Genomic DNA, 40,543 nt, shown 5'->3' with positions numbered 1-40,543 from the left:
GGACATGTCGAAGCTGGAGGAGATGGACGAGCTGAGGGGAAAGGCGGAGGGCTAGAAGAGGACGGGGCCGAGGACGGCTAAATCAATTTGCGAAAGAATCTTGACGGTACCACGAAGGCCACATTAAGTGGCCTTCTTTGCGTGCGGAACTCGCGACAAACCAACACTATCTCGCCAGCCCAGCGACCATGGGGTCCCAAGGTTTTCAAAAAAGCGGTCGGCGCGCAGTGCGCCGACCGCCGATATATGGGGTCTGATGATTTTTACCAGCTAGGGCCTCTTACTCGTCTAGGAGATCCTCTGGTATGTCGTTGCCGTCGCCTGGGTCGACTGGGGCCTCTTCGGTGACGTATGCGGTCTCGGCACTCTCGCCCTCGGGCTTCTCTTCGGCGGCCGTCATGCGGGCAACGGCGCACACGTGGTCGTCATCGCTTACGGTCATCATCTTGACACCCTGCGTGGTTCGACCGGTCCGGCTGATCTCGTCGGTCTTGACGCGAATGACCGTCGCGCCCTCCGTCACGATAAACAACTCATGCTGCGGGCCGACCGCCTTCATGGCCGCAAGGTTGCCCTTGCGCTCGGTCATTTGGATGGTGTAGACACCCTGGCCGCCGCGGTTTTGCTCCGGATAATCCGAGACCGGCGTGCGCTTGCCGTAGCCGCACTCGGTAATGACAAACAGGTCGCCCTCGCCGTTGGTGACCTCCATGCCCAGGACACTCACGCCGTCCTTCATGCCAATGCCGCGGACACCGCTGGTGTCGCGGCCGGTAGCGCGAACCTGGTCCTCGGGGAACATGATCGCCTTGCCCGCAGTGGTGGCCATGATGATCTTGTCGCCCTCGCGTACGCGGCGCACGGCGAGCAGCGCGTCGTCGTCCCTCAGGTTGATGGCGATGAGGCCATCGCGGCGGCTGCGATCATAGGCGCTCATCACGGTCTTCTTGACCATGCCGTTCTTGGTGGCAAACATCAGGTACTCATCGGCGGGGAACTCACGACAGCTAATGACGCTCGCGATCTTCTCGCCCTCCTCGAAGGGAAGCAGGTTGACGATTGCGGTGCCGCGTGCCTGGCGCGTACCAACCGGCAGCTCGTGCACCTTCAGACGGTAGACCTTGCCCTTGCTCGAGAAGAACAGCACATACTCGTGGGTGGAAGCGATAAACATCTCGTCAATAACGTCGTCCTCTTTAAGGTTGACGCCCGACACGCCCTTGCCGCCGCGCTTCTGGGCGCGGTAAGCGGCCACCGGGATACGCTTCACATAGCCGGTGTGGGTGATCGTCACGACCATGTCCTCGTCGGCGATGAGGTCCTCGACGTCCAGATCCTTCTCGACCTGGCTGATCTCGGTACGGCGCTTGTCGCCAAACTTCTTGGAGATCTCGCGCATCTCTTCCTTGATGACGCCCAGAATCTTCTCCTCGTGCGTCAGCAGGTCCTCGTAGTAGGCGATAGCACGGCGCAGGCCGTCCAGCTCTTCCTGGATCTTGTCGCGCTCCAGGCCGGTCAGGCGACGCAGCTTCATCTCGAGGATGGCCGTGGTCTGCTCGGGCGTAAAGCCAAAACGCTCAATCAGCCGGCTGCTGGCCTCGGCATCGGTCTGCGAGGAGCGAATGATGCTAATGACCTCGTCGATATGGTCGAGGGCCATAAGGTAGCCCTCAAGGATATGTGCACGGGCCTGGGCCTTTTTAAGGTCAAAGTGGGTGCGGCGGGTGACTACGTCGACCTGGTGGTCGATGTAGTGCTGCAGCATCTCGCGCAGGCTCAGGCATTTAGGAACGCCATTGACGAGCGCCAGATTGTTGGCACCAAAGGTGGTCTGCAGCGAGGTGTACTTATACAGGTTGTTAAGTACGACCTGCGGGATAACGCCCTTCTTGAGCTCAATGACCAGACGGATGCCCTTTTGGTTGGACTCGTCGCGCATGTCCGAGATGCCCTCGATGCGCTTGTCGTTTACGAGCTGGGCGATTTTCTCCTGAAGGGTGCCCTTGTTGACCATGTAGGGAATCTCGGTAAAGACCAGGCGGCTGCGGCCGGTCTTGGTGGACTCCACATGGGCCTTGGCGCGCACGGTGATGGAACCGCGGCCGGTCTCGTAGCTCTGCTTAATGCCGGCGCTACCCATGATGATGGCACCGGTGGGAAAGTCCGGGCCGGGCATAATCTGCATGAGCTCGTCGACGGTGGCGTCGGGGTTGTCGATCAGGTAGCAGGTGGCCTCGATCGCCTCGGTGAGGTTATGCGGGGCGATATTGGTGGCCATGCCTACAGCGATGCCTTGGCTGCCGTTAACCAGCAGGTTGGGGAAGCGTGCGGGCAGTACCACGGGCTCGGCGAGCGACTCGTCGTAGTTGGGCTGCCAGTCGACGGTATCCTTCTGCAGGTCGCGGAGCAGCTCCATGGCGGGCTTTGCCAGACGGCTCTCGGTGTAACGCATAGCTGCGGCACCGTCGCCGTCGATGTTGCCAAAGTTGCCGTGGCCGTCGATAAGCGGCGTGCGCATGGAGAACCACTGCGCCAGACGAACCATGGTCTCATAGACCGCGGAGTCGCCGTGGGGGTGGTACTTACCGATAACTTCGCCGACCGTCCAGGCCGACTTCTTGTGCGGGCGGTTGGGGTAGATGCCGCTCTCGTTCATGGCGTACAGGATGCGGCGGTGCACCGGCTTTAAGCCGTCGCGCACGTCCGGCAGGGCGCGTGCCGTAATGACCGACATCGAGTACTCGATAAACGACTGCTTCATCTCGCGGCCAAACTCCGAAATCTGGAGCTGGCCGCCGTTGATGTCCTCGCCGGCCGAGGCGCCGCGATCGACCGCGCCAAAGCTCTCCTCGAGCTCGGCGTCGTCATCCTCTTCCTCTTCATCCTCGACATCGGGGTTGTAGGAATCCGGGTCGCCATCCTCGCCCTGCTCGGCGCGGGCGAGCAGGCGCTTCAGATCATCGGGCATACCGGCGTCGCCGGCCTCGTCCATACCCTCGTTGTTGTTGATATCGTCTGCCACGTTACCTCCTCATGGTTTGCGTGGTCCATTAGTTCCCTACCACGGAGACGGCTTTTCCAGGTGCCGCAGATTCGCCCGAAAGAGGAGGGAAGCGTACTTGGGTACGCAACCGACGATTGAGGGCGAAGGTGCGGTGGCTGGGAAAGCCGAACAGGTTAGGCATCTAAGAAGCGTGCATCATGCGCGTGTTTTTCAATGTACTCGCGGCGATAGCCCACCTCGGAACCCATGAGCTCGCGTACGGCACGGTCCGCCACCACGGCATCCTCGATCGTCACGCGCTGCAAAATGCGGGTCTTGGGGTCCATCGTCGTCGAGGCAAGCTGCTTGGGGTCCATCTCACCCAGGCCCTTGTAGCGCTGGACGGTATAGCCCTTGCGCTTCTTGGTGATCTTGCCATCCTTGGCCTTGCCGTCCTCGTCGTTGTCGTCGGGGCTCAGGCCCAGGCTCTGAATGGTGTCGCGCAGAATCTCGTCTTCGGGCTGTCGGCCGTTGGGATACACGTAGTGGATCTTGTTGCGCACCTTAATGCCAAAGATGGGCGGGCAGGCAACATAGACATAGCCGGCATCGATCAGCGGACGCATGTACTTGTAGAAGAACGTCAGCAGCAGGATGCGGATATGCGCACCGTCGACATCTGCATCGGTCATGATGATGATCTTGTGGTAGCGCGCCTTGGTGATATCGAAGTCGCCGCCGTCGCCGGCGCTCGTCGTGACGCCGCAACCGATCGCGGTGATCAGCGACTGGATGGTGTCGCTCGAGAACGCACGATGGTCACCCACGCGCTCGACGTTCAGAATCTTGCCGCGCAGGGGCAGAATCGCCTGGATGTCTCGGCGACGGCCGTCCTTGGCCGAACCGCCTGCCGAGTCGCCCTCTACGATGAAGAGCTCGGTCAGCTCGGCATCGCGCACCGAGCAGTCGGCGAGTTTGCCGGGCAGCGACGCCGTCTCGAGCAGGCTCTTGCGACGGGTCGCCTCGCGCGCCTTGCGGGCGGCGTTACGGGCCTTGCAGGCCTGCTGCGCCTTCTTGACGATCTCGCGGGCGGGCTTGGGGTGCTCCTCGAGGTAGTCGGCAAGACCGTCGGTCACAATCTTGAGCGTAAGCGCGCGCATGTAGGAACTACCGAGCTTGGCCTTGGTCTGGCCCTCAAACTGCGGATCGGGCAGCTTGACCGAGATGACGGCCGAGAGACCCTCGCGCACGTCGTCACCGCTCAGGTTGGCCTCTTTCTCCTTAAGCAGGTTCTGCTTGCGGGCGTAATCGTTAATCACGCGGGTGAGGGCGGTGCGGAAGCCCTCAAGGTGCATGCCGCCCTCGGGGGTGTAGATGTCGTTGGCAAACGACATGACGTTCTCGCCATAACCGGCGTTCCACTGCAGGGACACCTCGACCTCGCCCATCTTGGCCACGGGCGCATCCGGGTCCGATTTGCCCTCAATGTAGATGGGCTCCTTAAAGGCCTCGGGGACGTCCTTGCCGTCGTTGAGGAACTTGACGAAGTCGATGATGCCGCCCTCGTAGCAAAACTCCTCCACGCGGGGAGCCGCCTCACGCTCGTCAGTCAGCACGATCTTGAGGTTCTTGTTGAGAAACGCCGTCTCTTGCAGACGATTGTGCAGTGTATCGAAATCGTAGACGCAGGTCTCGAAGATCTCGTCGTCGGGCCAGAAGGAGACGGTGGTGCCCGTCGAATCCGAGGTGCCCACGACCTCCATCTTCTTGACGGTCTTGCCGCGCGAGAATTCCATCTCGTAGATATTGCCGTCGCGGCGCACCTGTACGACCACGCGCTTGGACAGGGCGTTGACAACGGAGATGCCCACGCCGTGCAGACCGCCGGAAACCTTATAGGCCGAGTTATCGAACTTACCGCCGGCGTGAAGGATCGTCATGACGACTTCGAGCGTCGGAATCTTTTTGACAGGGTGCTCGTCGACGGGGATGCCGCGCCCGTTATCGACGACCGTAATGGAGTTGTCGGCGTGGACCGTCACCTGAATCTCGGTGCAGAAACCGGCCATGGCCTCGTCGACGGAGTTGTCAACGATCTCCCACACCAGGTGGTGCAGACCGCTGGCGCTCGTCGAGCCGATATACATGCCCGGGCGCTTACGGACGGCTTCGAGACCCTCGAGGATCTTAATTTCGCCGCCATCGTAATCGTTTTCGTTTGCCACACGTCCTCCTTCGGTTAAGAAAATCTGTATAGCCTTACTATTTTATCGTAAAAAATACCCTCGGGGACGAGGGTATTTGCCTATACAAGGCCACCAGATGCGATTTAAGACTCTTTTTTGCTTTGCACGCCCTTGGCCCACTCGGCACTGGCCCTCATGGCGTTCTGGAGGGCCTCACGCAGTTTTTGGTCTTCGATGGGCGACACCTGGCGCTCGATCTCGGCACGCTCGGCTTCATTCAGGTCGGCATGCGGCGCGGGCGGGCGCTCGGGCGCGACCGGGCGCAGGCGCTCTTTTGCCGCGGGCGGTGTGTGGCCGGGGCGGGTCGTCTTAAATACCAGGCCATCCACATGCGCGCCGGCACGCTCCATGCGCGCGCGGATTATCTCGCGCAAAAGTGTCATCTCCTGTGTCCACGAGGGCGAATCGAGATACACCAGCAGCTCGTTGGACTCGGGAAGATAACGCAGCCCCGTCACGTGCCGGCCCTCGCGCGTGCCCGAGCACACCGCGTTCCAAGCACGGTAGACCGTACGCGATTCCTCGGCGGCCTCCATTTGCGCACGACGCTCGGGCGTAGCCGACGCCAAGATGCGCTGGCGCTCGGCACCCAAAAAGTCACTGAAGGCAGCCATGCCGTTCTCACGCTCGTAATTAGCATGCCTCACCCATGCTCACCACCTTGGCTCGATCAAGTAACTCATCGGTAAAGTATCCCAAATTGGTGGTGGTTATGACTGTCTGGATGTCGTCGCCGATCAGCTGCAAAAATGCGGCGCGGCGATCGCCGTCGAGCTCGCTCATCACGTCATCCAAAAGCAGCAGCGGGGCGGTACCCAGAATATCGCGGGCTACGGCCACCTCGGCCACCTTCCAAGCCAGAACCAACGTACGTTGCTGACCCTGACTGGCAAACGAGCGAGCCGAGCGGCCGGCGACCGAAAACTCAATCTCGTCGCGGTGCGGACCCACGAGTGTCACGCCGCGGCGGATTTCCTCGTCGGCGCGCTCGTCGAGCGCCGCGAGCATGTGCTCGTATGCCCAGCCCCTCAGCTCCTCGCGGTCATCGGTCTGGGGCAGCTCTCCCAACGTGGACGCATAGGCCACATCGGCCTCCTCCCCGGACGCAACCAGCCCGTAGGCATTGCGCACGTGGGCGTCCAAGCGATCGAGCAGGGCCAAGCGGTGCACCAGCAGGGCCGATCCGGCGCGGGCAATCGACTCATTCCACGCACCGAGCATCTCACGGCAGCACCATGTCTCTTTGAGCAGGGCGTTACGCTGCGTCACGCAGCGGCCATAGGCGCTTGCCAGATCGGCATAGCGGGCGCTCAGCTGCACGCCAAAGTCATCGAGCGCAGCGCGACGCACGCTGGCACCGCGCTTAACCATATCCAGATGATCGGGGCAGAACAAAACACTCGGCAGCACGCCGCGCACGCCAGAGGCGGCACACCGCTTGCCGTTGCGGCTAAACGAACGCTTACCGTCCTCCACGCATAGGCCCATGTCCAGCACGCGGCCATCGCCCTCGAGCCTAAGCTCGGCCCTGCACAAACCCGTGCCGTCGTGCACAAGCTCGACGGCAGTGGAATGCCTAAACGAGGCGCCGCTCGTTAGCAGCTGCAGTGCCTCTATGAGGTTGGTCTTTCCCGCCGCGTTGGGCCCCGCGAGCACCGTCACGCCATCGCTCAGTTCCAGGCGATAGCTATCGAAGCTGCGGTAGCGCGCGACGGAAAGATCGCGGGCGAACATGGCCATAGGGCGCCGCTAGATGCGCACCGGCATGACCAGGTACAGATAGTTGATCTTGTCGTAGGACTTAAAGATGCCGGCCTGCGAGTAGCTCTTGAGCTCCAGCGTGATCTCCTTCTCCTTGGACAGGGCGTTGAGACAGCCAAAGATGTAGTGGTAGTTAAAGGCAATGGTACCCGACTCGCCCTCGGCCTCGACATCGATCGTCTCCTGCGCCAGATCCTGGTCATTGGAGATGGAGGACAGGCCCATCTGGCCGTTCTCGACATCGATCTCAAACTTGACGGCGGGGTTGGCGCTCGCGATGACCGCCACGCGCTTGAGGGCGGCATTAAAAGCCGCCACGTCGATCTTGACGCTCGTTACGCACGAATCGGGGATGAGCTGCTTGTAGTTGGGATACACACCCTCTATGCGGCGCGACACGTAGGTGGTGTTGCCGGCTTCAAAGACAACCTGGGTGTCGGTGGCACCGATCATAATGGTCGCCTGGCTCGCCATGATGCTCAGGGCGTCGTTGAAGGCATCGGCCGGCACGTTGAGCTCAAAGGAGCCCTCGAGCGTCGAGGTCTCCACCTGCGTATCGCACACGGCCAGACGGAAGGAGTCGGTCGCCACCAGGCGCACGGTGTTGTTTTCGACTCTCATATGCACACCGCCCAGGATGGGGCGGGCCTTGTCGGTCGAGGTGACGCGCCACACGCGGCTGACCATCTCGGACAGAATGTCGGTCGGGAGCTCAACGGCGCTCTCGATGGCATAGGCCGGGAACTCGGGGAAATCGTTGGCATCGAGCGTATTCAGGCGGAAGGAACTCTTCTCGCAACCGATCAGCACCTGGCGCTCCGAAAGCTCAAAGGTAACTGGGGCATCGGGAAGGGTCTTGGTGATGTTGGAGAGCATCTTGCAGGGGATTACCATCTCACCTTCCTCTTCCACATGTGCCGCGATGCGGTGACGAATCGAGATAGTGTAGTTAGAGGTCTGGAATTCCAAGATGCCGTCTTGTGCCTTGATGAGCACGCCCGACAGAATAGGGAGGGTGGATGCCGAAGCGACACCCTTCATGACGACGCCGATTGCTTGCGTAAGCGAGCTCTGGCTGACGGTGAACTTCATCTTTTAATACCTTTCTATAGATATAAATATCTTAATAATAGTAATAGTACTGACGAAACTGTTGATTACTCCCAAACATGCAGGTCAAACCCAAAAAGAGAATCGACAGTTCCCTGTGTGCAACAGGGGTCGTTTTCCACGTTCAAAACCTGCGCAAAACTTTTCATCGGAGCAGGCTGGGTTTTAGACACCTTATGCCCGCGGTTTCGACAAGTTTTCAACAGGTGTGCCTATTTCCCTACGAGCGCAGTGTAATTTTGTCCCGTAGCGATTTGAGGTCCTCGGTCACGGTCCGGTCTTCCTGAATCATCTTCTGGACTTTTTTGTAGCTCGTGCTGACGGTCGAGTGGTTGCGGTTGCCAAACTCCGCACCCACGGCGGTGGTTGTCATCTCGCACATCTCGATCGCTAGGTAGATGGCGATATGGCGCGCCTTGGCGATACTGGCATTGCGGCGCGGACCAATGAGCTCCTCATGCGTCACGCCGTACTGCTCCTCGATAACAGACTGAACTGTCTGCACGTTGATCTTTTTGGCCGACGTGTCGAAGTACTGGCTGGCGATGGTATCGATGTCGTCGAAGCTCAGCTCGCTACCCTCGCGCTCGCGGTCGCCCGCCTCCCCGGCGCAGCGCTCGCAGAAGCTCTCGAGCTCACGGATGTTGGTGCCTGATACCTCCGCCATATGTTTAAAGTGCTCGTCGGTCAGATGTCCGCTGTCGCCACCGTAGGCCGCCAGCAGCGAGTCGTCGCCCGCCTCGGGCGCCGCCGCGATCGTGTTCTCGTAATAGCGCTGCAGAATCTTGTATTTCATCTCGTAGCTGGGCTCTGCTACCAAGCAGAGCATGCCGGCGTTAAAGCGGCTGGTCAGACGCTCGTCCATGTTCAGGTCCTTGGGCGCACGGTCTGCGGCAATCACGACCTTCTTGTTGTTGCGGATAAACTCGTCCATGAGCTGGAAAAAGTAGTCCACGCTCGCGCGCTTGCCGATGATGTTTTGGATGTCATCGATGATGAGCACGTCCACGCCGTGGTATGCCTGCATGATGGGAGCGTTACTCTTCTTTTGGCGGTCGAATTCTGTCATCAGATCATCGATGTATGCCTGTGAGTTGGCGTATTTCACTTTGATCTCGGGCGACTTCTCGGCGAGCTCGTTTTTGATGGCGAGCAGCAAGTGGGTCTTGCCTAAGCCCGATTTGCCATAGATGAACAGGGATGTGCAAGTACCGCGTTCGTCTGCGAGTGCGGCGAATTTAAGCGCCGAACGATAGGCGTGGCTGTTTTCGGGGCCGTAGACAAAGTTTTCGAAGGTGAATTTTGAGTTGGCCACGAGGGGCGCGCCATCGGCGTTCTGCTCGCCCGGCGCAGCAGCCGCAGGCACGCTCACAGGCGATGTCGAGACTGGTTTTGCGCTCTTGGCGGGTGCCACGCCCTTCATCTGATTCATCATGCGGCGGAAATCGTCGGCCGACAGCGTGTTTTTGATCGCGATGCCCGGTTCTTCGCCCGGCGCCGCGTCGTGCGCGACGGGCATGTGTGAAACGCTGGGCGCGGTTGCTACCGGCACGGCTGTTGCGTGGGGCATGGTTTCACGGGAAACATCGCTCGCATTGGTCTCCGGAGCCGCCACGGGGGCGACGGTCGTCAAAGGGGGAGTGACGGGTGCCGCCCCTGTGGCGCCTGTCGTGGGACCCTGTGGAGCCACGATGTTGAGCGCGATCGGCGCAAAGGCAATTTCTTCTAGGTAGTGCTCGATAGTCGGCTGGTGCTTTTTGAGCTGCGCAATGGCAAAGCGCGACGGTGCCTCGATGGTCAAGGTGTCCTCGGTCAGGCTCACGGCACACGATTGCCCCAACATGTTGATGAGGCGTGCATCTTGGCCGTCGCGCTGGCAAAAGGCGATGGCATCCTCCAGGATGATGCTTGCTTCCTCGTCCACTGTCTCTCCCGTCCTTAACTTTGGGCACGCACGCGAGCGCTGCCGAGTTCGGTCAGATGGTATTTCTGACCGTGTTTGATTACCAAGCCGGCCTGCGCCAAGTCATTGAGTGTGCGTGACCACGTGGGCGCGGAGTTTCCAAATGCTCGCGCCAGGTCGGTGGCGCCGCACTCTTGGTTTTGAGCCAGATATCCCAGCGCCGCGTTGCCGCGCTCGCTCACAAATACGTCCGGTTGCGGCTGTGCGTATTGATTCGCCGCATTAGGATACATCATTTGAGCTGCTGGTTGTTGAGAACTCTGCATGGTTGGCATCGGCTGTTGAAAACTTTGCGGCCACTGTTGGTATGGCTGCGGCGGCATCTGCTGGGCCCAGGGATGGTACGGCTGCGGCATCTGCTGATACGGCTGCTGATAGCCCTGGGGATACTGCTGCATATATTGCTGGGAGTATCCCTGCTGCGGCATATATTGTCCCGGATATGCCTGCGGGTACGGTTGGAAGCCCATCTGCCGAGCTCCTTGCATGCCCGTCACCTGCTGCATCGCGGCTGCATCCGAATCGGCCGGGACCATGGACTCCGCCGAGCCTTGAGTTGTCGTCTGTCCCGCGGGCTGGGGGTCCTGCATGGGCGGCATGCCGGGTTGATGCATCTGCTGCGAAACCATGGGCTGTTGCAGTGGGGGCGTGGCTATGGTTTGCTGCGGAGTCATCATTGCTTGCTGTGGAAATGCTCCCGGCAGTGGGTATTCCGACCCCTGGGTCTCGGGGCGCACGGCTGCCCCGCGCCCTCCCGCGCGCTCAATTTCCTGCACGCGCTTGGGGTCGAGGCTCACCGTGACGACGGTGCCGTTGCCCATGTTGTCTTCGATGGAGACTGCCCCGCCGGCGTTTTCCAGGTATTCCTGCACCATGGGAAAACCTGCCCCGGTGCCGCGTATATACCGCTTCATCTTGCTGTTTGCGCTGGTGACGCCAAAGTCGAAGGCGCGCTCTTTGTCGTCGATGCCCGGACCTTGGTCGGCAAAGCGGATAGTTTCCCCGCCGTCCAGGATCGAGATAATGGGCTCGGCAAAGTGGGCGTGGATAAAGTTTTCGACAATCTCGCGGATAACCATGAGTGAGATGTGTCCGCCTTGCTCTTTCATGCACTGGTAGACGGTGTTAGTCGTCTCTTCCAGATACGTGCGGATGTCTTGCGGCTCGATGACGATCACGCGCGGGGTCGAAAGCATGTCGTCATAGACGGCGATGCGCGCCGCATACATGGTTTTTGGTGTCTGTTTCGATGTCTGCTCGCCCTCTTCGCGCTCTTCGCGTACGCCGTTGATGTGCTCGTTGTCGGGTGCCGGGTCACCGGAATCGACCATGGTGTAAAAGTCGTCAGACATGCCGCTCGCAATCTTTCAAAAGGTTTCGGATAAATAGTAGCTCACCGTGCAATGTTTCTCATCTTTCGACAAGTTTTCAAAACATGTTGAAAACTTTGGAAAATGGGCGAAAAGTTCTCAACATTGCCAACATGACCTGTTGAAAACTCAGTGAAATATCGTGAAAAGTTGGAGTCATACTCAAAAACTCATCCGGCTTATGGCGGAACCGTGTGAACTGCGCAACCTTTTACCTTTGATTTCTTGACATTTGAACATTGATTTCCCTACAATCTTCAAGCTCACGTGTCTATATCTGCGTCCGCGCCCTCGCGGACACTCGAAATGCAGCAGGAGGAACTTAAGATGAAGCGTACGTATCAGCCTAATAAGCGTAAGCGTGCCAAGACCCATGGCTTCCGTGCCCGTATGGCCACCAAGGGTGGTCGTGCCGTGCTCGCCCGTCGCCGCGCCAAGGGCCGCAAGCGTCTCACTGTCTAGCAGCGATACACACATCTCGCATGAAGACTATTAAGTCTCGGCAAGATTTCGAGCATGTGTTCAGTCAGGGGCGTCGTTTCAATCATCCTCTGATTCGAATGACCATATGTGAATCGGTTGGCGAAGGCGACTCTGGAAGGGTCGCCTTCGTTGGTGCTAAACGACTCGGTTGCGCAGTTGTGCGCAACCGTTCTAAGCGTGTGATGCGCGAGGCCGCCCGCAGCTGCGGATTTCCTGTTGCGGGTTATGACATCATCTTGTTCGCGACCCCCAAGACGAGGATCTCGTCGCCGGAGGAGATGAACGAGGCATTGCGTTCGCTTGTGATACGCGCCGGCGTTGCCGGGGAGGAGCGATGAGCAATCACGTTTTGCGACGTGTTGCCATCGCTCCTATTCGCATATATCAACAGGTTATTTCGCCCTTATTGCCTGACACCTGCATTTATTATCCAACGTGTTCTCATTACGCCGTCCAGGCTATCGAGAAATACGGTGTTTGTAGAGGCTGCTGGCTTGCCGTGAGGCGCATCGCTCGCTGCAATCCCCTGCACGTCGGCGGTTATGACCCTGTGCCCTAGCGGGCACTCGCTATCGGAGGAAAAATTACATGTGGGATTGGATCGTTAACATCCTTTTCGAGCTGCTCAAGCTCATCCAGACCTTTGCGGTCGACTGGGGCCTGTCCATCATTATCCTGGTGGTCATCGTCCGTCTGCTGCTGACGCCGCTCATGCTCAAGTCGACCAAGTCGACGGCCCGTATGCAGGTGCTGCAGCCCAAGATGCTCGAGATCCAGGAGCGCTACGCCGACGATCCCCAACGTCAGGCCGAGGAGATGCAGAAGTTCTACAGCGAGAACAAGTTCAATCCGCTGTCCGGCTGTCTGCCGCTTCTGATTCAGATGCCTATCCTCATCGCCCTGTTTACGCTTCTGCAAAACCTGCCGCAGTACTTTAACGAGGGCACCTTCTCGTTCTTCAACATTCTGCCCGATCTGACTACCACGCCGAGCGCCTCTTTTGCCGATGGCTTTATGGTCGCACTGCCTGCGCTGGTTTGCCTGATTCTGTTTGCTGTCCTGACCCTGATTCCGCAGCTGTACATGTCGCGCAATCAGACTGGTCAGCAGGCCCAGAGCATGCGCATGATGGCCGTCGTCATGACCGTCATGATGCTCTGGATGGGTTGGAGCCTTCCCGTCGGTGTTCTTTTGTACTACGACGTGTCTTCTGCCTGGCAGGTTATCCAGCAGATCTTTGTGACGCAGAAGGTTATCGAGAAGGCTAAGGCCGAAGAGGAGGAGCGTCTTAAGAACGCCCCGCTGCAGGTTGAGGTCACGCGTCGCGAGAAGAAGCCGCGCCCGCACAAGAAGAAGTAGCGGTATAGTAATCTTATTTAGGTACCTAACTTTTGGAGTACGTTATGTCTGAAGAGATCGTCGAGGATATGCTTGAGGAGGTTGCCCCGCAGGCCGCGGGCGATTATCTCGGGATTGCACAGCGCTACAAGGCTGGTGAAGAGCTTACGGACGAAGAGCTCGACACCATTGCCGATGTTGCGATTTCTATTCTTCGTTCCATCCTTTCGCATTTCGACGCCGCCAACTCTCCTATCGATGAGTATGAGGGCGACGAGGGCGAACTGATTCTTGATGTAACGGCTCCCGACCTTGCCGTCCTTATTGGTCGTCATGGACGCACCCTTGATGCCCTTCAGGTTATGTTCTCGCTGTTGGTGAGTCGCAAGCTTGGCTTTAGGTATCCGGTCGTCGTCGACGTCGAGGGATATAAGAGCCGCCGCCAGGACAAGGTTGCCTCTATGGCTCAGTCTGCTGCCGAGCGGGCAGTGCGCACTCACAAAAGCGTTTCGCTTCCGCCCATGAATGCCTACGAGCGCCGTCTGGTTCATATTGCTCTTCGCGGCAACGACGCCGTCGACACGCATTCTGAGGGTTCTGACCCCGATCGTCATGTTGTGATTGTTGCTCGATAACCTAAACGAGCTTATCTTAAGGGGACGTGGAAACCACGCCCCCTTTTTTTGTCAAAAGTTCTTGATACACTGATTTTTGTCAGATAGGAGTTTGTCTTGTTTGTACTAACCGATGAGCAGACAAGCCAGATGCTTAGTCGTCTAATTTCGTATTGCGAAGACTATTCTTTGAAGGTCTCCAATGATGCCCTACGCTCCTGTATTGAGCATCTTGATCTTGTTTTGGAGGCTAATAAGACCACCAATCTTACGCGCATCCTAAATATCGAAGATGCGGCTGTTCTTCATATTCTTGATTCGCTTGTGTTGCTTCCCTATATAGACATAGCTCCAGAAGGCGCTTTGTTAGACATGGGTACTGGTTCTGGGTTTCCTGGTATCCCTTTGACAATTGCTTGCGGACGTAAGGCTACCTATATCGATTCGGTTGGCAAGAAGGTTGATGCCGTCAACTCATTTGTTGAGGCTCTCGGTCTCAAGCATGCTCACGCGGTTCATGATCGTCTTGAAGAATATGCCCGAAGCCATAAGAAACAGTTTGCTGTTGTCACTGCTCGTGCACTTGCACCGTTACCAGTTCTCGTCGAGTATGCTTCACCATTTCTAATAGATAGTGGTCTCTTTGTTATTACTAAGGGAAACCCGTCAGACGTCGAACTTCAGTCTGGTCTAACTGCCGCTAGCATATGCGGGTTCACCACACTTTTGACAGATGATTTAGATTTGCCAAATGGCTTGGGTCATCGCGAGTTTATCATTCTAAAAAAATCTCGTCCGGCAGCTATTTCGCTTCCACGTGCTAATGGCATGGCGAAGAAGAATCCGCTTGCCTAGATGTTTCACGTGAAACATAATGGATAGTAATTACTTGTTATGTTTCACGTGAAACATAACAGATGATGAATCGGAATGTTTCACGTGAAACATCCTCCGTTTAACAGCTTAAAATACACCAGGAGGGACCGTGGGATTTCGCGACGTTAAGCGTTCAAAGAGCGCAAAAGACACGCGTATCATTGCAATCATCAATCAAAAGGGTGGTGTGGGTAAGTCCACCACAGCAGTAAACCTTGCAGCAGCACTGGGTGAACAGGGTCGTAAGACGCTGATTGTCGATTTTGATCCACAGGGTAATAGCACGAGCGGCTTTGGAATCGAAAAAGAAGAACTCGATAACTGCATCTATGATGCATTGCTGAATGATGTTCCGGCAGAATCGCTTGTTCTTGATACAAATTGCAGTAAGGTATTTGTAATTCCGGCGACTATCCAGCTTGCAGGTGCCGAAATTGAACTTGTAAGCGCAATTGCACGAGAAACACGCTTGAAGGATCTGCTTGAGCCTGTTAAGGACGAGTTTGACTTTATATTTATCGACTGTCCGCCTTCACTTGGCTTGTTGACCATTAATGCGTTGACGGCGGCGGACAGTGTTCTGATTCCGATTCAGTGTGAGTATTACGCACTCGAAGGTGTCACGAAGCTGCTTGAGTCGATGAAGATGGTCAAAACACGCCTAAATAAGAGCCTTGATACCTATGGCGTGCTTATGACGATGTATGATTCGCGAACATCGCTCTCAAATCAGGTTGTCGAAGAAGTGCAGTCGTACTTTGGCGATAAGGCATTTAAGACCTTGATTCCGCGTACGGTTAAAATATCAGAAGCACCGTCGTTCGGTGAGCCGGTAATTACATATGCGCCGCAAAATAAGGGTGCAAAGGCGTATATGAACCTTGCCAAAGAGGTGATCAAGCGTGCCTAGTCCTAGGAAGCGTGGCGGTTTGGGTCGCGGACTCAATGCATTGGTATCCGAAGCAGAATATGAGACCGGTGGATCTGCGACGTCCGCATCCAATACTGCTTCGAAAACTAAACTTCCAATCGAAGATATCGTTCCAAACCCCAACCAACCCAGAATTCATTTTAATGAGACCGAGCTTCGAGAGTTGAGTGAGTCGATTCAGGAGCATGGTGTTCTTCAACCGCTTCTTGTACGCAAGCACGGTAATGGCTATGAGATTATCGCGGGTGAGCGCCGTTATCAGGCTTCTAAGCTCGCTGGACTTGAGGAAGTTCCTGTCATCATAAAAGATGTTGATGATGAACAGATGCTTGCGCTTGCATTGATTGAAAATCTGCAACGCTCTGATCTCAATCCCGTCGAGGAGGCTAAGGGATATCGACAGCTCATCGATGCGAGTGGTATGACTCAAGAGGCCTTGTCGAAGGCTGTTAGCAAGTCTCGCTCTGCAATCACCAATTCACTGCGCCTACTTGATCTTCCAGAGGTTGTTCAGCAGATGATCTTTGAAGGTAAGCTGACTGCTGGCCATGCTCGTGCAATTCTTGCAGTTCCATACGAAGATGCACGCATTAAGTTGGCTGAGAAGGTTGTTGCGGAAGGATTGTCCGTCCGCGCGACAGAAAATCTTGCTCCGTTGTTTTCTGCCGGAGAGACACCAAAAACGCCTCGAACCGCAACGCCTCAGTCTTTTAAGAAGGCGGCACGCGTTCTGCGTCAGGTATTTAACACGAACGTTCGCGTAAAGAGCTCGCGCGGCAAGAACAAGATCGAGATTGAATTTAAGGATGAAGAGGAACTCTCTCGCATTCTTGGCGAAATCATTCAGTTTGATCAAGGAGGTCAGGATGAGGAATAAAGTTCTGACTGCTATCGCTTTGGCTGCTACTGTTGCAGTTGGCGCTTTTGCCGGTTATAAGATTGCGACAGATGATGAATTGCGTGGTCGTTTACTTCGCGGAGCGCAGGATATCGTTGATACCTCAAAAAAGAAAATGGATGTTATGACCGAGGATGTTGCCATGCGTACGGCTCAGATGACTAAGAATCCCAAGATCAACCAAGATTGGGTTAATCATCAATGGGAAAATGTAGGCTTTTAGGTACCTAACAATGACTCATCAATTCTGAAGGGTTCCTTGTCTGATCACCAGTACAGGGATTCCTAATTTCGTCCTAAATAATGTTGGACTATCCTATGATGCTGATAGTCGATGAATATGAAACAGCCCCGGTTGCAATTAAGCAACCGGGGCTTTCTGATGTTTCACATGAAACGATTGGGCTGGTCGCCCCTACGCATTCTTCTGAACTTTGAAACGCTGCTTGAGTTGGCCACAAGCCGCATCGATATCGTTACCACGGGAGTTGCGAATCGTGGTCTCGATACCACGGGACTCAAGACGACGTTGAAGGTCTTCTACCTTATGGATCGGTGACGGCTTGAGCGGGCTGCCCTCAATATCGTTGAGCTGAATCAGGTTGACGTGGCACAGCGTGCCCTCACAGAAGTCGCAGAGCGCCTGCATTTCGGGGTTGGTGTCGTTGACGCCCTCGATCATGGCATATTCGTACGTCGGACGGCGGCCGGTCTTCTCGGTGTAGAGCTGCAGTGCCTCGTGAAGGCGCAGGAGTGTGTATTTCTTGACACCGGGCATGAGCTTATTGCGTGTGGACTGGATGGCGGAGTGCAGCGAGACAGCTAGGGTGAACTGCTCGGGAATGTCGGCAAACTTACGGATGCCAGGAATAACACCGCTGGTAGACACGGTGAGATGGCGCGCTCCAATGCCGATACCGTCGGGGTCATTAAGGGTGCGCAGCGCCTTAAGAACCTCATCGTAGTTGGCAAAAGGCTCGCCCTGGCCCATGAACACTACGCTTGTCGCGCGCTCGCCAAAGTCATTGGAAACGTGAAGTACCTGGTCGACGATTTCCTGGGCGGTCAGCGAGCGCCTGAGGCCGTTGAGACCGGTAGCGCAAAAAGCACAGCCCATTCCGCATCCGGCTTGGGTGGATACGCAGACAGAGAGCTTGTTACGACGGGGCATGCCGACGGTCTCGACAGAAATGCCATCGTGGTACTCGAGTAGGTATTTACGAGAGCCGTCTTTGGACACCTGCTTGGTGAGCTCGGTCGGCGTGTCGAAGGCAAATGCCTCCTTTAACTGCTCGCGGAAAGCCTTGGGAAGGTTGGTCATATCGTCAAACGAACAAACGTTCTTCTCAAAAACCCATTCAATGAGCTGCTTCGCGCGGAAAGCGGGCTGGCCGAGTTCGGCCACGAGCTCGCGAATATCGTTTTGGCTCAAGTCGCGAATGTCCTGAGATTTAGTCCTGGGATTCATGGAAGCCTTTCGATTTTGGGGAAACGTAGGGGGTATCGCTACAATATGGTATCAGCTGCAGAAACCATAGAGGAGGAGTCTACCCATGCCGGGTAAAAGCCTAGAGAACATGCACGTAGCGGTCTTGGCGGGCGGCCATTCCGCCGAGCGTGAGATTTCGCTCAATTCGGGAAAGAACGTCGTGGTGGCCCTAAAGGAGGCTGGCTACACTTCGGTGGAGCTGCTCGATACGGCTGCCGATGATTTTATGGTGACTATGGCAACTGGCGATTTTGACGTGGCGTTTATCGCCATGCACGGCGCCGGCGGCGAGGATGGCGCCATGCAGGGAGCCATGGAGACGCTGGGTATCCCCTATACGGCGTCGGGTGTGCTCGCCAGCGCGTGTGGCGCCGATAAAGAGGTTTCAAAGCTTCTGTATGCCAAGGCAGGCATCCCCATTGCCCCCGGTTTGGCGCTTGAGGCGGGCGACGAGGTCGATATCGATCGCATCGTTGAGATTTGCGGCGAGCGTTGCTTTGTAAAGCCCGCCGTCAACGGCTCCAGCTACGGTATCTCCCTGGTACACGAGCCCTCTGAGCTGCCTGCCGCCATCGCCAAGGCCTTTGAGTACGGCGATAAGGTGCTGGTCGAAAAGTGCATCGAGGGAACCGAGATTACCGTAGGCGTCTACGGCGAGGATGACGTGCGCGCCCTGCCGATCGTCGAGATTCGCAAGCCTGAGGACTGTGAGTTCTACGACCTGGATGTGAAGTACGTCGATCCCACGGATATCCACCGTATTCCGGCGCAGATTTCGCCCGAAAACTATGCTCGTGCCCAGGAACTAGCCTGTGCGGCCCACAAAGCCCTCGGCTGTCTGGGCATTTCGCGCAGCGATTTTATCGTGAGCGAGGACGGCCCCGTCATCCTCGAGACCAATACGATTCCCGGTATGACCGATACGTCGCTGTATCCGGACGAGATTCGTCATACCAAAGACATGACCTTCCCGCAGGTCTGTGACAGTCTGATTCGCATGGGTCTCCGTCGAGCGGGCATTGCATGCTAATCGAGGACGCTGTATCTCCTGGAACGCCGCAGTTTGTCATTGATTCCTATGCAACGCTCGCCGAGCGTGCCCGCACACAATCGTTTGGCCTTATCGAGGAGGATGTTATCGTCCTCGATACCGAGACCACGGGTCTTTCGGTCCAGGACAACGAGCTTATCGAGATTTCCGCGGCCCGTCTTTCGGGCCGCGAGGTCGTTGACCGCTTTGACACATTTGTGCATCCCAAGCAGCTGATCCCTGCCGAAATCACTGAGCTCACAAGCATCACAAACGCCGATGTGGCCGATGCCCCCTCGGCTGTAGAGGCCGTGGCTGCGCTCGCCGATTTTGTGGGCGGGTGCCCGGTTATCGCGCACAATGCCACGTTTGACCGATCGTTCATCGAATCGGTCAAGGGCGGTGTCAACGTCAGCGACATCTGGATCGATTCGCTGGCGCTGTCCCGTATCGCGCTGCCGCGCCTGGCATCGCACAAGTTGTCCTTTATGGCCGATCTGTTTGGCTGCGACTCCGTGTCGCACCGCGCAAACGCCGATGTCGATGCCCTGTGTGGGGTGTGGCGCGTGCTGCTGGTTGCCCTTACGGACTTGCCGCAGGGCCTTATGGCGCGTCTGGCGGATATGCACGCGGATGTTCCTTGGTCCTATCGTCCCATTTTCTCGTTTTTGGCAGGTCAAAACCCCGGCTCGATTTTCTCGCTTGCTGCCGCCCGCGCCGACGTGCTCAAGGCCGATCGCGCCGATGATCGCGTGGATGCCGACGAGCTGCCGGTTCTTAACATGCCGAGCCGCGAAGAGATTGAGGCGGATTATGCCCCCGGTGGCCTGGTCAATCGCATGTATCCCACTTATGAGCCGCGCGACGAGCAGATTGCCATGGCGCTCGAGGTACGCGACGCGTTGGTTACGGATACGCATCGCGTGATAGAGGCCGGTACGGGCGTCGGTAAATCGATGGCGTATCTCGTGCCCTTTGCCGAGGCCGCCCGCCGAAACAACATTACCGTTGGCATTGCGACCAAATCGAATAATCTTGCCGATCAGCTTATGTACCACGAGCTGCCAAAACTCGCCGAACAACTGGACGGAGGCTTGTCATTCTGTGCGCTCAAGGGATATGACCACTATCCGTGCCTGCGCAAACTCGAGCGCATGAGCCGAAGTCAGGCCGAGATTACCACCAAGCGCGATCCTGCCGACACGCTCACAGCGGTTGCGGTGATCATGGCGTATGTGTGCCAATCTGCCGATGGTGACCTCGATTCGCTCGGCATTCGCTGGCGCAGCGTCAACCGTCCCGACTTTACGACGGCCTCGCGCGAATGCGCTCGCCGCCTGTGTCCGTTCTTCCCCGATAAATGCCTCGTCCACGGTGCCCGTCGTCGCGCGGCGCATGCCGATGTCGTGGTCACAAATCATTCCCTGCTGTTTCGCAACGTTGCGGCCGAAGGGAGAATTTTGCCTCCCATCCGCCACTGGGTAGTCGACGAGGCCCATTCCATCGAGCGCGAGGCGCGCCGCCAGTGGGCGCGCGTGGTCTCGGCAGACGAATCTCGCGTGCTATTTGAGCGCCTTGGCGGGTCGAGCTCCGGTGCATTGAGCCAGGTATCTCGTGATTTGGCGACATCCGAAGGCTCCACGCTTTATCTGGGGCTCACCGCGAAGGCGACGTCTACGGTCGCACGCGCGAGCATGGCACTCGCCGAGGTGTTTGACGGCGTGCGTGAGCTCGGCCGTCGCGCCCGCGGTGGCTATGACAGCGCAAATCTGTGGATTGGCCCCGAGTTGCGCGAGTCGGATGACTGGCATGACTTCTTGCAGTCTGCCAGCGCTGCTATCGATGCCCTGGAGCAGGCGGATAAAAATGTTGCCGCGCTGGTGCAGGCTGTCGCTGCCGATAAACCCGAGGTCGTCGTCGACCTGGGCGATATTTCGCGCCGTCTGCACGAGCTGGCCGAGAACCTCAAGCTCATCATTGACGGCACCGACGAGCATTATGTGTACTCGCTGCAGGTCAACCGCCGCCTACGTGCGGGCGGAGAATCCATGACCGCCGAGCGCATCGACATCGGCGAGGCCCTGGCGAACGAGTGGCTGCCCGAGGTGCATACGGCCATCTTTGCCTCGGCAACCATGACGGTGTCCAAGAGCTTTGAGCACTTTAACCATGCCGTAGGCCTCGATCGCATTGGCGCTTCGGCATCCTCGTCACTGCACCTGGATTCGAGCTATGACTTCGATTCGAACATGGCCGTAGTCGTGGCGGGGGACATTCCCGACCCTCGCGACCGCGAGGGCTATCTATCCGCGCTCGAGCGCGTACTGGTCGATGCCCATCTTGCCATGGGCGGGTCGGTGCTCACGCTGTTCACCAATCGCCGCGATATGGAAGACCTGTACGCTCGGGTTGAGCCCAAGCTGGCTCGTGCCGGCCTGGAACTCAATTGCCAGCAGCGCAATTCGTCTCCCCGTCGCTTGCGCGATCGCTTTATCAACGAGTCGACCTCGTCGCTCTTTGCTCTCAAGGCTTTTTGGGAGGGCTTCGATGCCAGCGGCGAAACGCTGAGATGCGTCATTATCCCCAAGCTGCCATTCTCGAGCCCCACCGATCCTCTCTCGTGCGAGCGCAATCTGCGCGAGGACCGCGCCTGGGTACGCTACTCGCTGCCCGAGGCGGTTCTCGAGGTCAAGCAGGCGGCCGGTCGCCTGATTCGTTCATCGACCGATTGCGGCGTGTTGATTTTGGCCGACCCGCGTCTGGTGACGAAGGGTTACGGCAAGAAATTTCTGACATCGCTGCCTACGAGCTCGTATCAGCGCATCGAAACGGCGCAGATCGGCCACTATCTTCAGTTATGGCGCCAAGCGCACGAACGCCATCGCTAAGAACGGAAGGCCAGTGCCTCAGCGGCATCACATAGGCGCTTTGAAAGGGCGGGGTCGTCTGCGATGCGGATGGCTCCGCCCGCTGCGATAATCTGGCTAAACAGCCAGTTTTCGGAGCTATAGGAAACGGTCACGCTTGCCGTACCCTCCCCATCGGCTTTAATTGACCTGATACCTGCCCACCTCACGCGTTCTGCCATATCGAGCGGCATCAGGAGCTTAACGCTCTGGCTTGCCTGTGCAAGGGAATCGTGCAGGGACGTGGTTTCGGTCGTGTGACGCACGACGGAGTCTTCCGTCAGCAGAAGCTCCTCGATCTTGTCCATACGGTAGGAGCGCTGCCCGTCTGCCTCGACATCCCAGGCAATCAGGTACGTTTGGTCGCCGTTGGTCGTGATCTTTAGGGGGTCGATCAATCGCCTGCGTGGATGCTGGTCGTCCAGGGAGCGGTAGGTGACGAGGCATCGCACGCCATCCTGAATTGCACAGCAGAGTTGCTGCCAATAAGATCCGCGGGCGACGGTATCGTCAACGCGTTGGTTGTATCCGAGTTCCGCCGGAAGGAGTGCGCGCCGGATGCGCGCCGCCGCGCACTCTTCGATTCCGAGCGACTCCAATTCATGGTTGAGTACGGCGCCCTCGGCGGCACTCAGGCGAAGCGGCAGCACACGGCCCGCATCGCCGATGAGAACCACACGTTCATCGCGGCATTCGCAAATGATGCGCGCGCCCGATTCGCGGTCTGCGAGCGTCGAGATGATGCCGATGATCTCGTCGAGCGAAGCTCCGGAGATATCGAAGCGACTGCAGATTTCGTCTCGCGTCATGCCCGCCTCGCCGGCGGCATAGAGTGCCTCCATAATGTCAATGGAGCGCGAGAGCCTTTGTTCGCTGGTGAGCTTACGCACGGCCATGAGCGCTCACTGTCCTTTCGATGAGGCGGTTCCACGCCTGCTTGAGTTCGTTGGGCGCTACGGGCCTCATACCGTCAACGCTGTGTTCCATGCAAAATGACGCCGCCGCATTCAGGTCGCGAACGTCAACGGTCCAGGTCCAGCCGTCTTTAGCGTGCTCGAGCTTTCCTCGCCCACGTGTGAGGCCGTGGACCATGTCGGATTGAGCCTGCGGAGCAAACGAGAAAGTTGCCGTGACGGGTTGGCAATCGGAGAAATCGAATTCAAAGAAGAGGTAATCGTTGAGATTGAAGTCTGCGGGAATGGCGTAGGCCCGCGATGGACGCCACGCACGAACGATGCGATCGCAGCGAAAGGTTCTGATTTTTCCGGTGGCGTCATCTAGGCCGCAAAAGTAGGCTGTTCCTTCGCGCTCGAACATGCCGTAGACGCAAACAGTGCGTTGTCGTTGCTCACCCCGTCCGTTTTGATACAAAAAACGCAGCGCGCATCGGTCGGCAAACGCGCTCCATACCGCATCGACCGTCGGCGAGTGAACAACGGGGGGCTCGGCCGTATTCGTCTCGCCGGTAAGATAGGCAATTTTGGAGCGTATGTCGGCGAGCGGGGTCGCAAAGGCCGAAGAGCCCGTGGTGAGGGTCTGATCGATAGCATTTAGCAGAATGTCGGCATCGTCTGCGGTGATCAAGCCGCCCGCGGCAAACGTATGCTCACGGTCGATTGTCCAGGCGCTCTCCTCGGTCTCCTGGGCACCCGCGGCGCGAACTTCCTTGACCACAATGCCCCGCTCGAGCAGCTTGTCGCGGTCGCGGCGAAATTTTCGCTTATCCGAGTCGACGTTGCCCGATCCGTAGCCTAGGTCAGAATCCAGCACGATCTGCTCGGTTGTTAGAGGCTCGGGGGAACTGTTGAGGACAAAGAAAAGGTTGAGGATACGCTGGGCGGTTTTGTCGAAACCGGGTTCTGGCGCATTTGTTTTGTTTGTCGCGGTCATATCGCTTACCGTCATAGAATCCTCGCATGGGAAGGTTATTTGATGCCATGATTTTAATCCGATATGGAGATTAGGCTATATCCTTGTCCGCTCAGTGCGTTAAGATGCCCAGATTTCGGCCGATTGCGTTCGCTCGGGGTATACTTTCGACTATATACGGTTCTAATGTGCAAGCATTGGGCCTATTTGTCGGATTATGGATGTGGAGCGCACATGGCGAACACCCAGAACTATATCAATCATCTGCTACAGGGCACGGGCATCACGCCGGCGTGCAGCGAAGAAGAGCGTTTGGCTGCCGAGGATATCGCCCAGATCTTCCGCAATCATGGCTTTGATCCCGAAGTCCAGGAATTTAACGCTCCTGCACCCAGCAGGCTGGCATTTGCCGTCACAGGCATTCTGTCTTTTGCCGGTGCCCTGCTTATGGGTATTGGCGGCAGCATCGGCTTAATCGGTGTTCTGCTGGCCATCGTCGGTGCCGTGTTGTATGTGCTCGAGCGTACCGGTCGCCCTGTTATTTCTCGCCTGGGCAAGACGGGCGTGAGTCAAAATGTCATTGCCTATCACAAGGCCACAGGTCCGCTTGCATCTCCGCGCAACCGTCCGGTGGTTGTTGTCGCCCATTACGATTCTCCGCGTGCCGAGCTCCTCGCTCGCGAACCGTACGCGCCGTATCGCGCGCTCATCGCCAAGATGCTGCCGGTCGCCACGATTGTCCCCGCTGCCGTCGCCATTCTGCGTATTCTGCCGCTCCCCGGCGCTCTGAAGGTTCTGCTTTGGATCGTTGCGATCCTCGCCTCTCTTGTGGCGCTCGCCAACGCGGCCAATATCATTGCCAACCGTTTTGTTCTTCCCTATACGTCCGGTGCGGTCTGCAATAAGTCTTCTGTAGCCGCGATGCTCGGTGTCATGGATAACGTTGCCCCTTACCAGGGCGAAAACGAGTTCCCCAACGACATTCCGTTTGATGACTATTTTGGTGAGCAAAAGCGTCGTGCCGAGGAGATGGCGCGCGCGGCGGCTGAGTATGCCGCTGCCCAGCAGCAAAACGACTACGGCAACACGATCGAGTACGAAGAGCCCTCCTACACCGAGGACGAGTTTGGCCAGCCGATCGCTCCCGAATCCGAGCAGGGCGAAGTTTTTGACGAGCAGATCGATGGCTTTGAGGGTGCCTCAGCTGACGAAACCCTGATTGGTGTCATTGCTCCCGAGGCTCAGGCTGAAGCCGAGGTTGCTGCCGAGCCGGTCGCGGATGAGGATGTCGTCGAGTCGATTGGGGCGCCCGCTGTCGCCGAGCCGAGCGAGCCCGAGCCCAAGCTGTATCGCAATGCTGCCGGTAATATTCGCTTTGGTTCTGATGCCATTCGTGCCTTGGGGATGCTTCCCGAGTCGTGCACGCTTGATTACGAAGAGGGCGAGGAGCCGACGATCGATCCCGCGCCTGCTTCGGTTGAACCTGTCGTCGCGCCTGCCGACGAGCCCGTCGTCGATACCGAGCCCGAGACGGAACCCGAGCCCAGCCCTGCACCCGAGCCGGACACCGCTGCACCCGCTCCGGTGGTTCAGGATGTGTACGACGATTCCGCCAGCGATTACGATGAGTATCCGCAGCGCGTTTCCTATGAGAGCGATACCGATTTTTCGGCCGATCTACCGGTCGCGACGCCCCATGCCGATATAGCATCTGCGTTCTCTTCGATTGGAGCCAGTGCTTCAAGCTTCTTTAAGGGCGCACTCGCTAAGGGTAAAAAACTTGTCGACGACCTTGAGGAAAAGCGTGCCGCTGCGCGCGAGGTGGCAGAGCAGGAGGCTATTGCCCACCAGCAGGCTGCCGAGGCCGAGCGTGAGCGTGCGGCGCGGGAATTTGAACAGCATGAGGCTGAGCAGCCTGCCGCTACGGAGGTCGCCGAGGCTACGACGTCCTTTGAGGCCCAGCAGCCAATCGACGCCACCGAGACGCTCGATGCCGCGAAGTTCGATGCCACGATAACGTTCGAGAAGCAGGGTACTGCCATCGCCGAGCCCCTTTCTGTTTCCGATGAGTCCCAGGATGCTGCAGATGAGATCGAGGCGCCCGAAGCCGAGCCGGCTGAGAGTGTCGATGCCGAGCAGGTTGAGAACGTTGACGCCGAGCCGAACACCGCCGACGAGATTGAAGCCGAAGCGACGGTCGTCGTTGAGCAAGAAGAGACACCGGTGATTTCTAACGCCGATGAGTCCAGGCCGTACTCTACGCAGATCTTTACCATGCCTGCCCCGAGCGATCCCGGCTCCACGGTTGCCAACCCCGCATCGGCGCAGGTCGAGACGGTTGATTCGCTCATGGCACAGATTTCGTCCAAGGCCGCACCGCGTCCGCAGATGAATATCCCCGATCCCGCTTCTGCTCCGGTGCTCACACCTTCTTCTTCGCCGCTTGCCTCGGTCCCCGATCCATCGCTGCCCTCGATGCAGCAGGCCAACGTCGCATCCCGCACATCCCTCTTCGATCTCCCCGACCCCTCGGCTCAGGCCGACGATCCTTTCGCGACGGCTCAGGGGCCCGAGCCCACGTCGGCGCCGGTTGCCCCCTCCATGCCCGTTTCTTCGGGCGCTCAGCCCATCGAAACCATCTCGGCTCCCGTCGTCAAGGAGGCAAAGCCTCAGAAGCGCGGTCTGGGCGGCTTGTTCGGACGCAAAAAGAAGAATGAGCAGAACAGCATGAGCGACTGGCTGGGCGTCGAGGATGACTACGATGCCAAGAAGTCTGGCCGCGGTATCGGCTCTTGGGATAACTTTGAGGACGATGATAACGGCTGGAAGGGCGGTGCCACCTCTTCTGACGGCGCTTCTGCCGAGGACATGCTTTCGGCTGTTGCCTCCATGGGTGATGACGAGCTGCTTGGTCACGATATCTGGTTTGTGGCAACGGGTGCCTCGGATTGTGACGGCGCCGGTATGAAGGCGTTCCTCGAAGCCCATCGCGATAAGCTGCGTGGTGTGTTCTTTATCAATCTTGAGTCCATTGGAGCCGGTAGGCTTTCGGTCGTGACGGTCGAAGGCGAGCAGCAGTTGCTCAAGGGTGATCGCCGCATCATGAATCTGGTCAGCAAGGTGTGCAAGTCGTTCCACGTTGATTGTGGCGCGTTTGAGATGCCCTATGCCAAGACCGATGCCTATGCCGCGCTCGAGGCGAGCCGTCGCGCCCTCACAATTGCCGGTGTCGATGGCCCGCGTCTTGCCTGCGCGCGTACCGAAGACGATTTGCCGTACAACGTCAACCCGACGAACATCGCTACGGTGTCCGAGGTTGTCACCGAGGTCATCCGCCGTTCGTAGGGGACCTCTAAGGAGTTAGCGTGTTTTCATACATCAAACGCCATTGGCCCGTCTATGTGGTTCTGTTTTTGATCGCCATCGCTATGGGTCTGGGGGCCGCATATATCGTGGGCGCTAAGGGGTCGACGCCCAGGTCCACGATGAGCGAAGAGGTGGAGCAAGAGCAGAGTTTGGGTGCCGACGGCATTTCGGATGGCGATCTGGAACTTGTTGACGGCGGGTCTGCGTCTACGGAATAGCCTTTGGTTGCATACGCCAGATAACGGGCGAGCCGGCATATCGGCTCGCCCGTTATTTCTACCTACTCCTCTTTTGATGCCGAGCTTAGCCAAGTGAGCCAAATTGCTGTGCCACCGGCGGTCAATAATGCGGTGAGAAAAGAGATGATGGGTGCATTGCCCGTATTTGGAAGATCCTGCGGAATGGCGCATTTTTGAACAACACGATCTTTATCGTGCGACTCGAGTTTTTCGCCTCCTCCGTTGCGGCAAAGGTCAACACGGGCACTGTTGGCGAGTGCGGTTTGGGGCGTATAAGATGAGGTTGCACACATCCGGATGATTGCTCCGTGTAAATCCGATTTGAGGGATGCCGTCGCGTCGTCAAGGTCGTCATGCTCGTCTTTAAGCCCATTGCGACTCCAAGAATCGTTGTCGCGCCGGGTCGTAAAGTCTGCGGAAACCGAGCCATACTCAAAGCGAATCCCTGTGATAACAGCGTCGTCCGAAAGCGTAAGGTCCTTTACTTCGAGGGTGGAAGACTCTGTGGTCGAGACATCGGCTTTCCAAAGACTCCAGCCATCGTAATCGACAATCCGCACATCCTCGCCCAGCCGCTCTTTGACCTCGGCTGTCTCGAGCCACGGGTTGGTGTGTTCATCGTCAAGTGTGGCGTTGGCCTTTTCCTTTATGCCCAACTTGTCTGCCGGTGACGTTCGATACCAAACATTGCAGAGCCCATTTAAGTCGCCGACGGCGATCGGGGTTTTAATGGCGACAAGTTTGGCCGTGCCGTCTTTGGCACATTCGAGATCGTCGGTGACGGTGAACTCGTCGACCCAGGTGCTCGATTCGTTTTGAGCGTCGATGGTGTAGGAATAGGAGCCCTTTCTGTCGGGTTGCGTCGCCGCCCGGTTTTTACCGTCGCCGTTCGCCACTGTTCCCTTTGCGGTTGGCCGCGCGATTTCTTGTCGCTTGTCGACGCTCCCCTTAATCTCAATCGGTGCATCCGTCATGGTTACGGCCTGGATCTTCCCCGTATCCTCGACTTCAAAGGATACGTCTTCAGCGAGGTCATAGGAGCGCGGGGACATTGTTTCGCGTAGGGTATAAGAACCGGGTTCAAGGTGCTCCACGCGATGGGGCTGCTCGGATGATATCCAAGAATCAATTTCTGTTCCATCGGCGTCGCATAAGACCAGTCGGGCGCCTTTAACTTCATGCTTGCCTGTCATATCGACCTTGGAGAAATCGACCTTGGTGTAATCATTAGGCAATTCGATCTGCGACTCGACCACGGGGACCTTCTGGTCGATATAAGTAAGCTCAACGATATGTGCTGTCCGATCAAGTAGATAGCCGTCGGGAGACTGGGTTTCAACGACTTCGTATCGTGCCGTTCCGCAACCCAGCGAAAGGTTGTCTACGCGAGCTTTACCCTGTTCATCAGTTGTGACGGCGGCAACGGCTTCACCGGCAAGGGCGGCAATGTGGCCATCGGGGCAAACGATATCGTCGGCAGCGCGAATTTCAAACTTGGCACCAGATAGGGCACTGCCGTCTACTGCGTCAGCCTTCGCGATCTCGATGCTTCCGGTTGCCGCGCTGTTGAAATACGAGACGGCGGCGATAGGTGTGAGATCTGCATCGGCAGGAATCGTCACCTTCAGTTCGTCGCCCACAAGGTAGGGCGCTTTGGCTGCGACTTCTCGTACGTAATATGTGCCCGGCTTGAGCGATTCTGGCAACGTGACGGTGCCGGTCGCATTGGTGGTAAAGGTGTTCATAACGTTGTGCGTCGGATACCAGCATGTTTGAGAGATGGGTTCACGGTTGCTGTTGAGCAGCTGAAAACTAAAGCCGGCAAGGGGGACGGAAGCTCCCGTCTGGGCATCGCGTTTGATGATTTGGAGATGTGTCGAAAGGGTGTGATTGTCCACTATGTACTGAAGCTTGGCTCCGTCGGCGATTTGCTCGGGCGCGATGGTCCAATCTTCTGCCCGCTTGAAGCCTGCGGGAACAGTTTCCGGGACCTCGCGAACGGTATACCCCTCACGATCGTAGGGGATGGCTCCATGGACGCCGTCCGGTCGTGTGCCCGCGCCAAACCAGGCCTTGGGCTGGTCTTTGGTGGATGCGAAGCCATAAATATTTGTCGTCAATGTGCCTACGACCTGCTTAGAGCTGTTGCTGACGATTTCAAAGACGACGCCTTCCGCTGGCTGTTCTAATCCCGATTGCTCGCCGTTCCCGTAATCCTTGAACTTGGAAATCTCGAGGTCAAACGCAATATGAGTATTGGGGATGCGGCGTTCGAGCTCAACGACGCCCATGTCGTTTAGTTGATTGGGGCCGACCGTATAGGTCCAGCTGTCATGGGGGAGCAGGTAGCCCTCTGGTGCTTTCGATTCGTAGAGGGTAAAGGTTCCCAGGGGAATGCCGCTTAAGGTCGCCTGGCCATCGCCTTCGGTCGTGAAGGTGCGCGTCCACCCAGGGGTAGATTGCGAGACACAGGTAAATTCGGCTTTGGCGAGCGAGGTTCCCGCCTGCGCTCCGGCATTCGTGGCGGCATCGGTTTTGACGACACGCAGCGTGATAGAACCTGGCTGCTCGTTGATTGTGACATGTCCGCCGCTCTTTCCGGTGGTAAAGGCAATGCGATCGCGTCGGGACAGATAGCCTGTCGGCGCTTTGGTTTCGATTAGGTAGTATGCCGTGTTGGGCAAAAGTGTTGCCCGTGCACGACCGTTGCCGTCCATTTTGATGCTGCCGACGTGTTTGTCTGTGTTTTCCTCAAAGATGTTAAACGTCGCCCCACCTAACTGATACGTATCGTTCCCGCTGGTAATGACAGTGTCTGCAGATCTTTTCTCAAAGGATACGTTGATGGTGGGCAAAACGTAGAGCATATCCTGGTGCCGGCCTTCGTTAGAGACGGGTCCGTGATAGCGTCTGGCGCGATGCGGGTCGGCCTTAATATTTCCGGCTTTTGCGTTGTCGTAGAGCCAGCGCGCCGCCGCGACAACCTCGGCGTCTTGATCGAACTTGCCGCTTTTGGCAACGCCGGCGTTGTTTGTATACGCAAAAGAGCCATCGGGGCGCGTGGTTCCTTTGAGCATCCACACGGCAATCTGGGTTGCGGCGCGGGCGCGTTCGGCCGTTAGGTTATGGCCGCCAAATGATGTGGCGGAGGGGTATCCATGGCAGATGACGGCGGCAAACTCGTTGTCGAGCCATGTCCAACCCTGATTGTAGGTCCGCCAGGGTCCTCCTGGGCTGCTGGGGCCGGGGCAGTCTTGGTTCATGCAGTAAGAAATCGAGGCGTCTTGTGCCTCGTACTTGCCAATGCCAAACGGTCCGCACATATCGCTGATGGTGCGAAAACTAAGCGTATCGTTTCCATCGACGGCGCAGGCGGTACCAGGCGTGGCGCAGGCTAGAAACAACAAGAGGAATAGGAGCAGCGGTGCTGTTGCGATTGCGCTGTGGACAGAGTGCGTGGGTGCATTGGACATGGCTGCTCCTTATCCTTTGTGCGCCGCGCTGGGAGATTGCGGCGCGTGGGATGAGATTAGCGCCGGGGGTCATACGGGTAAGTACCGCGAGCTGACCAAGAACTTGCCAAGTTCCCAACAAATGGAGACCGGTTTTAGATAATCAAACAAAAGAGCAGGTAGAAGACGGTGTAAAACAGGTTACTCGAGTCCCTGTTTTCGCAATTCGAGCAACAAGAAGATGATTTTCCATGCGTAAAACAAGGGTTAGTGCCCTTGTATCAAACAAGACAACCGCGTTATACTATCCCCCACATATGCGGGCATCGCCAAGTGGTAAGGCATCAGCTTCCCAAGCTGACACTCGCGGGTTCGAGTCCCGTTGCCCGCTCCAAAAAAATAAAAGCACGGTACCGCTGCGGTACCGTGCTTTTTTCAATAAAGCGCCGGGACTCGAACCCGACAGGGTGTGAACGTTAGGCAAATGGCAAAATGTTAGGTTAATACCTGCTGCCTATACTTGCACCTGCGCACGGTACAATGGTTGAGTTACGACCAACGTGCCAATAACCAAAAAGGAGCCGCTATGATCGATCGCTATACCCGCCCGGAGATGGGACACATCTTCTCCCTCGAGAACAAGTACGCCATTTGGCAGGAGATTGAGGTTCTGGCCTGCGAGGCCCAGGCGGAGCTCGGCAAGATCGGTATTTCTAAAGAAGAAGCTCAGTGGATTCGCGACCACGCCAACTTTGAGAAGGCGAAGGTCGACGAGATCGAAGAAGTCACGCGCCATGACGTCATTGCCTTCCTGACCAATATGAAGGAGTATATCGACGCCGATGTTCCCGAGGGCGAGCTTAAGCCCAGCCGTTGGGTTCACTATGGCATGACCAGCTCTGACTTGGGCGATACGGCCCTGTGCTATCAGCTCACCCAGGCCTGCGACCTAATTATCGAGGACGTCAAGAAACTCGGCGAGATCTGCAAACGTCGCGCTTTCGAGGAGCGTAACACGCTCTGCGCCGGTCGCACTCACGGCATCCACGCCGAGCCTATGACCTTTGGTATGAAGTTTGGCTCTTGGGCCTGGGAGCTCAAGCGCGATCTGGATCGCCTTGAGGACGCTCGCAAGAACGTCGCCTTCGGTGCCATCTCGGGTGCCGTTGGCACCTACAGCTCCATCGAGCCGTTTGTCGAGGAGTATGTCTGCGAGCACCTGGGTTTGGTTCACGACCCGCTGTCCACGCAGGTTATCAGCCGCGACCATCATGCCTACCTCGCCGGCGTCCTCGCTACCACGGCTGCCACCTGCGAGCGTATCGCTACCGAGGTTCGCAATCTGCAGAAGACCGATACACTCGAGGCCGAGGAGCCGTTCCGCAAGGGTCAAAAGGGCAGCTCCGCCATGCCGCACAAGCGTAACCCCATCACCATGGAGAAGGTCTGCGGCCTGTCGCGCGTCGTGAAGTCCAACGCCCAGGTCGCCTTCGACAACGTCGCCTTGTGGCATGAGCGTGACATTTCGCACTCTTCTGCCGAGCGCGTCGCCCAGGCCGATAGCTTTATCGCACTTGACCACATGTTCCAGTGCCTTATCCGCGTTATCGATGGCCTCCAGCTGTATCCGGCTCGCATGATGGCCAACCTCAACAAGACCCGCGGTCTCATCTTCTCCTCCAAGGTTCTGTTGGCCCTCGTCGATACGGGCATTACCCGTGAGGACGCCTACGCAATCGTGCAGGAAAACGCCATGGCGACCTGGCATGAGGTGCAGGACTGCGTTTCCGGCCCCACCTTCAAGGAGCGCCTCGAGGCCGATCCGCGCTGCACCGTCAGCCAGGAGAAGCTCGACGAGATCTTTGATCCGTGGGACTTCCTCACCCGCATCGATACGGTCTTCGATCGTCTGGAGCAGCTGAGCTTCGAGTAGGTTCGGGCATAACGTTAGCTTTTTAGGGCGCTTTGCTGGTAATGTGTGTTGCCGGTAAAGCGCCTCGTTGCATTCATGGAAAGACGGGGATAATAGTCGTCTCGAATGACATTCTGAGAAGGAGATCGCATGATTTCGTTTGATTACAAGCCCCAGGGCGTGTGTACTCGCAATATTCACCTCAATCTTTCCGATGACGGCAGCAAAGTGCTGGGCGTTGAGTTTACCGGCGGCTGCAACGGCAACCTCAAGGCCATCTCTAAATTGGTCGAAGGTGTTTCTTCCGATCGTGTGATTGAGGTGTTGGCCGGCAATACGTGCGGCACGAAAAAGACCTCCTGTGCCGACCAACTTACGCGTGCCATCGAGGCCGCGCGTGCCGAGATTGCCTAATGAGTATTTTTGATCGCGTTAAGAATGGGATAACGCGCCGAGGATTTGTGTTGGGTGGTGTTGCCGCGAGTGCTGCCACGCTGCTTGCGGGGTGCTCGAAAAAAACGGGCACCAGCGATGATGCTGCCGGTGAGCCGCAGGTTATCAAAGATGATTCCAAGATCGTCTCGATTACCGAAGAGTATGAGGCCGTCGACATTGATCTTAAGCCGACGGCGTCGTGGACGTTGCCATTGGGGACGCTCCTGTATTACTGCGATGGCGGTTACGCTGCGGCGATGATGGCGCCCGCATCTGCGCTGCATGCCAACACGCTTGGCGTGTTCAACATGGGGGACGGCTCACTCACCACGTTGATTGACGATCCTGTCGAGGGTTCCGGTTATGCGTTTTACGACGTTCGCGCCACCGATAGCGTGTTTGCGTGGGTTGAGATGAACTACGCGAATTCGTCGTGGAAGCTCTATGCGCAAACCCTGTCGGGCGCGGCGCTTACTGGTAATGCCGTTGAGCTTGATCGCGGCGGTGAGGACTACGACCCTCCGCTGTTTACCGCCTTTGACTCGTCGGTCATCTGGTACAAGATGCCTTCGACCGGTGGCAATAAGACCGGCAGCGATTCATATTGCTACCGCCGTTCGCTCGATGAATCTAAAGCGGAGGCAATCTGGAAGTCGACAGGCCGCTTTGCGTCTGCACCGCGCGTGAGCGATGGCATCCTGACTATCTCACCCCGCGTGCGCAATGACGAGGGCGTCTACTACGGCATGACGGCGATCGACCTGACGGACGGCAACAATACCAAGAGGGCTCAGCTGGTCCTTCCTTCGTCGGTGTCACCTTTCGAGGCCGTATATATGGGCGATACGTTTGTGTTCTCCATTGAGGCGACCTATGCCGGCGTGGGCGGCCTGGGCAATATGGGTACCTACATTGGTAACGAGGGCGGCCCGTATCAATTTCTATCGCGCGAACCGCTTGCGTGCGCCGCCGGCAGGAAGGGCAAATATCTGGTTAAGGTTCAGGCATCGCATTTTCTAATCGATACCTCCGCTAAAACCTATGGTTCGCTGCTGTCGCCCGACCGCGCTCTCGAATATGGCGACTATCCAGCTACGGCGGGAAAATCGAATACGTTTTTAACCTATGCCACGGTGCGTAATAGCCAAGGAATTCCCGAGACGGTTACCGCTCGCCTGTTCTCTCTTTAGCGCCGAGGGGTTAAAAAGGCGCCAACGGGGGAATAAGCCCATTGTAACCGTGAGTACCGCCCGCCGAGCTGTCGCGCCCATGCGATGCCCGGTGGGCTCAGGTGCGTTAAAATGGGCTTGTTCTTAGCTAATTGAGACAGGGGGGCCGTGTTATGGCTTCAGATGCAAAAAAGATTCTGCTGGTCGAGGACGAGAAGGCGATCCGTGACGCTGTCGCTGCCTATCTCGAGCGCGAGGGCTACTGGGTTGTTGGCGTTGGCGATGGCCAGTCTGCGATCGAGGAGTTCGAGAAGCACCAGTTCGACCTGGTTGTGCTCGACCTTATGCTCCCCAAGATCCCCGGCGAGCGCGTTTGCCGCACTATCCGCGATACCTCGGATGTGCCCATCATCATGCTTACCGCCAAGGGCGAGATCGAGGATCGCATCATCGGCCTCGAGCTTGGTGCCGACGACTACCTGATCAAGCCGTTCTCGCCGCGCGAGCTCGTCGCCCGCGTTCGTGCCCTATTCCGTCGTGCTCACCAGGCAGACGAGCCCGCCGTTGAGGTACTCGACTTTGGCGATCTGGTCATCGATATCTCGGGCCACAAGATCTTGGTCGAGGGCAAGGAAGTTGATTTGACCGCTTCCGAGTTTAAGCTGCTTACCACGCTTGCTCGCCATCCCGGTCGCGTCTATAACCGTATGGAGCTGGTCGAGAAGGTGCTCGGCTACGACTTTGAGGGCTACGAGCGCACCATCGACAGCCATGTGAAGAACCTTCGCGCCAAGCTGGGCGACGACCCCAAGAAGCCTAAGTGGCTCTATACCGTTCACGGCGTCGGTTATCGCTTCGAGGCTCCGGCCAAGATCGATAAGTCGGACGAGAAATAGGTAAATCACATATGACACCTGCGCGCTTTGAAATCGGACAAAAGCACAAGCAGGAGAACGAGGCGGGTTCCAAGGCAAGTTGGAACACGCCTCGTTCCGATTCACGGCCGGCGATGAGCTATCCCTCGCGTATGGCTTTGGCTTTTGCCCTGACATCGCTCATGACGGTATTGGTGCTGGTGGGCGTTGTCTCCGTTGTGTGGGGCACCGTCTTTTCGGATTACACGCGCTCCAATATCGTCGAGATCGCCAATTCTGCTGCCGAAAAGCTTGCGACGTCGTATGAGGAAAACGGCAATTGGACTGCGGGCGAGCTGCGCACGGTCGCGACATCGAGCTTGGTGTCCGACGACCTGGGTATGCAGGTCGTCAACAAAAAGGGCGTTGTCGTTTATGACGACTCATGGCCTTCGGCAAGTGCGACCGCCGATGTGCGCGAGAGCGAATTGCCGTCGAGCAGCTCGAGCGGTAAAAAGGCCTCGCATAGCCCGGTCTCGTCAGCGCCCACCGACTCCGATAGCGTTGCCAACGTCGAAATCGTTACGTCCTCTGGCGAGCATGTCGGACAGGTAAAGCTATGGGCTATCGGCTCCGACGCTCTGCTCACTAAGGCAGATTCTGCGTTTAGGGAGAAGACCTTTAACGCCATGGCTCTTGCCGCGGTTGTTGCAATCTGCATCTCGGTCGTTATCGGATCGCTCGTGTCGCGCATGCTTACCAAGCCGATCCATCGTATTACGAGCACAGCCAAGCAAATTCGCGACGGCGATCTGTCTGCTCGTACGGGCTTGCGCGGCGATGACGAAATCGATCAGCTGGGTGAGACCTTTGACGAGATGGCCACCTCGCTCGAGAAAGATATGAAGCACGAAAAGCGCCTGACCTCGGATGTCGCACACGAGCTTCGTACACCGCTCATGGCCATGCTTGCAACGGTCGAGGCCATGCAAGACGGCGTGTACCCCACCGACGACGAGCATCTGGAGACGGTCGCTTCCGAGACGCGTCGCCTGGCTCGTTTGGTGCAGCAGATGCTCGACCTATCGCGTATGGAAAACAGCACGGCTCCGCTCAATCTCGAACCGGTGGACATGGTTCCGTTCGTGCGATCGATTGTGAACGGCCAGGAGCGTCTGTTTGCCGACCGTGACCTTCGCCTTCGCTTTGCAGATGAAACCCAGGGGCACGACGATGTCGTCGAGGCCGATCCCGACATGATCACGCAATGCGTCATCAACCTCATGAGCAACGCCATGCGCTACACCCCCGAGGGCGGTTGGGTCGTAGTGTCGGTGCTCAGTGACCGCAAGCATGTCAGTATTGCCGTTTCGGATACCGGTATCGGTATTGCCAAGGACGATCTGTCGCGTATCTTCGGACGATTTTGGCGCGCCGATGCCAGCCGCGCCCGCGAAGCTGGCGGCCTGGGCGTCGGCCTTGCCGTAACTAAACAGATCGTCGAGCGTCACCATGGCTACATATCCGTGGAGTCGGAGCTTGGAAAGGGTACGACTTTTACGATTCATCTGCCCCGCGAGCACACGGCGGACGCGGCATCTACTACAATGGAGCACTAGCTTTTCGCTATTCGGTGAAGGAGGGGCCGCGTCCCTGCCGCTCCGAGTTTGCGAAAACGTGCGGGAAAGAACCCGCATTTCTATCGTATTTAGGTAAGGAGTGACTCACGTGACAACGATGGAGCGTCGTCCGGATTCCCGTGGCAAGGTTCGTGATATCTACGATGCCGGCGAAAACCTGTTGATGGTCGCCACCGATCGCATTTCTGCGTTCGACTTTATTCTTCCCGACGAAATTCCGTTTAAGGGAGAGGTACTCAACCGTATCTCGGCGTTCTGGTTCGACAAGTTTGCCGATATCGTCCCCAATCACCTCGTCTCCATCGATCCGGCGGATTTCCCCAAGGATTTTGCCGAGTATCGTGACTATCTCGCAGGCCGCGCCATGCTGGTTAAGAAGGCCCAGACGATTCCTATCGAGTGCATCGTCCGCGGCTATCTGACCGGTTCGGGCAAGAAGACCTACGACGAGAACGGCACCGTCTGCGGCATCCAGCTGCCTGAGGGCCTGACCGAGGCCTCCAAGCTCCCCGAGCCGCTGTTCACCCCGTCCACGAAGGCCGAGATCGGTGATCACGACGAGAATATCTCGTTTGAGCGTTGCTGCGAGATCGTTGGCGAGGACATCGCCACGCAGATCCGCGATCTGTCTCTTAAGATCTACAAGGCTGCCGCCGAGTATGCAGCGACCCGTGGCATCATCATTGCCGACACCAAGTTTGAGTTTGGTGTCATCGATGGCAAGGTCACGCTGATCGACGAGTGCCTCACACCCGACTCCAGCCGTTTCTGGCCTGCCGCCAGCTACGAGGAGGGTAAGATTCAGCCTAGCTACGACAAGCAATTCGTCCGCAATTGGCTCAAGGCCAACTGGGATATGACGGGGGAGACCCCGCATCTGCCCGCCGAGGTCATCGATGGCACGTCCGAGCGCTATCGCGAGGCCTTCCAGATCATCACGGGCTCCCAGTTTACAAGCATGAAGGAGAACGCGTAAGTGAGTACCCGCAGCGCCACGAACAAGCGCACGCAATCCCACGAGGTTACCGGGGTTGCGCGCAAGTCCGCCGCATCCGCCAAGCCAGCTCGTCAGGCAGCGAGTTCTGTTCGCGTCGTGCCGGCATCATCCAAGGCACGCCGCAAGGAGCTCGAGAAGGGCGAGAGCCTCGAGGGCCTCTCTAAAGAGGAGAAGCGCGCCCGCAAGGCTAAGCGGCGCGCCAAGGAGGACCGCATCTACACGGTGTCGAGTATCCTTCTCAAGCAGGATGAGGACTACACCAAGCGCCGCCGCATCTGGTGGGCCGTGCTTACTATCGGCATGGTGCTCGTCGTGGCCATTTGGTCTTCGCTGTACTTCGCTCCCGCTGGCATGGTGTCCAGCCCCGTCCAGATGGCCGGCATTGTTTTGTCCTACATCGTCATTCTGGGTGACTTCATCTACGACTTCGTGCGCATCCGTCCCTTGCGTAATATGTATCGCGCGCAGGCCGAGGGCATGTCCGATAACAAGCTCAACGCTATTATCGAGCGCTCGGCTGCCAAAGAGGACAAGAAGGCCTCCAAGAAGAAGTAGTAGCGTTACAACCTATAGATATCGCTAAGATATAAGGCGCGTCGTTTTTTGCGGCGCGCCTTTTACTGTCCTATAGATAGATGGAGTGGCACATGATTCGAGCTGCCCTGACGGTCGAAGAGGCTCTGGAGGGTATGAAGTCCCTGGAGCCCAAGATTAAAAATTATGCGCGTCTCGTTGTCCGCAAGGGCGTCAACGTTAAGCCCGGTCAGGAGGTCGTCGTTCAGTCTCCCGTCGAGTGCGCGTCATTTGCGCGCGTGGTGGTTGCGGAGGCTTATGACGCCGGTGCCGGTCACGTGACGGTCATCTGGGCTGACGATGCCGTGACGAGGCTTACCTACGAGCATGTCGAGAAAAGCTATTTTGAGCAGACTCCCGAGTGGAAGCGCATACAGCTGGATTCGTTGGCTCAGGACGGTGCCTGCTTTATCTTTATTGAGGGCACGGACCCTGCTGCCCTCAAGGGCATCGATCCCGCTAAGCCTGCCGCAGCTTCTAAGGCGAGGAACATGCAGTGTAAGGTCTTCCGCCGTGGACTGGACTACAACATTAACCCGTGGTGCATCGCCGGCGCTCCGGTCGCTGCTTGGGCGCGCGAGGTATTCCCGGGAGACGCCGATGAGGTTGCAGTCTATAAGCTGTGGAATGCGATTCTGCACACCGCTCGTGCTGATGGCCAGGACCCGGAGAGCGACTGGGAGCTCCATGACGCCACATTCGAAAAGAACCTGCGCTTCCTAAACGATAATCAATTTGATTGCCTGCACTACACCGCTTCGAACGGAACTGATCTGACGATTGGAATGACGAAAGGCCATGAGTGGGCCGGCGGCAAGGGAAGAACTCCCGACGGTCACCCTTTCTTCCCCAACATTCCCACCGAGGAGGTCTTCACCTCGCCCGATCGTATGCGCGCCGACGGCATCGTGTACTCGGCTATGCCGCTCATCCACCACGGCAATAAGGTTGACGATTTTTGGATTAAGTTCGAGAACGGCCGCGTAGTGGACTATGACGCTCGCGTGGGTAAGGCAACGCTTGCGAGCATTATTGAAACCGATGAAGGTGCTGCTCATCTGGGCGAGGTCGCGCTTATTTCCAAGAACACACCGATTCGTGAAAGCGGCATTCTGTTCTACGACACACTTTATGACGAGAACGCCAGCTGTCACCTTGCGTTGGGTGTCGGTTTTCCCGAGTGCATCGAAAGCGGGTATGACATGTCCAAAGAGGAACTTCTGGAGCATGGCGTCAACGTTTCGAGCACGCACGTTGACTTTATGATTGGCACGGACGACATCGATATTACGGGCATTACACCTGATGGACGTGAAATTGTGATTTTCCAGAACGGCCAATGGAGTTGGGAATAGTCTCAGACCGTGGTACAATGCCATCCGCGGGCCGTTAGCTCAGCTGGCAGAGCAGGGGACTTTTAATCCCAAGGTCCAGGGTTCGAACCCCTGACGGCCCACCATAGAATAGAAAAGCGACTGGCGGATGCCGGCCGCTTTTTTTGTTGCCGGTGCACGGGTTCGAACCCGAAAGGGCGCGGAGCTGAGGAAACGCGTCAGCGTTTGCCAGCGCAGCGCGCGAGGCGCGGAGGCGCCGAAGCGGCCGCCCGCGCAGCGGGCCCGAACCCCTGACGGCCCACCATAGAATAGAAAAGCGACTGGCGGATGCCGGCCGCTTTTTTGTTGCCGGTGCACGGGTTCGAACCCGATCTTCTCTATATATAAGGACGCCTGGCGGCCAAAACCAGCCTTTTACCGACAGGAAACCAAAACCAGATGCCGTTAGAGTAAAGTAGCGCACCAGAGATGACCGATACCTCAACACCTATAAACCAGCTGGTCATCGCCAATACCGGAAGCCGATGCTTCAGATATGACTTCAGTGGAACAGCTGAAGGATCAATTTATTTGTGAACAAAATATGGAGTGCGGGATTCCCGCCCCGCGGGCCCCTCCGGTCTGGCAATATATCTCCTTGCCGCGCGGCCCGGTCGGACCGGGAACCGGCGCAGGCGTGCACCTTGAGAACCGGATACTGCGAGG

General features: G+C 57.4%; 32 protein-coding genes and 2 tRNA genes. 23 read left to right on the top strand and 11 right to left on the bottom strand.

The annotated features are described in order from the left end of the window. Positions 1-280 precede the first annotated feature (280 nt). The 7 genes from gyrA to ACTM86_RS08285 form a co-directional block, all read right to left on the bottom strand. Positions 281-2,992 (bottom strand): DNA gyrase subunit A, encoded by a 2,712-nt coding sequence (gene gyrA, locus ACTM86_RS08315; protein ID WP_441017078.1) that lies wholly within the window; start codon positions 2,990-2,992, stop codon positions 281-283. A gap of 185 nt (positions 2,993-3,177) precedes the next feature. Next, complete coding sequence (gene gyrB, locus ACTM86_RS08310; protein WP_441017072.1) at positions 3,178-5,208, bottom strand: DNA topoisomerase (ATP-hydrolyzing) subunit B; 2,031 nt, start codon at positions 5,206-5,208, stop codon at positions 3,178-3,180. Between the two features lie 104 nt (positions 5,209-5,312). After that, positions 5,313-5,876 carry a DciA family protein gene (locus ACTM86_RS08305; protein ID WP_441017069.1) on the bottom strand — a complete coding sequence of 188 codons (564 nt, stop codon included), beginning with the start codon at positions 5,874-5,876 and terminating at the stop codon, positions 5,313-5,315. After that, a complete protein-coding gene (gene recF, locus ACTM86_RS08300) occupies positions 5,863-6,969 on the bottom strand; it encodes a DNA replication/repair protein RecF (RefSeq protein ID WP_441017066.1) in 1,107 nt (368 codons plus the stop codon). Before recF ends, ACTM86_RS08305 begins: the two co-directional genes overlap by 14 nt. 9 nt (positions 6,970-6,978) lie before the next feature. After that, positions 6,979-8,082, bottom strand: a complete 1,104-nt coding sequence (gene dnaN / locus ACTM86_RS08295; protein ID WP_427748154.1) for a DNA polymerase III subunit beta — start codon at positions 8,080-8,082, stop codon at positions 6,979-6,981. Between the two features lie 238 nt (positions 8,083-8,320). Continuing rightward, the gene (locus tag ACTM86_RS08290) at positions 8,321-10,024 is read right to left on the bottom strand and encodes a DnaA ATPase domain-containing protein (RefSeq protein WP_441017063.1); all 1,704 of its coding nucleotides are present in this window, start codon (positions 10,022-10,024) and stop codon (positions 8,321-8,323) included. A gap of 14 nt (positions 10,025-10,038) precedes the next feature. Then, positions 10,039-11,415, bottom strand: a complete 1,377-nt coding sequence (locus tag ACTM86_RS08285; protein WP_441017060.1) for an ATP-binding protein — start codon at positions 11,413-11,415, stop codon at positions 10,039-10,041. Positions 11,416-11,760: 345 nt separating this feature from the next. Between ACTM86_RS08285 and rpmH the strand changes: the two genes are divergently transcribed. The 9 genes from rpmH (at position 11,761) to ACTM86_RS08240 (ending at position 16,796) form a co-directional block, all read left to right on the top strand. Continuing rightward, complete coding sequence (rpmH, locus tag ACTM86_RS08280) at positions 11,761-11,895, top strand: 50S ribosomal protein L34 (RefSeq protein ID WP_019127408.1); 135 nt, start codon at positions 11,761-11,763, stop codon at positions 11,893-11,895. Between the two features lie 20 nt (positions 11,896-11,915). Then, the gene (gene rnpA, locus ACTM86_RS08275) at positions 11,916-12,254 is read left to right on the top strand and encodes a ribonuclease P protein component (RefSeq protein WP_154516785.1); all 339 of its coding nucleotides are present in this window, start codon (positions 11,916-11,918) and stop codon (positions 12,252-12,254) included. Further along, entirely contained in the window at positions 12,251-12,475 is a 225-nt protein-coding gene (yidD, locus tag ACTM86_RS08270) for a membrane protein insertion efficiency factor YidD (protein WP_441017057.1), read from the top strand. The genes rnpA and yidD overlap by 4 nt, the downstream gene beginning before the upstream one ends. A gap of 29 nt (positions 12,476-12,504) precedes the next feature. Continuing rightward, positions 12,505-13,275, top strand: a complete 771-nt coding sequence (locus tag ACTM86_RS08265; RefSeq protein WP_441017054.1) for a YidC/Oxa1 family membrane protein insertase — start codon at positions 12,505-12,507, stop codon at positions 13,273-13,275. Positions 13,276-13,319: 44 nt separating this feature from the next. Next, the gene (locus ACTM86_RS08260; protein WP_441017051.1) at positions 13,320-13,889 is read left to right on the top strand and encodes a Jag family protein; all 570 of its coding nucleotides are present in this window, start codon (positions 13,320-13,322) and stop codon (positions 13,887-13,889) included. Between the two features lie 96 nt (positions 13,890-13,985). After that, positions 13,986-14,723, top strand: coding sequence for a 16S rRNA (guanine(527)-N(7))-methyltransferase RsmG (gene rsmG / locus ACTM86_RS08255; RefSeq protein WP_441017048.1), 738 nt, complete (start codon positions 13,986-13,988; stop codon positions 14,721-14,723). A 130-nt stretch (positions 14,724-14,853) separates the two neighbouring features. Beyond that, the gene (locus ACTM86_RS08250; protein WP_427729019.1) at positions 14,854-15,654 is read left to right on the top strand and encodes a ParA family protein; all 801 of its coding nucleotides are present in this window, start codon (positions 14,854-14,856) and stop codon (positions 15,652-15,654) included. 19 nt (positions 15,655-15,673) lie between these two features. Then, positions 15,674-16,552: a ParB/RepB/Spo0J family partition protein gene (locus ACTM86_RS08245; protein ID WP_427748147.1), complete on the top strand. Its 879-nt coding sequence runs from the start codon at positions 15,674-15,676 to the stop codon at positions 16,550-16,552. Beyond that, entirely contained in the window at positions 16,542-16,796 is a 255-nt protein-coding gene (locus ACTM86_RS08240; RefSeq protein ID WP_441017045.1) for a hypothetical protein, read from the top strand. Before ACTM86_RS08245 ends, ACTM86_RS08240 begins: the two co-directional genes overlap by 11 nt. A 192-nt stretch (positions 16,797-16,988) precedes the next feature. On the opposite strand, the gene rlmN is transcribed toward ACTM86_RS08240, so the two are convergent. Further along, positions 16,989-18,041, bottom strand: a complete 1,053-nt coding sequence (rlmN, locus tag ACTM86_RS08235; protein ID WP_441017042.1) for a 23S rRNA (adenine(2503)-C(2))-methyltransferase RlmN — start codon at positions 18,039-18,041, stop codon at positions 16,989-16,991. An 85-nt stretch (positions 18,042-18,126) separates the two neighbouring features. On the opposite strand from rlmN, the gene ACTM86_RS08230 reads away from it, so the two are divergent. Beyond that, complete coding sequence (locus ACTM86_RS08230) at positions 18,127-19,092, top strand: D-alanine--D-alanine ligase family protein (RefSeq protein WP_427748142.1); 966 nt, start codon at positions 18,127-18,129, stop codon at positions 19,090-19,092. Beyond that, positions 19,086-21,980, top strand: a complete 2,895-nt coding sequence (locus tag ACTM86_RS08225) for a helicase C-terminal domain-containing protein (RefSeq protein ID WP_441017039.1) — start codon at positions 19,086-19,088, stop codon at positions 21,978-21,980. The genes ACTM86_RS08230 and ACTM86_RS08225 overlap by 7 nt, the downstream gene beginning before the upstream one ends. Here the strand turns inward: ACTM86_RS08225 and ACTM86_RS08220 are convergent. Together ACTM86_RS08220 and ACTM86_RS08215 are read right to left on the bottom strand one after the other, a co-directional pair. Continuing rightward, entirely contained in the window at positions 21,977-22,894 is a 918-nt protein-coding gene (locus ACTM86_RS08220) for a helix-turn-helix transcriptional regulator (RefSeq protein ID WP_441017036.1), read from the bottom strand. The two genes, ACTM86_RS08225 and ACTM86_RS08220, sit on opposite strands and share 4 nt — an antisense overlap. Then, positions 22,881-23,903, bottom strand: a complete 1,023-nt coding sequence (locus ACTM86_RS08215) for a helix-turn-helix transcriptional regulator (protein WP_441036932.1) — start codon at positions 23,901-23,903, stop codon at positions 22,881-22,883. The genes ACTM86_RS08220 and ACTM86_RS08215 overlap by 14 nt, the downstream gene beginning before the upstream one ends. A 198-nt stretch (positions 23,904-24,101) precedes the next feature. Here ACTM86_RS08215 and ACTM86_RS08210 point away from each other — a divergent pair, with 198 nt between their 5' ends. Beyond that, on the top strand, positions 24,102-27,212 hold the full coding sequence (locus tag ACTM86_RS08210) for a hypothetical protein (protein WP_441017030.1): 3,111 nt from the start codon (positions 24,102-24,104) through the stop codon (positions 27,210-27,212). Positions 27,213-27,232: 20 nt separating this feature from the next. After that, on the top strand, positions 27,233-27,451 hold the full coding sequence (locus tag ACTM86_RS08205) for a hypothetical protein (RefSeq protein ID WP_427729007.1): 219 nt from the start codon (positions 27,233-27,235) through the stop codon (positions 27,449-27,451). 62 nt (positions 27,452-27,513) lie between these two features. On the opposite strand, the gene ACTM86_RS08200 is transcribed toward ACTM86_RS08205, so the two are convergent. Continuing rightward, entirely contained in the window at positions 27,514-30,945 is a 3,432-nt protein-coding gene (locus tag ACTM86_RS08200) for a SpaA isopeptide-forming pilin-related protein (RefSeq protein ID WP_441017027.1), read from the bottom strand. Between the two features lie 298 nt (positions 30,946-31,243). Here ACTM86_RS08200 and ACTM86_RS08195 point away from each other — a divergent pair. The 10 genes from ACTM86_RS08195 to ACTM86_RS08150 all read left to right on the top strand — a co-directional run bounded on the left by ACTM86_RS08195 (position 31,244) and on the right by ACTM86_RS08150 (position 39,963). Beyond that, a tRNA-Gly gene (locus tag ACTM86_RS08195) sits at positions 31,244-31,318 on the top strand. Positions 31,319-31,510: 192 nt separating this feature from the next. Further along, positions 31,511-32,857 carry an adenylosuccinate lyase gene (gene purB, locus ACTM86_RS08190; protein ID WP_441017024.1) on the top strand — a complete coding sequence of 449 codons (1,347 nt, stop codon included), beginning with the start codon at positions 31,511-31,513 and terminating at the stop codon, positions 32,855-32,857. Between the two features lie 129 nt (positions 32,858-32,986). Continuing rightward, positions 32,987-33,250: a TIGR03905 family TSCPD domain-containing protein gene (locus ACTM86_RS08185; RefSeq protein ID WP_427717875.1), complete on the top strand. Its 264-nt coding sequence runs from the start codon at positions 32,987-32,989 to the stop codon at positions 33,248-33,250. 47 nt (positions 33,251-33,297) lie between these two features. Further along, a complete protein-coding gene (locus tag ACTM86_RS08180) occupies positions 33,298-34,461 on the top strand; it encodes a hypothetical protein (protein WP_441036933.1) in 1,164 nt (387 codons plus the stop codon). A 152-nt stretch (positions 34,462-34,613) separates the two neighbouring features. Continuing rightward, positions 34,614-35,336 (top strand): response regulator transcription factor, encoded by a 723-nt coding sequence (locus ACTM86_RS08175; RefSeq protein WP_117848468.1) that lies wholly within the window; start codon positions 34,614-34,616, stop codon positions 35,334-35,336. A gap of 11 nt (positions 35,337-35,347) precedes the next feature. Beyond that, complete coding sequence (locus ACTM86_RS08170) at positions 35,348-36,913, top strand: sensor histidine kinase (RefSeq protein ID WP_154516828.1); 1,566 nt, start codon at positions 35,348-35,350, stop codon at positions 36,911-36,913. 118 nt (positions 36,914-37,031) lie between these two features. After that, positions 37,032-37,910 (top strand): phosphoribosylaminoimidazolesuccinocarboxamide synthase, encoded by an 879-nt coding sequence (locus ACTM86_RS08165; protein ID WP_441017075.1) that lies wholly within the window; start codon positions 37,032-37,034, stop codon positions 37,908-37,910. Then, the gene (locus tag ACTM86_RS08160; RefSeq protein ID WP_427717870.1) at positions 37,911-38,486 is read left to right on the top strand and encodes a hypothetical protein; all 576 of its coding nucleotides are present in this window, start codon (positions 37,911-37,913) and stop codon (positions 38,484-38,486) included. Positions 38,487-38,578: 92 nt separating this feature from the next. Further along, complete coding sequence (locus ACTM86_RS08155; protein WP_441017018.1) at positions 38,579-39,859, top strand: aminopeptidase; 1,281 nt, start codon at positions 38,579-38,581, stop codon at positions 39,857-39,859. A 28-nt stretch (positions 39,860-39,887) separates the two neighbouring features. Continuing rightward, positions 39,888-39,963 (top strand) — tRNA-Lys (locus ACTM86_RS08150). Positions 39,964-40,543: the final 580 nt, after the last annotated feature.

This window comes from Collinsella sp. HCP3S3_E11, assembly GCF_052067375.1.
In the GTDB taxonomy this organism is placed as follows: domain Bacteria; phylum Actinomycetota; class Coriobacteriia; order Coriobacteriales; family Coriobacteriaceae; genus Collinsella.
The sequence above is the reverse complement of the archived record's forward strand: the minus strand, read 5'-3'. Positions and strand labels throughout refer to the sequence as shown.

Excerpts from the sequence above, each read along its gene's own strand:
- gyrA (WP_441017078.1), bottom strand. The coding sequence starts at position 2,992 with ATGGACGAGGCCGGCGACGCCGGTATGCCCGATGATCTGAAGCGCCTG.
- recF (WP_441017066.1), bottom strand. The coding sequence starts at position 6,969 with ATGGCCATGTTCGCCCGCGATCTTTCCGTCGCGCGCTACCGCAGCTTC.
- dnaN (WP_427748154.1), bottom strand. The coding sequence starts at position 8,082 with ATGAAGTTCACCGTCAGCCAGAGCTCGCTTACGCAAGCAATCGGCGTC.
- ACTM86_RS08285 (WP_441017060.1), bottom strand. The coding sequence starts at position 11,415 with ATGTCTGACGACTTTTACACCATGGTCGATTCCGGTGACCCGGCACCC.
- rpmH (WP_019127408.1), top strand. The coding sequence starts at position 11,761 with ATGAAGCGTACGTATCAGCCTAATAAGCGTAAGCGTGCCAAGACCCAT.
- rnpA (WP_154516785.1), top strand. The coding sequence starts at position 11,916 with ATGAAGACTATTAAGTCTCGGCAAGATTTCGAGCATGTGTTCAGTCAG.
- yidD (WP_441017057.1), top strand. The coding sequence starts at position 12,251 with ATGAGCAATCACGTTTTGCGACGTGTTGCCATCGCTCCTATTCGCATA.
- ACTM86_RS08265 (WP_441017054.1), top strand. The coding sequence starts at position 12,505 with ATGTGGGATTGGATCGTTAACATCCTTTTCGAGCTGCTCAAGCTCATC.
- ACTM86_RS08260 (WP_441017051.1), top strand. The coding sequence starts at position 13,320 with ATGTCTGAAGAGATCGTCGAGGATATGCTTGAGGAGGTTGCCCCGCAG.
- ACTM86_RS08240 (WP_441017045.1), top strand. The coding sequence starts at position 16,542 with ATGAGGAATAAAGTTCTGACTGCTATCGCTTTGGCTGCTACTGTTGCA.
- rlmN (WP_441017042.1), bottom strand. The coding sequence starts at position 18,041 with ATGAATCCCAGGACTAAATCTCAGGACATTCGCGACTTGAGCCAAAAC.
- ACTM86_RS08230 (WP_427748142.1), top strand. The coding sequence starts at position 18,127 with ATGCCGGGTAAAAGCCTAGAGAACATGCACGTAGCGGTCTTGGCGGGC.
- ACTM86_RS08225 (WP_441017039.1), top strand. The coding sequence starts at position 19,086 with ATGCTAATCGAGGACGCTGTATCTCCTGGAACGCCGCAGTTTGTCATT.
- ACTM86_RS08220 (WP_441017036.1), bottom strand. The coding sequence starts at position 22,894 with ATGGCCGTGCGTAAGCTCACCAGCGAACAAAGGCTCTCGCGCTCCATT.
- ACTM86_RS08215 (WP_441036932.1), bottom strand. The coding sequence starts at position 23,903 with ATGACGGTAAGCGATATGACCGCGACAAACAAAACAAATGCGCCAGAA.
- ACTM86_RS08210 (WP_441017030.1), top strand. The coding sequence starts at position 24,102 with ATGGCGAACACCCAGAACTATATCAATCATCTGCTACAGGGCACGGGC.
- ACTM86_RS08200 (WP_441017027.1), bottom strand. The coding sequence starts at position 30,945 with ATGTCCAATGCACCCACGCACTCTGTCCACAGCGCAATCGCAACAGCA.
- purB (WP_441017024.1), top strand. The coding sequence starts at position 31,511 with ATGATCGATCGCTATACCCGCCCGGAGATGGGACACATCTTCTCCCTC.
- ACTM86_RS08185 (WP_427717875.1), top strand. The coding sequence starts at position 32,987 with ATGATTTCGTTTGATTACAAGCCCCAGGGCGTGTGTACTCGCAATATT.
- ACTM86_RS08175 (WP_117848468.1), top strand. The coding sequence starts at position 34,614 with ATGGCTTCAGATGCAAAAAAGATTCTGCTGGTCGAGGACGAGAAGGCG.
- ACTM86_RS08170 (WP_154516828.1), top strand. The coding sequence starts at position 35,348 with ATGACACCTGCGCGCTTTGAAATCGGACAAAAGCACAAGCAGGAGAAC.
- ACTM86_RS08165 (WP_441017075.1), top strand. The coding sequence starts at position 37,032 with ATGGAGCGTCGTCCGGATTCCCGTGGCAAGGTTCGTGATATCTACGAT.
- ACTM86_RS08155 (WP_441017018.1), top strand. The coding sequence starts at position 38,579 with ATGATTCGAGCTGCCCTGACGGTCGAAGAGGCTCTGGAGGGTATGAAG.